Annotated in this window: 51 protein-coding genes and 4 pseudogenes (1 of these 55 running past the window's edge); 12 read left to right on the top strand and 43 right to left on the bottom strand. The window is 61.4% G+C overall.

Annotation, left to right across the window (positions count from 1 at the left end; genetic code table 11):
* Positions 1-110 precede the first annotated feature (110 nt).
* Positions 111-425, bottom strand: a pseudogene (locus A8G00_RS03360) (transposase); the annotation flags it as partial.
* A 162-nt stretch (positions 426-587) separates the two neighbouring features.
* On the opposite strand from A8G00_RS03360, the pseudogene A8G00_RS03365 reads away from it, so the two are divergent.
* Positions 588-1,081: pseudogene (locus A8G00_RS03365) on the top strand (transposase); the annotation flags it as partial.
* Between the two features lie 73 nt (positions 1,082-1,154).
* Here A8G00_RS03365 and A8G00_RS03370 read toward each other — a convergent pair.
* The 7 genes from A8G00_RS03370 to A8G00_RS03395 all read right to left on the bottom strand — a co-directional run bounded on the left by A8G00_RS03370 (position 1,155) and on the right by A8G00_RS03395 (position 8,192).
* Positions 1,155-1,751 (bottom strand): nitroreductase family protein, encoded by a 597-nt coding sequence (locus tag A8G00_RS03370; protein ID WP_102999999.1) that lies wholly within the window; start codon positions 1,749-1,751, stop codon positions 1,155-1,157.
* A 39-nt stretch (positions 1,752-1,790) separates the two neighbouring features.
* Positions 1,791-2,381, bottom strand: a complete 591-nt coding sequence (locus tag A8G00_RS03375) for a nuclear transport factor 2 family protein (protein ID WP_172451742.1) — start codon at positions 2,379-2,381, stop codon at positions 1,791-1,793.
* Positions 2,382-2,512: 131 nt separating this feature from the next.
* Entirely contained in the window at positions 2,513-3,862 is a 1,350-nt protein-coding gene (locus A8G00_RS03380) for an MFS transporter (RefSeq protein ID WP_103000001.1), read from the bottom strand.
* A gap of 267 nt (positions 3,863-4,129) precedes the next feature.
* Positions 4,130-5,173, bottom strand: a complete 1,044-nt coding sequence (locus tag A8G00_RS03385; protein ID WP_103000002.1) for a zinc-binding alcohol dehydrogenase family protein — start codon at positions 5,171-5,173, stop codon at positions 4,130-4,132.
* 109 nt (positions 5,174-5,282) lie between these two features.
* Entirely contained in the window at positions 5,283-5,690 is a 408-nt protein-coding gene (locus tag A8G00_RS24690; protein WP_146032547.1) for a hypothetical protein, read from the bottom strand.
* Complete coding sequence (locus A8G00_RS03390) at positions 5,687-6,940, bottom strand: molybdopterin-dependent oxidoreductase (RefSeq protein WP_103000089.1); 1,254 nt, start codon at positions 6,938-6,940, stop codon at positions 5,687-5,689. Before A8G00_RS03390 ends, A8G00_RS24690 begins: the two co-directional genes overlap by 4 nt.
* A 148-nt stretch (positions 6,941-7,088) precedes the next feature.
* A complete protein-coding gene (locus A8G00_RS03395; protein ID WP_253257897.1) occupies positions 7,089-8,192 on the bottom strand; it encodes a YeiH family protein in 1,104 nt (367 codons plus the stop codon).
* 2 nt (positions 8,193-8,194) lie between these two features.
* Between A8G00_RS03395 and A8G00_RS03400 the strand changes: the two genes are divergently transcribed.
* On the top strand, positions 8,195-9,088 hold the full coding sequence (locus A8G00_RS03400) for a LysR substrate-binding domain-containing protein (RefSeq protein ID WP_103000003.1): 894 nt from the start codon (positions 8,195-8,197) through the stop codon (positions 9,086-9,088).
* A 59-nt stretch (positions 9,089-9,147) separates the two neighbouring features.
* Entirely contained in the window at positions 9,148-9,465 is a 318-nt protein-coding gene (locus A8G00_RS25535) for a hypothetical protein (protein WP_253257914.1), read from the top strand.
* Here A8G00_RS25535 and A8G00_RS24980 read toward each other — a convergent pair.
* The 3 genes and pseudogenes from A8G00_RS24980 to A8G00_RS03415 form a co-directional block, all read right to left on the bottom strand.
* Positions 9,450-9,802, bottom strand: a pseudogene (locus A8G00_RS24980) (DDE-type integrase/transposase/recombinase); the annotation flags it as partial. The gene A8G00_RS25535 and the pseudogene A8G00_RS24980 sit on opposite strands and share 16 nt — an antisense overlap.
* Complete coding sequence (locus A8G00_RS03410; protein ID WP_103000004.1) at positions 9,739-10,551, bottom strand: CocE/NonD family hydrolase; 813 nt, start codon at positions 10,549-10,551, stop codon at positions 9,739-9,741. The gene A8G00_RS03410 and the pseudogene A8G00_RS24980, both read right to left, overlap by 64 nt.
* Positions 10,552-10,759: 208 nt before the next feature.
* Entirely contained in the window at positions 10,760-11,101 is a 342-nt protein-coding gene (locus A8G00_RS03415) for an SMR family transporter (protein WP_146032548.1), read from the bottom strand.
* Between the two features lie 451 nt (positions 11,102-11,552).
* Between A8G00_RS03415 and A8G00_RS03425 the strand changes: the two are divergent.
* A pseudogene (locus A8G00_RS03425) lies at positions 11,553-11,981 on the top strand (transposase); the annotation flags it as partial.
* 434 nt (positions 11,982-12,415) lie between these two features.
* Here the strand turns inward: A8G00_RS03425 and A8G00_RS03430 are convergent.
* The 9 genes from A8G00_RS03430 to A8G00_RS03470 all read right to left on the bottom strand — a co-directional run bounded on the left by A8G00_RS03430 (position 12,416) and on the right by A8G00_RS03470 (position 19,626).
* A complete protein-coding gene (locus A8G00_RS03430; RefSeq protein ID WP_103000007.1) occupies positions 12,416-13,309 on the bottom strand; it encodes an MBL fold metallo-hydrolase in 894 nt (297 codons plus the stop codon).
* 101 nt (positions 13,310-13,410) lie between these two features.
* Positions 13,411-13,728: a 2Fe-2S iron-sulfur cluster-binding protein gene (locus A8G00_RS03435; protein ID WP_103000008.1), complete on the bottom strand. Its 318-nt coding sequence runs from the start codon at positions 13,726-13,728 to the stop codon at positions 13,411-13,413.
* Between the two features lie 120 nt (positions 13,729-13,848).
* A complete protein-coding gene (locus A8G00_RS03440) occupies positions 13,849-14,916 on the bottom strand; it encodes a phosphotransferase (protein ID WP_103000009.1) in 1,068 nt (355 codons plus the stop codon).
* Positions 14,913-16,094, bottom strand: a complete 1,182-nt coding sequence (locus A8G00_RS03445; RefSeq protein ID WP_103000010.1) for an acyl-CoA dehydrogenase family protein — start codon at positions 16,092-16,094, stop codon at positions 14,913-14,915. The genes A8G00_RS03440 and A8G00_RS03445 overlap by 4 nt, the downstream gene beginning before the upstream one ends.
* Positions 16,091-16,735, bottom strand: coding sequence for a 3-oxoacid CoA-transferase subunit B (locus A8G00_RS03450; protein WP_172451755.1), 645 nt, complete (start codon positions 16,733-16,735; stop codon positions 16,091-16,093). The genes A8G00_RS03445 and A8G00_RS03450 overlap by 4 nt, the downstream gene beginning before the upstream one ends.
* Positions 16,735-17,442: a CoA transferase subunit A gene (locus A8G00_RS03455; RefSeq protein WP_103000012.1), complete on the bottom strand. Its 708-nt coding sequence runs from the start codon at positions 17,440-17,442 to the stop codon at positions 16,735-16,737. The genes A8G00_RS03450 and A8G00_RS03455 overlap by 1 nt, the downstream gene beginning before the upstream one ends.
* A 14-nt stretch (positions 17,443-17,456) precedes the next feature.
* A complete protein-coding gene (locus tag A8G00_RS03460; protein ID WP_103000013.1) occupies positions 17,457-18,203 on the bottom strand; it encodes an SDR family NAD(P)-dependent oxidoreductase in 747 nt (248 codons plus the stop codon).
* 84 nt (positions 18,204-18,287) lie between these two features.
* The gene (locus tag A8G00_RS03465; RefSeq protein ID WP_103000014.1) at positions 18,288-18,722 is read right to left on the bottom strand and encodes a nuclear transport factor 2 family protein; all 435 of its coding nucleotides are present in this window, start codon (positions 18,720-18,722) and stop codon (positions 18,288-18,290) included.
* Between the two features lie 37 nt (positions 18,723-18,759).
* Positions 18,760-19,626, bottom strand: coding sequence for a fumarylacetoacetate hydrolase family protein (locus tag A8G00_RS03470; RefSeq protein WP_103000015.1), 867 nt, complete (start codon positions 19,624-19,626; stop codon positions 18,760-18,762).
* A 378-nt stretch (positions 19,627-20,004) separates the two neighbouring features.
* Here A8G00_RS03470 and mdeB point away from each other — a divergent pair, with 378 nt between their 5' ends.
* The 7 genes from mdeB to A8G00_RS25425 all read left to right on the top strand — a co-directional run bounded on the left by mdeB (position 20,005) and on the right by A8G00_RS25425 (position 32,616).
* Positions 20,005-22,653 (top strand): alpha-ketoglutarate dehydrogenase, encoded by a 2,649-nt coding sequence (gene mdeB / locus A8G00_RS03475; protein WP_103000091.1) that lies wholly within the window; start codon positions 20,005-20,007, stop codon positions 22,651-22,653.
* Between the two features lie 2 nt (positions 22,654-22,655).
* Positions 22,656-23,939 (top strand): dihydrolipoyllysine-residue acetyltransferase, encoded by a 1,284-nt coding sequence (gene aceF, locus A8G00_RS03480; protein ID WP_103000016.1) that lies wholly within the window; start codon positions 22,656-22,658, stop codon positions 23,937-23,939.
* Positions 23,939-25,678 (top strand): dihydrolipoyl dehydrogenase, encoded by a 1,740-nt coding sequence (gene lpdA, locus A8G00_RS03485; RefSeq protein ID WP_103000017.1) that lies wholly within the window; start codon positions 23,939-23,941, stop codon positions 25,676-25,678. The genes aceF and lpdA overlap by 1 nt, the downstream gene beginning before the upstream one ends.
* Positions 25,679-26,355: 677 nt before the next feature.
* Positions 26,356-27,834 carry a GntR family transcriptional regulator gene (locus tag A8G00_RS03495; protein WP_172451745.1) on the top strand — a complete coding sequence of 493 codons (1,479 nt, stop codon included), beginning with the start codon at positions 26,356-26,358 and terminating at the stop codon, positions 27,832-27,834.
* Between the two features lie 152 nt (positions 27,835-27,986).
* On the top strand, positions 27,987-29,669 hold the full coding sequence (locus A8G00_RS03500; RefSeq protein WP_103000020.1) for a carboxylesterase/lipase family protein: 1,683 nt from the start codon (positions 27,987-27,989) through the stop codon (positions 29,667-29,669).
* A gap of 75 nt (positions 29,670-29,744) precedes the next feature.
* Positions 29,745-32,114, top strand: coding sequence for a TonB-dependent receptor (locus tag A8G00_RS03505; RefSeq protein WP_103000092.1), 2,370 nt, complete (start codon positions 29,745-29,747; stop codon positions 32,112-32,114).
* Positions 32,115-32,391: 277 nt separating this feature from the next.
* Positions 32,392-32,616, top strand: a complete 225-nt coding sequence (locus A8G00_RS25425) for a hypothetical protein (protein ID WP_216365589.1) — start codon at positions 32,392-32,394, stop codon at positions 32,614-32,616.
* 771 nt (positions 32,617-33,387) lie between these two features.
* Here A8G00_RS25425 and A8G00_RS03520 read toward each other — a convergent pair.
* The 3 genes from A8G00_RS03520 to A8G00_RS03530 are packed head-to-tail and all read right to left on the bottom strand — an operon-like array spanning position 33,388 to position 35,660.
* Positions 33,388-34,302 carry a nucleotidyltransferase and HEPN domain-containing protein gene (locus A8G00_RS03520; RefSeq protein WP_103000021.1) on the bottom strand — a complete coding sequence of 305 codons (915 nt, stop codon included), beginning with the start codon at positions 34,300-34,302 and terminating at the stop codon, positions 33,388-33,390.
* A 44-nt stretch (positions 34,303-34,346) separates the two neighbouring features.
* Positions 34,347-34,907: an RES family NAD+ phosphorylase gene (locus A8G00_RS03525; RefSeq protein WP_103000022.1), complete on the bottom strand. Its 561-nt coding sequence runs from the start codon at positions 34,905-34,907 to the stop codon at positions 34,347-34,349.
* Positions 34,908-34,913: 6 nt separating this feature from the next.
* Positions 34,914-35,660, bottom strand: coding sequence for a hypothetical protein (locus A8G00_RS03530; protein ID WP_253257898.1), 747 nt, complete (start codon positions 35,658-35,660; stop codon positions 34,914-34,916).
* On the opposite strand from A8G00_RS03530, the gene A8G00_RS24695 reads away from it, so the two are divergent.
* A complete protein-coding gene (locus A8G00_RS24695; protein WP_146032550.1) occupies positions 35,659-36,105 on the top strand; it encodes a hypothetical protein in 447 nt (148 codons plus the stop codon). The genes A8G00_RS03530 and A8G00_RS24695 overlap by 2 nt on opposite strands.
* Here the strand turns inward: A8G00_RS24695 and A8G00_RS03535 are convergent.
* The 20 genes from A8G00_RS03535 to A8G00_RS03630 all read right to left on the bottom strand — a co-directional run.
* A complete protein-coding gene (locus tag A8G00_RS03535) occupies positions 36,102-39,827 on the bottom strand; it encodes a conjugal transfer protein TraG N-terminal domain-containing protein (RefSeq protein WP_103000024.1) in 3,726 nt (1,241 codons plus the stop codon). The two genes, A8G00_RS24695 and A8G00_RS03535, sit on opposite strands and share 4 nt — an antisense overlap.
* 11 nt (positions 39,828-39,838) lie before the next feature.
* A complete protein-coding gene (locus tag A8G00_RS03540) occupies positions 39,839-41,263 on the bottom strand; it encodes a conjugal transfer protein TraH (RefSeq protein ID WP_103000025.1) in 1,425 nt (474 codons plus the stop codon).
* Between the two features lie 47 nt (positions 41,264-41,310).
* Positions 41,311-41,886: a hypothetical protein gene (locus A8G00_RS03545; RefSeq protein WP_103000026.1), complete on the bottom strand. Its 576-nt coding sequence runs from the start codon at positions 41,884-41,886 to the stop codon at positions 41,311-41,313.
* A complete protein-coding gene (locus tag A8G00_RS03550; RefSeq protein ID WP_253257908.1) occupies positions 41,886-42,728 on the bottom strand; it encodes a conjugal transfer protein TraF in 843 nt (280 codons plus the stop codon). Before A8G00_RS03550 ends, A8G00_RS03545 begins: the two co-directional genes overlap by 1 nt.
* A 44-nt stretch (positions 42,729-42,772) precedes the next feature.
* Positions 42,773-43,378, bottom strand: coding sequence for a S26 family signal peptidase (locus A8G00_RS03555; RefSeq protein WP_103000027.1), 606 nt, complete (start codon positions 43,376-43,378; stop codon positions 42,773-42,775).
* A complete protein-coding gene (locus A8G00_RS03560) occupies positions 43,350-44,093 on the bottom strand; it encodes a type-F conjugative transfer system pilin assembly protein TrbC (RefSeq protein ID WP_253257899.1) in 744 nt (247 codons plus the stop codon). Before A8G00_RS03560 ends, A8G00_RS03555 begins: the two co-directional genes overlap by 29 nt.
* Before the next feature lie 91 nt (positions 44,094-44,184).
* Positions 44,185-45,300 (bottom strand): conjugal transfer protein TraN, encoded by a 1,116-nt coding sequence (traN, locus tag A8G00_RS03565; RefSeq protein ID WP_103000029.1) that lies wholly within the window; start codon positions 45,298-45,300, stop codon positions 44,185-44,187.
* Positions 45,297-47,156 (bottom strand): hypothetical protein, encoded by a 1,860-nt coding sequence (locus A8G00_RS03570; protein ID WP_253257900.1) that lies wholly within the window; start codon positions 47,154-47,156, stop codon positions 45,297-45,299. The genes traN and A8G00_RS03570 overlap by 4 nt, the downstream gene beginning before the upstream one ends.
* 251 nt (positions 47,157-47,407) lie before the next feature.
* Positions 47,408-48,367: a TraU family protein gene (locus tag A8G00_RS03575; RefSeq protein WP_253257909.1), complete on the bottom strand. Its 960-nt coding sequence runs from the start codon at positions 48,365-48,367 to the stop codon at positions 47,408-47,410.
* 53 nt (positions 48,368-48,420) lie between these two features.
* On the bottom strand, positions 48,421-49,017 hold the full coding sequence (locus A8G00_RS03580; RefSeq protein ID WP_253257910.1) for a conjugal transfer protein TraW: 597 nt from the start codon (positions 49,015-49,017) through the stop codon (positions 48,421-48,423).
* A 52-nt stretch (positions 49,018-49,069) separates the two neighbouring features.
* Entirely contained in the window at positions 49,070-49,303 is a 234-nt protein-coding gene (locus A8G00_RS03585) for a hypothetical protein (RefSeq protein ID WP_103000033.1), read from the bottom strand.
* The gene (locus tag A8G00_RS03590; RefSeq protein WP_253257901.1) at positions 49,300-49,638 is read right to left on the bottom strand and encodes a hypothetical protein; all 339 of its coding nucleotides are present in this window, start codon (positions 49,636-49,638) and stop codon (positions 49,300-49,302) included. Before A8G00_RS03590 ends, A8G00_RS03585 begins: the two co-directional genes overlap by 4 nt.
* On the bottom strand, positions 49,635-52,124 hold the full coding sequence (locus A8G00_RS03595) for a TraC family protein (protein WP_103000035.1): 2,490 nt from the start codon (positions 52,122-52,124) through the stop codon (positions 49,635-49,637). Before A8G00_RS03595 ends, A8G00_RS03590 begins: the two co-directional genes overlap by 4 nt.
* Positions 52,121-52,732, bottom strand: a complete 612-nt coding sequence (locus tag A8G00_RS03600; protein ID WP_103000036.1) for a TraV family lipoprotein — start codon at positions 52,730-52,732, stop codon at positions 52,121-52,123. Before A8G00_RS03600 ends, A8G00_RS03595 begins: the two co-directional genes overlap by 4 nt.
* Before the next feature lie 35 nt (positions 52,733-52,767).
* Positions 52,768-54,024: a TraB/VirB10 family protein gene (locus A8G00_RS03605; RefSeq protein ID WP_253257911.1), complete on the bottom strand. Its 1,257-nt coding sequence runs from the start codon at positions 54,022-54,024 to the stop codon at positions 52,768-52,770.
* Between the two features lie 44 nt (positions 54,025-54,068).
* On the bottom strand, positions 54,069-54,836 hold the full coding sequence (locus A8G00_RS03610; RefSeq protein WP_103000038.1) for a type-F conjugative transfer system secretin TraK: 768 nt from the start codon (positions 54,834-54,836) through the stop codon (positions 54,069-54,071).
* Positions 54,823-55,455: a TraE/TraK family type IV conjugative transfer system protein gene (locus A8G00_RS03615; protein ID WP_103000039.1), complete on the bottom strand. Its 633-nt coding sequence runs from the start codon at positions 55,453-55,455 to the stop codon at positions 54,823-54,825. The genes A8G00_RS03610 and A8G00_RS03615 overlap by 14 nt, the downstream gene beginning before the upstream one ends.
* A gap of 5 nt (positions 55,456-55,460) precedes the next feature.
* Positions 55,461-55,727, bottom strand: a complete 267-nt coding sequence (locus A8G00_RS03620; RefSeq protein WP_103000040.1) for a hypothetical protein — start codon at positions 55,725-55,727, stop codon at positions 55,461-55,463.
* A 116-nt stretch (positions 55,728-55,843) separates the two neighbouring features.
* A complete protein-coding gene (locus A8G00_RS03625; RefSeq protein ID WP_103000041.1) occupies positions 55,844-56,161 on the bottom strand; it encodes a hypothetical protein in 318 nt (105 codons plus the stop codon).
* Positions 56,162-56,351: 190 nt separating this feature from the next.
* Positions 56,352-56,672, bottom strand: partial view of a DsbC family protein gene (locus A8G00_RS03630; protein WP_103000042.1) — the 3' portion only. Its footprint extends 438 nt past the window's final position; 321 of the gene's 759 nt are visible here — the last part of the coding sequence; the start codon falls outside the window, past its right edge; the stop codon is at positions 56,352-56,354.

Below are 56,672 nucleotides of genomic sequence, written 5' to 3' on the forward strand. Positions count from 1 at the left end.
AGGAGGTTCGGCAATTTGCTTAACGCTCGTGCCTGCACGAGGGGGTGCACCCTTGCCTCTACGGTGATCATCACCGCTCCTTCCTTCACGGAAGCTAGTCGCTTTCATACCGCCTCCTGGATCACCGCCGTCAGCGCCTTCTCCGCCAGTCGGCGAGGCTCCAGGAAACCGGGAAAATAGCTCCCTGTCCGCAGCTTGGGGATGCGCAGCTCGACCGTCCCCGCGCGCGTCTCCCAGTCCCGATCGCGGTAGCCGTTGCGCTGCGCCTGACGCTCCGCGCTCTTCTCGCCATAGGCGGCGCCGGTCAGCCCACCGACCTCCAGTTCCATCAGCCGTTGCGCGGCAAAGCCTATCATCTCACGCAGAAAATCGCTGTCGGCACTCTTTCCCAGCAGCGCCTGAACGTCCATCATCTCCTTGGTCATCGGGATCTCCATAGCTTGAGTCTCGCAACCCAAATCTATCCGAGATCTCCGGTGGCCACCCGCGAAACTGACCGGCCGCTACTGCGCTTTATGGGTAAGCGCGCGTCCGGTCAGCTTCGCTACCGTCGAGCTACACCATCACCCGGGGCACGACCTACTCCACTCCCGAGGCGGCGCGGGTTCCTCTACCTGGTAGCGATCATGGACTGGGCGACCCGCAAGGTGCTGGCCTGGCGGTTATCGAGCATCGTGGACGCAAGCTTCTGCGTTGCGGCGCTGGAGGAGGCGTTGGTCCGTTTTGGTAAGCCCGAGATCTTCAATACCGATCAGGGCAGCCCAGTTTGCCAGCTTCGCCTTCACCAGTGTGCTGGGCGCAGCCGAGATCAAGATCAGCACGGACGGACGGGGGCGCTGGATGGACAATGTCTTCATCGAGCGGCTCTGGCGGTCTGTGAAGTACGAATGCGTCTATCTGCACGCCTTCGAGACCGGATCTGAACTGCATGCCGGCCTTGGCCGATGGTTCGCCTATTATGACAACCATCGGCCTCATTCACGCCTTTCGGCCAAAACCCCAGGCGAGGCATATGGGCAAATCGGCTCTTCAAATCCTGGGGGGCATGCCCCAGGATTTGATCACCCAAATGGCGGCATGAACGACAACCGGGATTAGCTTAACGCAGCCGCCAAACTGTCCAAGAAGGCGGGACCACCTCAAGCCGCGCGCTCTTATAAAAGCTGGTCGGAGAACTTGCCCTGCTTGGCGAATGTTTCGACCGCCTTTCGATCGCTAAGTTTTTCCTTGCTCGCCGCGACAGGATCGACATTGGTGACACGGCCGACCGCGATGGCGGCTTCAATGCGGAACCGCTCTGGCACGCCCAGCGCCGAATTGGCATCATCATGCCGGAAACCGGTCATTCCGTGGCTATGGAAGCCAAGAGCATGGGCTTGTAGGGCGAATTGCGCGAAGGCCGCACCTGCATCGAAGCTGTGGCTGTAGGACGGTTCTAGATCGCCTGACTTCGTCTCAGCCATGCGATCGGAGAGCAAATATATGAGCGCTGACGCATTTTGCGCCCATGACTGGTTCCAGGGGATCAGGAGCGACAGAAATTGGCTCCAATCTGCATCGCCGCGCAGTGCATAGAGAAATCGCCAGGGCTGCAGATTGAAAGCCGAAGGTGCCCAGCGCGCTGCTTCGAACATGGGCATGAGATCTTCGTGCGTGATCGCAGATTCATCAAAAGTGCGCGGTGACCAGCGCTCTATGAAGATAGGGAGGATTGGGCGTGCAGCTGAGCGTACAGTCATAGGAAGCTCCATATCGGATCAGGGATGAAAGTGGTCGGCCTCGCGTTAGGGTTAGCTTAACGCCGTTCCAATCTCAGACTGCAATTGCTTGCGCAAAAGCAAGACCGGGTCGGATTCGTCGCGCTTCCCACGAGCCCAAGACAAGGGATTCTGTAGTCGTTGGCCCAATGTTTCAGGAATGCGGAAGCCGAGTTCATTGACGACGGTGCGATGCTGGATGCGCCATGCGCCAGCGCGGCGTGTGAAGTGGTCAACATAGCGGAAAACGGTGCTGAACTCCATGGTGTCGGGGGCGTCGTCGCCGCCGTCAGGAGCGCTGTCAAATGCCCAGGCTTCGCGCCTAAGGCGCTGCCAGCAGACTGCGTAGGATTCGCAGATTACGTGCTCATCGCTCGCAAATTCTATGTACACGTTGCAAATCAGGTGAAGGCAAAGCTCGATATTGGGATGGCGTTGTTCCATCCATGCGATCAGTCCGGCGATACCACCCTGATAGGCGCCGTGATTGTCATAGGCGTCAGCATGATAGGTATGCCGCACCATGGTGAAGACCATTCGGTCCACACCGTGACAATATTCATAAATCCGATGCTCGATTTCCATCCGGCTAGCTATGCGGGCGGTGGCAAATTCAGGATTCATAAGTGAGACTCCCATTATATATAGCCCGTGCAGTCAGGTGACGATGTCGAGGCTGTCTGGCAGAAACGCCAAGATTATCTATGGGCTTCGAAAAGGTATGGTGCTGGGCGGCCGGTGCAGTCTGCAGTCTATCAGGCCAATCGCTCCGGGGCAGCGACGGCCGACCCTTGTCCGTGAAAAAGGCCTCTCAGCCGGGGCAAGCCGATGGCAAAGGATATGACGGTCATAACACTAAGTCCGGCCACGACGATGCCGATTGCCGTGCCGATTTCGGCTTCACTCCCGATGACGTAGTCACTGAGCAGCGGGACGAGGAACCCCGCCACACCGGAGCCGAAGCCGACCGTCATGAGCAATGCGATCGCCGAAATTCTGCCTCTGGCTTCGGGAGCAGCGATGAGTTGGATGCAGGCCCCGTTGATGGCCGCATTGCTGCTGTGGATGACGAGGCCGATGCTTAGGATGATGAGCGCGGCTGTGGCATGTCCTTGGAGAAACGTGGCTATAAGGACTGGACCGCAGAACATTGCGATGATGATGGCAAGCCAGAACGGCCCGGTACGCACGCCCGAACCATATACCCGATCCAGCATGATTCCCGTCATGATGCTCGCAAAGGGCGCTATCAGGCCGTAGGAGATACCAATCCAGAGGCCGATTTCAGAAACCGGGATATCAAAACGCCTCACCATATAGGCCGGAGCCCATTGAGCCACAACGGCGCCTATGCCCACCAGCGATCCAATGCCGACAAAATATGGGATGAGCACGCCCGATCTGTTTCGAAAGATCTCCGTTGAGCTTTGCGCCTTGGCGATTTCAGCAGGGCTTCGCGAGTGCCTAACATCGCGTATGGTAAGGACGAGTAATGCCAACAGGAAGCCGGGGGTTCCGATGATGAAAAAGGCCGCGCGCCAAGTTGCCAGATGTTCCCCACTAGGCAGGTGCAGACCGCCCCGCTCGTCAAGAAACGAGATCAATGCGCCCCCGCCCGCATAGGATACCAAGAACGACGCAAGCGCTGCGGCGCCGAACACGCCGACAGCCAGGCCGCGACGCCTTTGAGGGAAAAGGTCGCCGATCAGCGACATGGTGCCTGGAAGAAGAACGACCTCCGCGCCCCCGACGGTCATTCGTGCTAACAGTAGCGAATTAAAATCCCATGCCAGACCGCAGGCGATACAGCCTATCGACCAGATCATTACTCCCGCCGCAATAAGAAGGCGCCGGCTGTACCGGTCGATGGCGATGCCTACTGGAATGGCGCAAATGCAGAAGGTAAGGGCGAAGGCCAGACCTTGGGCCGCGCCGAACTGCGTGTCTGTGAGATTAAGATCTGCCTTCATGGGCGCGATCAGCAGCGCAATGATGTAGCGGTCCACATAGCAGGAGACGGAGAGCAGCACGAGAATGCCCAATGATGACCACGCCTGAAGGGGGCGGTATTCAAACTCCGGGCGCTCGGGATTGGAACCGCTCATGATACACCTCTGGGAAAACAGCTATTAGATGGCGATGGGGTACGGAGCATTTTCTATCGCCTCATTTCTTCAAAGTACGAGCCAGTTTGCGAGCGTCGTCATCGGATGCGATCGACGCTGGCGCACTTCAGCCAGTATCCACACTCCGCTTAGCACTCACATTCGTGGGCGAGTGTCCCCGCCTCCGGGGACACAGACCGGAAGAAGTGCGAGGCAAACATGATCTTTCTACGTAACGCCGGGATTCCTCTCATGTGGCTGCCACCTTCAGCAGAAACCCGTCATAACAATTTTGCCGATCGCCTGTCCCGACGCGACGAGAGTATGGGCCTTGGCCAAATTTTCGGCGCATATCGGACCCATTTCCTTTGTCATTGTTGACTCCAATCGATCAGCATCGACCAACTCTGCTATTTTGCCAAGGACCTCTCTCTGGGAAATCCAGTCCGCAGTTTGCATAAGGGACCGAATGAACACGCCCTCCCAGGCGACTGATGCGCCCTTGCTTTTGAGCGGGACTATATCGAGCGCCGCAGGGGCATCGATGATCCCGACCGTCCCATGCGGTGCGATCAGTTGCGCTATCTCAGGCATATTTGTCTCTGTGCCCGTAAGGCTGGCTACGTAGTTCGCTTCACTGAAGCCCAGCGCTTTCAGGCCTTCAATGAGGGGTTCGTGGTGGCTGATCACATGATGCGCGCCAAGGCTCCTGCACCAATTTATACTCTCAGGCCGGGATGCGGTGGCGACGATAGTCAGCTCGGTCAACTGCGCGGCAAGCTGGATCATGATCGATCCGACGCCACCGGCGCCGTTGATGATCAGCAGAACCTGATTGCCGCCGCGTTGATGCGCGTACGCACGGGGGACGCGCATGCCACCGAAGAGCAATTCCCAGGCGGTCAAGCCTGTAAGGGGAAGTGCGGCAGCCTGGCTGTGGGTCAACCTGCTGGGCTTGCGCGCTGCTTGACGTTCATCGACGAGGAAATATTCAGCGTTGCTCCCGGCCCTGTGAACCGCGCCCATGCAGTAGATTTCGTCGCCGGAGGAAAAGTGTGTAACTTCTGCCCCGACAGCTAAAACTACGCCCGAAGCGTCATATCCCAGTATCTTGGGGGCATCGGGAAAGGGAGAGGTAGGACCGGGCTCGTTTGGCATGCTCCCAATGACGCGCTGTTTGATATCGATGGGGTTGACCGAAATCGCCTGGACAGCGACGAGCACGTCGCGAGGACCGGGCATTGGGATGTCCAACTCTCCATCGGTTAGGACGTCGACGCCGCCCGGCCGTTCGCAATAAACCGCTTTCATTTCTAAATCCGACCTCTGATAGCAAAGCAGAGATCGGCGGAATGAAGCACCCATGCCGCTAGTCTATCGTTTCGCAGGGACGGCATCTCAGAGATTCGACAATTCGATTTCATTCGGCTGAATCTTCGGTGAAATATTGCACGATGCGGGGGATATCGCTGTCAGCAATCGGTGCCTTGTAGACGTCGCGCATCTTGTGAACGATTTCCTCCCATTTCTTTGGCCGAAGATCGGGCTGAAGCAGCGCCATGCTTGGAGAATGGCAAGATGTGCAGTTGGCATTGACCACCGCAGCGCTTTCGCCGCCCGGGTACATGTCAGTTTCCATCGGCATCTCAATTGCGTCTGATACGAGGGTAAAGCTGTTCACGCTGATGCCGGATGAACCCCGGTCGCTGTGAACCGGCTGCGGGGCGTGCTTTCGCGAGAGGGGAGGACCTATTGCGATCAATGCCAGAGCAGACACTCCGATAGTGACAGTTGCGACAAGTGCAGAGGCATTTTGTACCGTTTTCATGACCGGGTGGCTTCTATGCGTATGGTTTCAACATGGCCGCGCATGAAGCCGCTCGGGTTCCAGTTGGGGGTCATAGGCTGCACCACACCGGCCCTGTTCGTGCAACGCACCATCAGTGGCGTCACGCCAGGATTGGTGAGACGGACATCGGTGTCCCAGCGTCTGAAGCTGAATCTTCCGGCGTCTTCCCCAAGCTTGGCATCCTTCCAGGTGCGCCCATGATCGCTCGACACTTCGACTCTTGCAACGCCACTATCACCGCCCATGGCGATGCCGCCAATCGGAATGACTGGCGCGTAGGCAATCTTTTGCCCGTCTTCAAGGCTTGTTACCCAACTGCGAGGAACCATGCGGCTGATCGGGACGGTCGGGTAATCCTTTTCTCCCGGTCGCACATCGGCACGGGAGTTCGCAGGAATCTTGTACGCTTTGGCCGTCCAAAACCTGTCATCTGCTGCGGACAGCACTTCAATGTCATTCAGCATCTTGATCCAGTAGGTAGAATACCAGCCCGGTACCACCAACCGGACAGGGAAGCCGTTCAGCAGTGGAAGTTGTACACCGTTCATGCCAAAGGCGAGCATCGCTTCGCCATTCAGCGCATCATCGATATCTAACGACTTTTCGTAGGCTGGCGCGCCCCGAACGAGCGGCTGATCAAGCGCGCCAAAGCGGACGGCAACGGCTTCGGGATTGACGCCAGCAAGATCAAGCACGTGCCGCAGGGGCACCCCTAACCACAAAGCATTACCCATCGCGCCGTGGCCCCATTGCGCGCCGGGCACACGCGGCTGGAAGTATCCACGAGAATTGCCCGAACACTGGTTAACGGCAGCCACTTCGACGCGCGGCATCCGAAGTAATTGCGATAAATTAATTGCTATAGGCCGCTGGACGGCGCCACGTACCATTATCTGATATCTGTCGACGTCGATAGAAGTTGGGATGTCACCCCAGTGCCAGCGGACGAAAAATTGGTCGTTAGGCGTGAAAATATCCCGATTGAAGACGCTGATAGGTGTTTCGAGCAAGGGTGGATGAAGCCGCTGCAACACCATCTTCCCCTTGCCCGGAAAGGCCGATGTGAAGGGGCGTTCTGACGGGCCTCCGACCATATGGAGATCGGTGGAACTTTGATTTGTGCCGCCTGCAAGATTGGGGACGGCCATCATGCCAACGCCGACAGTCCCGACCGATAACAGGCGGCGTCGCGTCACCTTGATTGCAAGGTGGGAGTCCAGCGGGGTCATTTCCGTCTCCAGTCTCAATTCATCATAATGTTGCGAGCAATCATTCTGAATATGGCGGTGTGTTGTTATTGATTTTTAACGCAGGGGTTGGAATTAACGTAACCCAAATGCGGGGTAGCGGTACGGCTGAATGCAATGATGACACTCACTAATACATGCCAAGGGCATGTAAAACACCGAATGACATCAGGACCATGATAAAAAGCGACATCAAAACCAAACATGCAACCTTTGGTCCAGCTGTGGAGACACTGCGCAGGTCGACACCGAGGCCCAGTCCAGCCATGGCGAGAACCGTGAAAAATCGGCTAGCGATATGCAGAGGTGTGTTCATGACACCTGGAATGGCACCTATACTATTGGCTGCGGCCAAAACCAGGAATGCTAGAATGAAGGGAGGAACAAGTCGCGTGATTGATGGGTGCTTACCCACCTTTGGCTCAAGCACCCGGCGGCGTGCCATTAGGACCGACAATCCCATGACAACCGGTCCCAGCATCAACACGCGCACCAATTTAACCAGTGTGCCGAGTTGGACGGCTACTAGCCCCAGAGGGCTCGCCGCGGCCAATACCTGAGGCACGGCGTATACAGTTAATCCCGCGAGTACTCCTCCTGCGACGGGACTCAAACTGAACCAGATCGCGATCACGGGGAGCGCCAGCACGACAACGATGCCGACAACAGCAGTAAACGCGATCGACGTGGCAACATCGTCGCTCTCGGCATTGATGACCGGCGCAACAGCTGCGATTGCGGAGTTGCCGCAAATTGCGTTGCCGCAGGCGACGAGCAACGCCATTTTCGGAGGCAGTTTCAGCAGGCGACCGATGAGAAAGCTTAAGGGAATGGCGCCGGCGACCGTGGCAGCAATCGCGGTCAACAACGGTAGCCCTACGGCTGCGATGCCACCAAAGCTGATCGTGGCGCCCATAAGGATCACGGCAATCTCAAGCATTGTTTTCGACGCACAGGCGATCCCCGCGTCAAATCGAGGCGACGGTGTCCATGCTGTGCGAAACAAGGCGCCTAGCAGGATTGCGAGAACAATAGCTTCAATCCATGCTTTGCCCGTCAATGCGGCCTCTAGCATCTCGATCAGAATGGCGCCGCACGCGATTGCCAGCGTAAGAATCATCCCTGGAGCCCAGGTTCGGAGCGAAAGAACTGCTTGCATCGCGCCAAGCTCCGCTATTCTCGTTACGAAATCCAATCGATTGATATTGTGATAATCATAAGATAGGTTTATCATTTATGACATTAGATCAGCTCCGTATTTTTATCCATGCTGCGGATCATCTTAATATGACGCGCGCAGCTGAAATGTTGGGTCGAACGCAGCCAGCGGTGAGTGCTGCTATCGCCGCTCTTGAGGAACGATATCACACCAAATTGTTCGATCGTGTTGGACGGACGCTTGAATTGACGGAGGCCGGCCGCCTGTTCGTGCCGGAAGCTCGCGGAATCTTGGACAGGGTTGCCAGCGCTCGACGTGTGCTTGACGAACTTGCAGGTCTGGAGCGTGGGGAGATCAGAATAGCAGCCAGCCAAACGTTGGCGACATACTGGCTGCCGCGCCGGCTGGCGCATTTTTCCGGCGTCTTTCCCAAGATCCAGTTACGGATGGAGGTCGGCAATACCGCGCGGACAGCATCGGCAGTTTTAGAGAGAAGGGCTGATGTCGGCTTTGTCGAGGGCGAGATTTGCGATGCGCTCTTTCGCCGGCATGTTGTGGGTGGGGACCGGATCGCGCTTTACGCCAGGTCTAGCCATTTGCTCACGGGCCGAGCCATAACGCGGGAAGAGATCGCATCTGCCCGCTGGGTAATGCGCGAAGTAGGGTCGGGCACTCGCGATCATCTTGAGACGAGCCTTTCCGGTTCGGGAATTTCCATTGAGCAACTCCATATCGCTCTGGAAATGCCGTCGAACGGAGCGGTCCTCGAAGCTTTGGAGGGGGGTGAACTGATTGGGGCGGTATCTGAACTCGCCGCCGCATCCCGGGTTCGTGATGGTTTGATTCAACCCCTCCGATGGCCGCTACCGCGACGGAAGTTTGTCATGCTCATGCACGCAGACCGCAGCCCAACGCGAGCGGTCAGCACGTTCATCGCTTCGCTAGGAACTATAGAGCCAGAGAATGTCTGAGGTCGTTTACGGGCCCGATAACATACGGCCAAGACGAGGCGTCTCGCTCTCACGCGGGCATGATCGTGATAAAGAGCGGTTTTCGGTCGGTCCGGGTTATAGCCGCACGAACTGAAGAAGTTGGCGCATTCCAAGGGCTGGAAGATGTCGACGAGCTTGCCAATAAGGCTCCACAGGCCATTCACGGTTCGCTCGGCTGCTTTTCGGAGCATGGCCTTGAGGCGGGAAAAGGCTTTCAGGATCGGGTTGAAGTCGGGGCTGTCGGGCGGAAGGAAGTGCAGCGTTGCGCCTGCCGCCTCGATCCGTGGCGGACCGCCGGGCGCGTGTGGCTCGACAGGTTATCCATGATGACGACGTCGCCTGGCCTGCGGGCATGAATCGCCTGCTCCAGGGCGTCCAGAACGAAGCCTGCAGTGGCGGATGTGCTGACCTTCCACCCCACAATCCGCCGAGCAAAGGCGTCAATCACGAAGGCGGCGTAGAAGCCCGCCCAGGTATGCACGTAGGTGAAATCGACAACCCACAGAGCGTTGGGCCGGCTGACGCGAAACCCCCGATTGACCTTGTCCAGCGGACGCGGCGCCTTCGGGTTGCTATGATGGTGATCGCCTTTTTTCCACGCCGAACCCCCGCCAGCCCCATGGCGCGCATCAGCCGTTCCACCGTGCATTTCGCCACCATGATGCCTGCACACCGCATCTGGTGCCAGACCTTGTGGGGTTTTCGCGATTATCAATCCACTGCCGCCAGAATGACAAATGGCGCGCCACCGGCATGTCTTTCAAAGGCGTGGTTCGCAGCAGTCTGTCAAAAAAGCCCTCCGGGAACTGGGCGGTCATCCAGGTCATATGCTCATCATGATGCAACTTCCGAAAGTCGTCACGCGCTGCAGCAGCAGACGCTGGATTGTCATGTGAGGTAGGGTCAAGTGACTGCATAATCGCCCACTGGGTCGCGAGATGGAGCCTGAAAATGCCATCGAAAAATACCCAGCCACTTTTGAATTGGTCGGTAGCAGGCGCCTGCAGATAGGTCGTGACCAGGCCCTCAGGCGCGGCCACAGTTCCCATCATTGAGGATCCGCCGTGATAAGATGGGCCGCAGAAGGCGATACGGCCAGCCGACCAGGGCTGATTGCGAACCCAGGCAAGTAGATCCCCGCAATCCGGTGTTTCGTTCAGCATCGGTTCCAGCTTGCCTTCCGAGCGATGCGCGCGCCGAACGTCCTGGTAGATGACTACATAGCCTCTACTCGCGCCGGCAATCGGTTGAATCATCGTCGCCACGGCGACCATGTCGGGAGGGAAAGTGCTGGTCACATTCTTGTCATAGGGCGTGCGCACGATGAGCGTCGGAAAATGCCCCGCAGCAGGCGCCACGCCATTCTCGCTTGGTATGGCTATATCGGTGGCAAGCCGTACACCATCGCGCATGGGGACCATCACATCCCGAAGAAGTGCCATTTTCCATGGCTCATCACTCTCTCGGCGGGCGGCCTCCCCGCTGATCAATCCAGCTGCCGAGGATATGGCTGCACGACCAAGCGATACGACAGCTGCCAGCCCGATGGCACCTCTCGTGATACTGCGGCGATCGACCGCGCGCCCCCGCTATTTGGACTCATATATCTTCCCTCAACTGGAGCGCAGCTTGGTTTGGGTCTAAGGTGCCTTACTTCATGCAGCTGGCGATGCCCGCGAGAACACAGGCAGAGCAAAGCAGGAGCAGTTTCACCGGAGAATGCGATTCCTGATTAAGGAATATGCCCATGCCAATCGTAACCAGCGGTACGACTGCCGAAGCGATAGGAATAGCCACACCCAGCGGCAAGCCCTTATGCACAATAAAGGACAGCGTCCATCCGGACAATCCATAAAGACAAACTACAGGAACAGTCCATCCGATATTGGTGAATCCAGCTGTTCTTGGCAGAAGTGAAAGCGCCGTGATCTGCATAATCACAAACATTCCAAATAGCATAGCAGTTAGTGGGGAGAACGATGTAGTATTCATGTCATTCCATCATCCGAAAACATATTAATAATGACTTGCAAAACATATAGTATTGGCAATTCGCGTTATTTTCATCATGTTTCGTCCTGCGCGGGTGCTTGTAACATCATCGACATTTGCAGGAATAGCGGAGCCTTTACATCGCGAGCGCTGCAAATGTCGGCGATTCAAGCTTGGGAAAGCTTAAGATTAAGCCGACCTCATTATGAGACACCATTTGAAGCCCCTTTGTCGAAACGTTGCAATCATCGATGGAAAGTGACACAACTACCATGACAGCACTGACACCCGCCGTCCCATTCGCGGGGGACAGAAGCAATTGGGCGCGGTCGCTCCTCCCCAAAATCGGACTCATGCCGGCGCTCGCCAATCCTCTTTATAAGCCGACGGCTCCGGACGATCTTATGACTAAAGTCGACGACGTACTATATTACGCCAATGATGTCTCGCAACCGGACAGCTATCGAACACCATGGATGCCGGCTTTTGCGTAGAGGCCCTGGAGGAGGCGCTGGCCCATTTTGGTAAGCCCGATATCTTCAATACCGATCAGGGCAGCCAATTCACCAGCAATGCCTTCACCGGTGTGCTGCGCGCAGCCGAGATCAAGATCAGCATGGACGGCCGGGGACGCTGGATGGACAATGTCTTCATCGAACGGCTCTGGCGGTCCGTGAAGTACGAATGCGTCTATCTGCATGCCTTCGAAACCGGCTCTGAACTGCGTGCCGGCCTTGGTCAATGGTTCGCATATTATGACAACCATCGTCCTCATTCACGCCTTGCAGGGAAAACCCCAGGCGAGGCATATGGGCAAATCGGCGCTTCAAATCCTGGGGGGCATGCCCCCCAGGATTTGATCACCCAAATGGCGGCATGAACGACAACCGGGATTAGCTTAACGCAGCCGCCAACCTGTCCAAGAAGGCGAGGCCACCTCATTCCAAACACTATCATTCTGAGTGACAGCCACCCACTTGCCTACCTTGATGACGCCGGCCCATTACGGCATCTAACATCCCCATCGATGTGACAAAAAGAGCCAAGAGCGGTATTGTGTACATCATGTTCGTGAAGCCCTAAGACTTGGGCAACAACATTACCCCGTCACTTGCATGACAATAAAGCCAAGATACATGAGGGCTGCGCCAGGTGTATAAGCTGTTAGGCTCGCCATATGCTCTCCTTCAGGCCAGCGTTCTGGCTATATTCTATATTCGTCCCGCGCCAATGTTTTTCGGAGCCGGCTGGCCGAGGAACAACAGTTGAGCGAATGGCCGTTGGAGGAAAGTCCCCGTGACGGGGGACATACCCTCACAGACCTGGCAGGAACGCGAAGGAGTCACCCTTGCGTGAAACACGGCCATAATGCGGCACACCAAAATGAGCCGGCATCAGCAAATGGCCGTTATCGGCGCAATCGGATAGAACCCGCCAACGGGTCTCCCGGGCCTGGTCGGGATCCCAGCAAGCGACGGAATTGACATCGGGGTAAGCGAGTTGCAGCGCGGAATGGGCAATGTCGCCCGAGAATATGCCATGTCGGTCAGAGGCGACTGCGCGGATGAGCGTGTTGCCCGGCGTATGCCCCGGCGCATCCTCTATAAATAAGCGGTCGTCGATAGAAAAACCGGCATCGACGAATTCGGCGAGCCCGTGCTGCACACAGGGAAGCACGCTTTCATTAAAGACGTGCTGGTGACCGAGCTTCTCCGCCCAGTCATGCGCATTGCTGGCCCAAAAATCATATTCTTTCCGGCCGAACAAGTAGCGCGCTCTGGGGAAGGTGGGCACCCATCGGCCATCGACCAGCTTCGTGTTCCATCCGACGTGATCGGCGTGAAGATGGGTGCACATGACGAAGTCGATGTCCTCGACAGCAAGACCAGTTGCCGCTAAGCGACCGAGCCATGGCGCGCCCGCGTGCATCTGGGACATCTCGATGCCCGACTTGCCGCTACCGAAGCAGGTGTCGATCAGTATAACGTGGCGCGGAGTGCGCACGACCCAGGATTGAACCGCTGTCAGGGCAGACTGGCTGAGAGGATCATAATGATAGGGGACAAGCCAATCGATATTGTGATCGATCGCATCGTCGGGAAGTCCGACAAGCAGTTGATCAAACGGCACCTTGATGCCGACCACATCTTCGATACGATCAATCCGGATGTCGCCCAGTTCAAAAGCTTTTATCGGCTGCTGGTGCATAGGAGTGTTCCTGTCTGGGCACAAACGCTAAGAAGAATGGCGCGCCTCGTAACCATGGACTTGAGATGCCGACGGTCAGAATGCGGGCGTGCTATCCTCGTTCAATCCTCCGATGCGATTTGGATCTTCAGTCCTGAGAGATCCGCATTGAACATGATCTGGCACGATAAACGGGACATTTCGGTGCGGCTATCGGAACTGTCCAGCAGATCGTTCTCATCATCGCTCATGGGAGGGAGTTTGCTGCTGAAAGCAGGATCAATCTGCACGTGGCAGGTTGCGCAGGAACAGACGCCGCCGCACAGCGCAAGCAGTTCATCGATGCCGGCATCCCGGATATTTTCCATTAAGGACAGGCCCGACCGTGCTTCGAACTCAATCTCTTCACCTTGTCGATTAACAACGATAAGCCGTGACATGATCTTACCTTTTTCCAAACAAATTAAGTCAGAGGATACAACAGTCTCGCTCAACAACGCCTGTTTTGGGCCCAGCATAATCGGGCAGGGAAATAGTTCGTCGAAACCAACATGATATTATCATGTTGCCCGCTGCGCCTGCGCCCATGCCAGCGCTATCAGCTCCGGCAGCACTTGGACCCGTTCCTTCGCCTGCGCCGAGGATGCGGTGCCGCGGATCACGCGCCCCTTGATGCCATGGAAGATGGCGGCGAGGCGGAAGAAGTTAAAGGCGATGAAGAAATCATAGCCCGGCAGGGAAGGGCGGCCGGTGCGGCGGCAGTAGGCCGCGACATATTCCTCCTCGCCCGGTATGCCCAGAGCCGCTATGTCAGCGCCGGCAAGCCCGGCCACGATGTGCGGCGGCATCCGGTACATCATGGCGTTGTAGGCGAAGTCAGCGCCGGGATGCCCGAGGGTGGACAATTCCCAGTCGAGCACCGCCACCACGCGCGCCTCTGTGGGGTGAAAGATCATGTTGTCGAGGCGGAAGTCGCCATGGATGATGCTGGCCTCTTCGCCGTCCGGGATGTGGGCGGGAAGCCACTCGATCAGCTGGTCCATGTTCGGATCGCCGCCGGCCTCTTCATCGGCAAGATACTGGGCCGACCAGCGTTCGATCTGCCTCGCGAAATAATTGCCCGGCCTGCCGTAATCGCCCAGGCCCACAGCCGCGTAATCGACCATGTGCAGCTGCGCCATGGTGGCGTTCATCGCATCGTAGATCGCCGCGCGTTCGGCTTTGTCCATGCCCGGCAAGGTCGCGTCCCAGAAGATGCGGCCCTCGACCATTTCCATGACATAGAACCAGGTCCCGATCACCGCCTCGTCGGTGCACAGGCCATAGACGTGGGGCACGGGAAAACCCGCCTTGGCCAGACCCGTCAGCACCTTCGCCTCGCGGTCGACTGCGTGCGCGCCCTTGAGCGTCTGACCCGGCGGCTTGCGCCGCAGCACATAGTTTCGCGCAGGGGTGATGAGCTTGTAGGTCGGATTGGACTGACCGCCCGCGAACTGCTCGATCCGCAGCGGCCCGGCAAAGTCCTCGACATGGCGGCCCATCCAGTCGGCCAGCGCCGCCGCATCGACAGCGAAGCCCGCGCGCACGGCGGTGGTGCCGACATTCGCGTCGGCGTCAGCGGCGCTCATGCGCTTGCGGCCGTGAGGAAGTCGCGCTTGATCTTCTTGGCAAGCGACCATTTATGGACCTCGGTGGGCCCGTCATAAATGCGGAAGGCGCGGATCTCGCGGAACACCTGTTCGACGATGGTATCGCCGGACACCCCCGTGCCGCCCATGATCTGGACGCAGCGATCCGCCACGCGCATCAGCGCCTCCGACACCGCCACCTTGGCCATCGAGCTTTCCGCCGTGCCGATGTTTCCGGCGTCCAGAATGTCGGCGCACCAGTCGATCATCAGCGCCGATTGCTGAAGATCGATGAGGTTTTCGGCCAGCATGAAGCCGACGCCCTCATGATCGACCAGCAACTTGCCGAACGCCTGCCTGCGGCACGCATAGGCGGTCGCGATCTCGTTGGCGCGGGTCGCCGCCCCCAGCCAACGCATGCAGTGAGAAAGGCGTGCGGGACTGAGCCGCACCTGTGCATAGGTGAATCCCTCGCCGCTCCTCCCCAGCATCTGGTCGGCGGGCACGCGCAGATTGTCGATCGTCACGACCGCATGGCCGCCCGGCATCGAGCTGTCGATCGTGTCCAGCAACCGCTCGATGCGGATAGCGGGATCGGGCAGGTCAACGAGGAACATGCACGCGCCGTCTTCCGACTTGGCCATGACGATGCCGACCCGGGCGCCCTGTGCGCCAGTGATGAAGGCCTTGCGACCGTTGATGATCCAGTGGTTGCCGTCCTGACGGCAGGTGGTCTGCATCATCGAAGGGTCGGCGCCAGCTCCGCCCTCGCTCGCAGGTTCCGTCATGAAGAAGGCCGATCGCGCCATCCCGGCCACCAAGGGTTCCAGGAAGCGGGCCTTTTGTTCAGCGGTGCCGACCTTGCCGAGTAAGTACATATTGCCTTCGTCGGGCGCCATCGTGTTGACCGCGACTGGCCCCAGCGGCGACAAGCCGGACTTGCGCAGAACCCAGGCCGTCTCGCGCTGGCTCAGGTGCTCGCCATTTGCCAGGATATGGGGTGTCAGAACACCGGCCTCGCGCGCCCTGGCCCGCAGTTCGGCGACCAGTTCCTCCGATGGCCCGTGCCCGTGCACCTCGATCCGCGGGTCTTTTTCGTAAGGGGCGACGACGTCGCGGACGAACGCCTCCACGCGATCACCAATGGCCCTGGCGCGATCGGAAGGGGCGGCGCTCATGCCGGGGTCTCCTCATAATGCGCTTCGGTCTGCCTGCGAACTTCCTCGGCTGTGACGCCGGGAGCGATTTCCTCGAGCATAAACGGGGAGGTCCGATCCCTGCGGCGGAATATGGCGAGATTGGTGATGATCATGTCGACCACATTGGTTCCGGTGAGCGGCAAGGTGCATGCCTTGCGGAACTTGGCCTGCCCGGTCTTGTCGACATGATCCATCAGCACGATGATGCGCGGAACGCCGGCGACCAGGTCCATGGCGCCGCCCGGCCCCTTGACCATCTTGCCTGGCACCATCCAGTTGGCCAGGTCGCCGCTCTCGGAGACTTCCATCGCGCCCAGCACCGACAGTTGGATATGGCCGCCGCGGATCATGCCGAAGCTGTCCGCCGACGAGACATAGCTCGTGCGGTCGAGCTCGGTGATCGTCTGCTTGCCCGCGTTGATGATGTCGGCGTCGATGGCGTCTTCGGTCGGGAAGGGACCGAGCCCCAATATGCCGTTCTCCGATTGCAGGGTCACGTCGACGCCCGGCGGGATATGGTTGCCCACCAGCGTCGGGATGCCGATCCCCAGATTGACATAGAAGCCGTCGCGCAGCTCCCGCGCGGCGCGGGCCGCCATTTCATCGCGTGTCCAGCCCATCATGCCGCCTCCCGCCTGATCGTGCGCTGCTCGATGCGCTTTTCGTTGCTCGTCGCCAGGATGATGCGCTGGACGAAGACGCCCGGCGTGTGGATCTGGTCCGGCTCCAGTTCGCCCGCGTCGACGATCTCTTCGGCCTCCACCACAGTGACGCGGCCGCAGGTCGCCGCCATCGGATTGAAGTTGCGCGCCGATTTGCGATAGACGAGATTGCCATAGGGGTCGGCCTTCCACGCCTTGACGATCGCCAGATCGGCGACGATGCCGCGCTCCAGCACATAGGACTGGCCGTCGAATACCTTGATCTCCTTGCCTTCCGCAATCTGCGTGCCAAAGCCGGTGCGCGTGTAGAAGCCGGGAATACCCGCCCCTCCGGCGCGCATCCGTTCCGCCAGCGTGCCTTGCGGGGAAAATTCGATCTCCAGTTCGCCCGCCAGATATTGCCGCTCGAACTCCTTGTTCTCGCCGACATAGGAGCTGATCATCTTGCGGATCTGCCGGGTGCGCAGCAGCTTACCCAGGCCGAAATCGTCGATCCCGGCATTGTTGGACACCGCCGTGATACCGCTGACGCCGCTTCCCACCAGAGCGTCGATCAGCGTCTCGGGAATACCGCAAAGGCCAAAGCCGCCTGCAGCGATGACCATGTCGTCGCGCAGCAGGCCGTCGAGCGCGGCGGCCCCGTTCGGATAGATTTTTTGCACCATCGTCCGTTCAACTCTCAGAGGGAGGAAAGAAGATGCCCGCCGTCGACGGCGATCACCGCGCCGGTCATATAGGCGGACGCGTCGGAGGCGAGCAGCAGCAGCGGCCCGTCAAGATCGGTGAGGTCGGCGAGGCGGCGCTGGGGAATGCGCCTGACCAGCGCCTGACCCGCTTCGCTCGCAAAGAAGGACTGGTTGAGCTCGGTCGCGACATAGCCGGGCGCAAGCGCGTTCACGCGAATGCCGTGCCGCGCCAGTTCCAGCCCCAGTTGCTTGGTCATCTGGATCGCGCCCGCCTTGGATATGGCGTAGGGGGTCACCTGGCCACCCTGACGCAGCCCCAGGATCGACGTAACATTGACGATGGAGCCGCCGACGCCGCGATCGCGCAGCCGCCGCGCGACCTCGGTCGCCATGAGGAAAGCGCCGCGCAGGTTGACGTCCATGACCGCGTCGAAGTCCGCTACGGTCTGATCCAGCACCGGCTTGGTATTGGTGACGCCCGCATTGTTGACCAGCACGTCGATGTCGCCCGCCTGATCGAGCGCCGCAATGATCGAATCACTGTCGCTCACGTCCAGGCGAACCGGACGAACCGATAGCCCCTCCCGCGACAGCGCATCCACCAGCGCCTCCAGCTGCTCCATGCGGCGCGCCCCGATGATGACGTTGGCGCCGGCCCTGGCGAGGACACCCGCGAAATGCTGTCCCAGCCCGCTGGACGCGCCGGTCACGAGGACGCGCTTGTTGCTCAGATCAAACATCTACCCACCGTTCCCACATGCTCCAATCTCGATCCCCTGGTCGCGTCGGCCGTCTTGGCCTTGCGGACGCACCGTTGTCCTAATTCACGGCAGGCGCGTCGCGTGGAAGGACGCCTGGCGCCATTCGCCGTCCTGCTGCACCCAAAGCTGGCTCGTCACCATTTTCATGTCGTGTGTCTGATCCGTGAAGCGATTGCGGACGATCTGGTCGAGCTGCCCCGTGGCGATGGCGAAACCGCCATGGTCGACGATGGACAGGGTCCGTCGCTCGACATGCAGAAATTCGAGTTTATCGCTCACCGATGCCAGATATGAGTTCCGGTCCTCGATGACACCCGTAGCATGAACATGGACGAGGCAAGGCGCGATCAATTCGCTCAGCGCGCCAATATCCTTGGCTACCAGCGCACGGCATCGCGCCGTTTCCTGCAAGTTGATCGCTTCTTCTACAGTGGTTTCAGTCATGGATGATGCTCGTTTTGCTTCGCGCGTGGGGATTGGGGCGCTCTGGCCTTCCATGTCGCCGACCCCCCGTCGGGTCAGCGAAGGCGGGACATCAGGGCTGGCCTTCCTGCACGATCATGTTGCGCAATAATCCGACGCCTTCGATTTCCACCTCGCACACGTCCCCCGGTTTCATGAACAGCGGCGGCTTGCGGGCGGCGCCGACGCCGCTGGGCGTCCCCATCATCAATACGTCGCCCGGTTCCAGCGTCATGACCTGTGACAGAATGGCTATGGTCTGCGCCACGTCGAATATCATTTCCGACGTGCTCGCGTCCTGCACCACCTGCCCGTTCAGTCGGGTCTGGAGCCGCAAGTCCTTGCCTCCCGGAGGCAGTTGCGAAGCGGGCACGAAGGCGGGGCCAAAGCCGCCGGTGGAATCGAAATTCTTCCCCGCGATCAGGTTGATCCGCTGATAGTCGCGCATGCTGCCATCGTTGAAGACGGAGTAGCCGGCGACGATGTCCAGCGCCTTGCCTTCCGGAACATTTTTTCCTGATTTCCCGATGAAAGCGACAAGCTCCCCCTCGAAGTCGAGATGATCCGATATGGCCGGCCTGATGATCGCTCCCTCATGCCCGACCAGCGAGGTCGTCGTCCGCAGGAATACCATCGGATATTCAGGCGGCGGATTGCCGCCTTCCGCCGCATGTTCGGCAAAATTGCGGCCCAGGCAGATGATCTTGCCCGTGCGTCCAGCAGGCGGCAGATAGGTGATATCCTCAAGCGGCAGACGCGCCGCCGAAGAGGCGCTGCTCGCCGACTGAAGGGCCGTTTCCAGCCCATCGCCGCCCAGTCGGAACAGGTCGGCCAACTCGCGCGGCAGATCCGGACGGGCGATGCCAAGATCAACGACATTGTCCCCGTCGATCACGCCAAGCGATGGACCATGGTTAGTCTGAAAGCTTACCAGCTTCATGGATGCTCCTTTGAACGGCGAGCAGAGAATTTGCAGTGGGCGCTCAAAAGCCCGACTCCCTCCGATTGGCTAACAAGTGTTTGCCGGCAGAAATCCGATGATCTCGTCCCGACTGACGGGAAAATAAACGCGCTGCGCGGGTTCGTATGCCCCCTTATAGGGTGACGCCTGTACCTGGTTCGCGCCGCAGCGTGCGATTTTGCGCATCTTCCTTGGCCGGCGCGCCGCAGGATCAGCCGACGTCGTCGAGAGGCTGCGCGGCCAGTCGCCTAGTCCCTTGTGTAGGGGACGGTTTAGGGAGCCGACATCGGCTATGACCCACTTATAGAAAAGGAGAATTGTGTGTCCGCCACCTTTGCGCCAATCGCCCCCCAATCCATGACCATGGCCGACAGCGATCCGCTCGAGACGCGCGAATGGCGGGAGTCCTTCGAGGCGGTGTTGCGCGAAGCCGGGCCGGAGCGCGCGCTGTATCTTTTGGGCCAGCTGGAGGGTGAGGCGCGGGAGCATGGCATATTCTCGGGCCACCAGCCTTTTTCCGCCTATCGCAACAGCATTTCGATCGACCGTCAGGGCGCCTTCCCCGGCGACCTAGCGGTGGAGGAGCGGATCACCGCGCTCATGCGGTGGAACGCGCTGGCGATGGTGGTCCGCGCGAACCAGGCCTATGGTGAGCTGGGCGGGCACATCGCCAGCTATGCCTCGGCGGCGGAAATCTTCGAGACCGGCTTCAATCATTTCTTCCGGGGCGGACCCGATGGCGACCTGGTCTTTTACCAGCCCCATTCGGCCCCGGGCATCTATGCCCGCGCCTTCCTTGAAGGACGCCTGACCGAGGAGAATCTTTCCAACTACCGTCAGGAGGTCGGCGGCGCTGGCCTGTGTTCCTATCCGCACCCCTGGCTGATGCCGGAGTTCTGGCAGTTCCCCACCGGGTCCATGGGCATCGGCCCGATGAGCGCGATCTACCAGGCCCGCTTCATCCGCTATATGGACGCGCGCGGTTTGCGGCCCGCCGGCGACCGCCATGTCTGGGGTGTGTTCGGCGATGGCGAAATGGACGAGCCGGAATCGATCGGCGCGCTGACGTTGGCCGCGCGCGAAGGGCTCGACAACCTGACCTTCATTATCAACTGCAACCTGCAACGGCTCGACGGTCCGGTGCGCGGCAACGGGCAGATCATCCAGGAACTGGAATCGCTGTTCACCGGCGCGGGCTGGAACGTGATCAAGGTGCTGTGGGGATCGGAATGGGACGCTCTGTTCGCGCGCGACACGCGCCATGTCCTGCTACGCCGGTTCGCGCAGACGGTCGATGGCGAATATCAGAATCTGGGTGCGAAAGACGGCGACTATAACCGGCAGAATTTCTTCGATCGCGACCCGGAAACACAGGCGCTGGTCACCCATATGACCGATGCGGAGATCAATGCGCTGAAGCGCGGCGGCCATGACCTGCGCAAGCTGCACGCCGCCTTCGCTGCGGCGCGCGCGCACAAGGGCCGCCCCACCGTCATTCTGGCCAAGACCAAGAAGGGCTATGGCATGGGCGGGGCGGGGGAATCCCGCATGACTGCGCATCAGGCCAAGAAGCTCGACATCGACGCGCTGATCGCCTTCCGCGACCGCTTCGGCCTGCCGCTGTCGGACGAAGCCGTCGCCTCGCTCCAGTTCGTCAAGCCCGCCGAGGACAGCCCGGAGATGGCCTATCTGCGTTCGCGGCGGGAAGCGCTGGGCGGAGCCTTGCCGGTGCGTGTCCGCAAGGCCGACGATATACCGCCGGTTCCCGCGATCGAGAGCCACGCCGAATTTGCGCTCAGGGCCGACGGCAAGGAAATGTCCACGACCATGGCGGCGGTCCGGATGATGGGCAGCCTGCTCAAGGACAAGCAGTTCGGCCCGCGCATCGTGCCGATCGTTGCCGACGAGGCGCGCACGTTCGGCATGGCAAATCTCTTCCGCCAGATCGGCATCTATTCCCCCGTCGGCCAGCTCTACGAGCCCGAGGACGCGGGCTCGATGCTGTTCTACAAGGAAACTAGCGACGGGCAGCTGCTGGAAGAGGGCATCACGGAGGCGGGCGCGATCTCGTCCTGGGTCGCCGCCGCCACGTCCTACAGCGCGCATGGCAAGGCGATGCTGCCTTTCTACATCTACTACTCGATGTTCGGGTTCCAGCGCGTGGGCGACCTGATATGGGCGGCCGCCGACCAGCGTGCGCGCGGCTTCCTGCTGGGCGCGACCGCCGGGCGAACGACGCTGGGAGGCGAGGGGCTTCAGCATCAAGACGGCACCAGCCATGTGATGGCCGCGACCATCCCGAACTGCCGCGCCTATGATCCCGCCTATGCCTATGAACTCGCCGTCATCATGGACCATGGCATGCGCCGGATGATGGAGGAGCAGGCCGACGAATTCTACTACGTTACTGTGATGAACGAGAATTACGCCCAGCCGTCTTTGCCGGCCGGGGTCGAGGAGGATATCGTCAAGGGACTCTACCGGCTGGGGGAAGCAACCACCAAACCGGACGGGCCGACCGTGCAATTGATGGGGTCCGGCGCGATCCTGCGTGAAGTGCGCGAGGCCGCCGCGCTGCTCAAGGCGGATTTCGGCATCGCCGCCGATGTGTTCAGCGTGACGAGCTTCTCGGAACTGGCGCGCGACGCGCGCGAGGTGGAGCGATTCAATCGCCTGCACCCGGACGCCCAACCGCGCCGCAGCCATTTGGCCAGTCAGTTGGCCCCGAAGGTTCCGGTCGTCGCCGCGACCGACTATGTCCGCGCCTATCCCCAGCTGGTCGCCCCGTTCATCGAAGGCCGTTTCATCACGCTGGGCACCGACGGTTTCGGGCGCAGCGACACCCGACAGGCCTTGCGCCAATTCTTCGAGGTCGATCGCCACCATATCGTGCTGGCCGCTCTCGACGCCCTGGCGAGCGAAGGCGCGATTGCGCGCACGGTGCTGGCCGATGCCTTGAAGCGCTACGCCATCGACTCTGAAGCCCTGGCGTCCTGGAGCTGCTGATCATGAGCAATATCGAAACCATCCTCATCCCCGACATCGGGGATTTCAAAGACGTCCCCGTCATCGAAATGCTGGTCAAGCCCGGGGACATGGTCGCGGCCGACGAGACGCTGCTGGTGCTGGAATCCGACAAGGCGACGCTCGACGTCCCCTCGCCGACGAGCGGCATCGTTCGCGAGGTGATCGTGCAGCCGGGGGACAAGGTCAGCTGCGGATCGCCCTTCCTGAAACTGGAGATCAGCGAAGGGGCAGCGTCTGCCGTGACGGAGCCGCCCGCCCAGGCCGCTCCAGCGGTAGCACCGCCGCAACCCCAGGTCGCGTCGGCACCGCCGCCATCGGTGGCGTCCGCCGCTCCGACCGATACAGCTTCCGGCGCCACTTCACCAACCATTCCTCATGCTCCGCCCTCCGTTCGTCGTTTCGCGCGCGAACTGGGCGCCGATCTGACGCAGGTGACCGGCACCGGCGCGAAAGGCCGCATCTCGCGCGAGGATGTCCAGGCCTGGGTCAAGGACCGTGTCGCGGGGGCATCCGCGCCGGCCGCCCAAGGCTCCGGGCTTGGCCTGCTGCCATGGCCGCAGGTGGACTTCGCCAAGTTCGGCCCGGTCGAACGCGCGCCTCTGTCCAAGATCCGGCGGATTTCCGGGGCCAATCTTCAGCGCAACGCCATTCTCATCCCGCAGGTCACCAATTTCGACGAGGCCGACGTCACGGATCTCGAAGCCTTCCGCCAGATGCTGAACAATGAGGCGAAGGACGGAACGAAGCTCACCCTGCTGCCCTTCGTCATCAAGGCGGCAGTGGCGGCGCTAAAGGCGCATCCCACCTTTAACGCCTCGCTCGACGGCGAGGAGCTGATCCTCAAGCGCTATTATCATATCGGCTTCGCGGCGGACACGCCCGAGGGGCTGGTGGTGCCAGTGATCAAGGACGCCGACCGCAAGGGCCTGGTCGAGATTTCGCAGGAAGCGGTGCAGCTGGCGGCGGACGCGCGGCAGGGCAAGCTCAAGCTGGGCGACATGCAGGGGGCGACCTTTACCATCTCGTCGCTGGGCGGCGTCGGCGGGACCAATTTCACCCCGATCATCAACGCGCCCGAAGTCGCCATCCTGGGCATGACCCGCGCGCAGACCAAGCCGGTCTGGGACGGGTCGGCCTTCCATCCCCGGCTGGTCCAGCCGGTCAGCCTCTCCTGGGATCACCGCGTAGTCGATGGCGTGGCGGCGGCGCGCTTCCTCGTGACCCTGTGCCAGCTTCTCTCCGATTTCCGAAGGATTGCATTATAATGTTGGGCCAGAACAAGGACATCCGGATTCCCGACATTGGGGATTTCAAGAATGTGCCGGTGATCGAGGTGCTAGTGAAGCCGGGCGACGTCGTTGCGCCGGATGAAACCATTATCGTTCTGGAATCGGACAAGGCGACGCTCGACGTGCCCGCGCCCGAAGGCGGGACGGTGGTCGACATTCTGGTCAAGGCCGGGGATTTGGTGAGCGAAGGAACGGTCGTGCTGACGCTGTCGGCGTCCGAAGCCGCCCATGCCGCCACACATGTGCCGGTCACGCCTGCGCCGACGCAAGCCCCAACCCCGTTACCCGCTCTAGTCCCGGCCGCGGACCCGGCCGGCAATGCCGATCTCTCCGCCGACATCGTCGTGATCGGGGCAGGGCCGGGCGGATACACCGCCGCGTTCCGCGCCGCCGATCTGGGTCAATCGGTGATCCTGATCGACAGCCGTGGCACATTGGGTGGCGCGTGCCTCAATGTCGGCTGCATACCTTCCAAGGCGCTGCTCCATGCCGCCAAGGTGATCGACGACGCCCGCGATGCGGCCTCCCACGGCATCAGCTTCGGCGCGCCGGCCATTGATCTGGCGTCCCTGCGCAGCTGGAAGGAAAGCGTTGTGGGGAAGCTCACTGGCGGCCTCACCGGATTGGCGAAGCGGCGCAAGGTCGCCGTCGTGAACGGCGAGGCGCGTTTCACCTCGCCCCACCGGATCACCGTCCAGTCGGCGGATGGCGAGAAGACGATCGCGTTCACTCACGCCATCATCGCCGCCGGCTCCGAGCCCGCGCGCCTGCACTTCATCCCGCATGACGATCCGCGCGTCCTCGATTCGACCGGGGCGCTGGCGCTGGAGGACATACCCGAACGCCTTCTTGTTCTGGGCGGCGGTATCATCGGGCTGGAGATGGCCACTGTTTATCTTGCCCTTGGCTCTCAGGTGACCATCGTCGAAATGACCGATCAGCTGGTGCCCGGGGCCGATGCCGACCTCGTCAAGCCGCTGCACAAGCGTTTGGCTGATCGCTGCGAGGCCATCCATCTCGGCACGCGCGTCACCGCAGTCACGCCCGCCGATGACGGGCTTCACGTCACCTTCGAGAAGGGCGGCGGCAGCGTGAGCGAGCGGTACGACCGCGTGCTGGTGGCGATCGGCCGCACGCCCAATGGCGGCATGGTCGGCGCGGAAGCCGCCGGCGTCGCGGTGGATGCGCGCGGTTTCATAGCGGTCAATGCGCAGATGCAGACCAACGTGCCGCATATCTTCGCCATCGGGGATCTCGTCGGCCAGCCGATGCTGGCGCACAAGGCCACGCACCAGGGCAAGGTCGCGGCCGAGGTCGCTGCGGGCCACAAGAGCGGCTTCGACGCCCGCGTCATTCCGGCGGTGGCCTATACCGATCCAGAGATCGCCTGGGTCGGGCTGACCGAAACCGAAGCGAATGTGCGCGGGATCAAGGTCGGCAAGGGGCAAATCCCCTGGGCCGCGTCGGGTCGCGCCCTGTCGATGGCGCGGCCGGAAGGACTGACCAAGCTGCTGTTCGACGAGGCTACGGGGCGGGTCGTCGGGGCGGGGGTGGTAGGCCCCAACGCCAGCGACCTCGTCGCCGAGGCGGCGCTGGCCATCGAGATGGGCGCCGATGCCGCCGACATCGGTCTGACCGTCCACCCGCATCCGACGCTGGCGGAGACACTGGGCCTGGCCGCCGAGGCCTTTGAGGGTAGGCTGACCGATCTTTGATAGGCGAGCGATTCTCATTGGCTCCGATCTAAAATCGAGATCGACTCCAATCTGGGGGCGCTGATCTCTGCGTCGGGCCTGGGATCACGAAGTCTATCAATCCTGAAGGAAATCTTCTTCAAATGCTGTAGGCTGGATTCAAATTCGTTTATTCCGCGAACGCGAATTCGCTTTGAACTGACGCGTCGGGGGCGCGAACCGCTGTGCCCAGAAGGCGCGCATCCCCGACCAACGTATAGACGGCGTGGCGCAGTCCGCCGCAAAGGCGACGTTACGCGCGCTGCGCCGGGCCATTGGGCCATTGGCGTGAGCGCGTCGCAGAGCCAGTCATGCAGCGAAACAAGCTCGTTGTCCCGCTTGATCCACGGACCGGCGCTCCCGTCGGGGCCAGCGACCTGCGCAATCAGGTTGAGTAGCATGAAGGCGTAACCCCGGTCGATGAAGCGCCGAATCTCTCGTTCTGGCCGGTGGCAAATCCGGGACAGGGTAAAGAGCTAAACCGGGATGCATGGCACTCGGCAAATTTACCCGATGATATCATAAAGCCGATGTCTGATGAGACATGCTCCCCGGCACGTTGCCATACAATAAAATCAGTCTCACAACAAAGGAGATTATGCCTTTGGTTACTGCCTGCCAGGAGCAAAGCCGATTGGATGAGCAGAAGGGGAGCAAAGGTGAGCGATTTGCAATCTGCAGTGGGCGGCGCCCACACAGCCTGGTCAGTGCCCCAGCCCTTCGATGCACCTTCCCTTTATAAGCTCACCGCTGGGGGCAGCAAAGAGAAGCGTGGCTTGGCGCTTGCTACCTTGATCGAGGCCGAATTGCCTTCATTGTCAGAATTTCTCGGCCCGGCACCCTGGACCGTGCATGATCTGATCGGGCGCTATCAGTGCAGCCGGGAAACGATACGCGAAGCAATTGGAATTCTTGACTCCCGTGGCCTGATCCGAATGAAGAGTGGCAGAAATGGCGGGGTTACATCGGCCCTGCCTCCGGTGGGCAAGGTGGTGCAAGTGATTGCAAATCACTTCTGCCTGAGCGGGGTAACAGTCGCTGAATTGTGCGAGGCCACAGAGATTTTGCGGGCCATTGTAGTCCGCATTCTGGGGCAGCGTCGTCCTATCGCTTTCACAGGCAAACCCGAAAAGGGCGTGGAAGACTTTAGCGTCGACGGCGCATCCGTTGAGGCGGAGAGCAGATATTATCAATCCGCCGCTTACGAAACCGGCAATGCGGTGGCCATTCTTACCATGGCGCTCATGGACCTCATGGGAAATTACGCGCTTAAAGGCGGCGCCCCTGTAGAAGCTAACCTCGTCGGGCGGCCCGGCGAGCAATCGACACACTTGGTTGCAGCGACTGATGAAACGGGAAGTTGCGGCTCAAGCCAGTTCGCGGTTGCCCTAAAATGCTGCCTGCTGACCCGCTATGGCTCGGCTGTGCAGATCCCCCGGGATCATGCGGTTGCAACAGAGCATAATACCGGCGACCGCGGGGCCATCTTGCTGGCCAATCATCTGTTCCGCGACGGTATCACCAGCAGTTCTGATGCAAGTCGCATCAGTTTCGAAAATAAAATCGTAGAGCATTATAATGTGGGGCTGAGGCGTGTCAGGCAGGCCATCCGCATCCTGGAAGACGCGGGAATGGTGGAGTGTCGTCCCGGTCGCGGGAAGGGCGTGATGATGGCGGGACAAAATTCGTCCACATTGCAAAGGCGTGTGTTCGGCTATCTTGCGGCGAATGGCTTCGACGAAGTGCAATATGCGACATATGTTACTGCGTTGGACTGCGAGATCGCGCGGGAAGCCGCAAAGAACATCACAACCGCCGATCGTCCCTGGTTACAGTCCATTATTTGCGGGATGAGAGAAGATATTGAAAATAGCGATCCGGTCAGGGCGCTCGGTCGTCTGCTTGCTGTACATGATCGCCTTATCTTCAACCCGTTGGTGAAAATGTGGCGAAAGGCGCTTAGCGCCTGTAACAGCAAATTATTTCCACAAAATATTACGATTGCAAAGCCTGATGTTTCGAAATTCATCGAGGCTTGGATCAACGTCGCCGAAGGCATCATGACCGGCGATCCGGACGAGGCGGAGCGTCGGCAGTTTGTCGCGTCTGCATTTTTATTCAGACGTTGGTGGCATTGACGCCAGGCTGACATAGGGACGAACACAGGCAAAGTCTCTCGACCTGATGCAGAGACCGAGGAAATGGGGGTACTAGTTTAACGAGCGCGCCCGCGCATAGGATTCTCTCAAGACGGCAAACCGTCATCCATAAGCAGGAAAAGAGAGGTCCAATGAATGGCAAGGATGAAGCGGGCAACTTCACGCGCAGGTCAGCGCTCACGGTCATGGTTGTGAGCGCCGCTTCGGCAGGCGGCATGGGTTCGTCGGTGTTTGGCGCGACCACCTCCAATCCGCCCAGGACGGAAGTGGTCCTCACATCCAACGGACCTGTCCGTGGATCGATTGAGGCCGGTGTCCAGTCCTTCAAGGGATTGCGCTACGGCGCCCCTACGGGGGGAGCCAATCGCTTCATCCCGCCCCGAAAGCCAACACCCTGGAAGGTGGTGCAAGATGCCCTGGCATTTGGGGATAGTGCGCCGCAGGGCATCATTCCGGGCCTTCATGTCGGCGAGAAATCTCCTATCGCTGAACTTATGGGCCATACCGAAAGCGAAGCGGCCAGCGAGGACTGCCTCTTCCTCAATCTGTGGACGCCTGCCTTGAATGACGGACGGAAACGTCCTGTCATGGTGTGGTTGCATGGGGGAGCATTCGCCCTCGGATCAGGTTCCAGCCCGATATATAACGGACGGCAATTGGCCGCGCAGGGTGACGTGGTGGTGGTCACTGTCAATCACCGGCTCGACGCGCTTGGCTATACGCAGCTCGACAAACTGCTTGGCCCAGAATACGCCTCTTCGGGCGCCGTGGGCATGCTGGACATCGTGGCCGTGCTGGAGTGGGTACGCGATAATGCGGTCGCCTTTGGCGGCGACCCGGACAATGTCACGATCTTCGGCGAGTCTGGCGGTGGATGGAAGGTCAGCGTCATCCTGGCGATGCCTCAAGCCAAGGGCCTGTTCCACCGCGCAATCATCCAGAGCGGTCCAGGCTTGAAGATGACGCCGAAATCCACAGGGGAAATCCTGGCAGCGGCGCTACTGGAGGAACTTGACATCCCCCCCGCCGACGCCAGGAAATTGCTGGATGTTCCGACGGCCGATTTAATGGCAGCCGCCGGTCGCGCGGCGGCACGGCCGTTGCCCGGCAAGGACGCCCGCATAGGCTTCTCCGCTGTCGGCTTCTCGCCTGTGGTTGACGGTATCGCATTGCCGCGCGATCCCTTCGATCCGGATGCGCCCGAAATCTCCGCAGACGTCCCGATCATGATCGGGACCACGGCGAACGAAGCGAGCCAGTTCCTGCTGCATGATCCCAAGTTCGGCAAATATAGCTGGGCTGATGTTGAGGAACGTCTGCAAGCGACTTTCAAGGAGCAGGCAGCGCCAGCACTGGCTCTCTATAGAAGCCGCAACCCCAGCGCATCGCCGACGGACATCCTTGTCGACATACTGACGCAGAGCGGCATGATCGGCATGTCGACCAAATTGGCGGAGCGCAAACTGGAGCAAAAGGCCGCGAAGGTCTGGCTCTATCGGCTGGCGTGGGGCACGCCCGCTTTGGGTGGTCTGCTCAAATCCACGCATGCCCTGGACCTGCCGCTTGTCTTCAATACGACCGAGGTCGTTCCCAAGCTGGTCGGCCCTGGACCCGATCCCAAGGCGGTGGCCACGCAAATGTCGATGACGTGGATCGCATTCGCCCGACACGGCGATCCGAACAACCGGACCATACCCAAATGGCCCGATTATTCGACAGTGCATCGCGATGTGATGTTCTTCGACGTCAAAAGTCACGTCGTGAAAGACCCGGATCACGATATGCGATCATTTTGGGCATCGGGGAACAAATAAGAAAATCATATTGGGCCATAAATTTTTCGGAAAGTGACCGAGGCGCAAATATTCAGGGATAATATGGAGGGGAATATGAAAAACTATCGTCTATTTTTGTCGGCCTGCGCCATAGGCGCGGTTCTGCCAAGTGCTGGTGTTCTTGCGCAAGACGCATCGCCTCAGGCGGCCGCGCCGGAGAATTCGGGAGAGATCATCGTCACGGCACGTCGGCGCGAAGAATCGCTGCAAGACGTTCCGATCGCGGTGACGGCATTGTCGGGCGAGGCCCTCAAGCAGCAAGGTGTCCGCAGCGTCGCCGATCTGAACGTTCCATCGCTGAAGATCACGACCGCCGCATCGCTGCGCAATGTCGCGGTGATCGCCATCCGCGGACAGCGGACGCAGGAATCCCAGTTGCTGACCGACCCGGCGGTCGGGACGTATTTCGCCGAGGTCGTGCAACCTCGGCCCTACGGATTTGGCCAGTCCCTTTACGATCTTCAGTCCGTTCAGGTGCTGAAGGGCGTGCAAGGCACCCTGTTCGGCCGGAACGTCACTGGCGGCGCCGTTCTTGTCGAGCCGAACCACCCCAAGGATGTTCTGGAAGGCGAAGTCAGAGGTTCCATTGGAAATTACGACCTGCGCGAAGTCTACGGGATGCTCAATGTGCCCTTGGGCGACAAGGCAGCCTTCCGCATAGCCGGCAAAAGGCGCGAGCGCGACGGCTTCTCGCGCGACGTGTCGAACGGTCGCGATTATGACGACCAGAATTTCAAAACCTTCCGCGCGTCCCTGCTTCTGAAGCCGACGGAGGAACTCGAATCCTTGTTCATCCTGGACTATTTCAAGGCCAAGGAGCATGGGACAGCCGTCTTCCTCACCGCGCTCAGGAACAATCCCGCGACTGACACCACGCCGCTTGCACGCCAGGAGGGACTTCGTCGGCTGGGATTGCCGCTCACCGATTTTTCAGCGCAGCTCGCCCAGGCACGCGCGCTGTTCGCCGCCAAACGCTACCGGATGGACATCGCGTCCGGCGACGGCGGCAACCTTGATGTCACCGGCCTGCCCTACGAGCACAATCGGAACCTTGGAATCCAGAACAAGACGACCTTCGACCTGGGTGGCGTGACGATCAAGAATATCGCCGGCTACCGGGAAGTTTCCCGGTCCAACGTTCAGGATTATGACGGCATTCCGGGCTTTATCCTGAGTCCCTTCCAAACCGTGCATGCGAAGAACTACAGCGAGGAGCTGCAGGTCCAGGGCAAGACGCTGGGCGATAAGCTGAACTATACCGTCGGCGGTTTCTATTTTCTCGAAAAGGGATCTGAGCTATCGCAGGGTGTATCCTTGCCGGAGCTCATGATCTTGGGCGGACGAGGTCCTGCCGGGCTTTTGACCACTCCGGCCAGCCTGTTCTCCGGGGACAACCCGTCCGACGCCAGAGCCGAGACCTACGCCTTCTATGGAGCCGCGTCCTACGCGTTCACGCCTACCCTGACCCTTTCCGGCGGTCTGCGCTATAATAATGACAAGCGCTCCGTGCGCGTCGCTCCGATCCGGCCAAATCTCAATCAGTGCGCCTTCGATCCGGACAACAATCCGGCAACGCCTGCTCCGCCGATCGCCCAATGCTCATTCTCGAACAAGAAGGGTTGGGATGCCTTCACATGGGATGCGACGCTACAGTACGAGCCGAACGAAAACCTCACCGCATACGCTTCCACAAGGAGGGGCTTCAGGGCTGGCGGCTTCAGCCTTCGCGCCCAAAGCGAGGCGGCGCTCCGGCCGTTCAACCCCGAAACGGTTCAGGAATATGAACTTGGCCTCAAGAACAGGTTCGACGTGGGTGCTGGCTATCTGAATACGACGGCCGCCATCTTCTATCAACTGGGCAAGAATGTCCAAAAGCAGAACCCCATCGGCATCGACACCAACGGCGACGGCCAGGCGGATACCGTGGTCACGGTCATCACCAATTCTGCGAAACAGGAAAATTACGGCCTGGAGCTTGAAGCGTCCCTGGCGCTCAACAATGGTCTTAAATTGGGCGCCTATTATTCCTATGTCGACGTCAACGTCCTTAAGGGCGCGATAGTCGGTGAATTTCAGATGAGGGGCATTCCCCATCATCAGGCAGGCGCAAATATCGCCTACAGGCTGCCCATTCCAGAACAGATGGGCCAGCTTACCCTGAGCGCAAACGTCTCCTATCAAAGCCGCGTGCCGCTGGATGACAGGGATGTCGACGGCATCGAAAATGGCTACGCTCTCGCCAAAGCGCGATTGAATTGGGACAATATCGGGGGAAGCGGGATCGGCGCCGCACTGTTCGTGGATAACGCCTTCAACAAGCTGTATCGGGTGGGTGCGCTTGGCCTGATGTCGGAAATCGGCTTCCTCAGCAGCGTGTATGGCGAACCCCGCACTTATGGACTGGAGGTCGGATTGAAATTTTGAACATCCGATATTACCTGTGCGCGTGTCCGGTCCGGATAACACACGCCAGCCTTTGCTCCAAGCTTGTCGAGTGCAAAGCACCCAGCGGGAGGGCGAGGTTGTGCATGTGATTGCGAAGAAACTGGTCGATCTGTCGCCGTTGCTGGGCTCGTTGGGGCGGGGGGAGGGGTATTTCCGCTGTCGCGCGGTCGAGGTGATGGCGCAAAGTTGGGGGGCGGATCTGATCATCGGGGGATGCCTCCGGGCCGGAACATCCTGTTCCCAGACTTGCATATAGATGGGCACCTCCAAAAACCCCTGTCCAACCAGCGCGGGATTTGGTTCACTGGGCCTGACAGGAGGCAGCGATGCGGCAGGCAGGATTGTTCGGATATCGGATCACCTGAAGCGGCTTTCGGCGCACGGCGATCCGCTGGAGGAACTGGGCCGGGTCATCGACTTCGAGGCATTCCGCCCGGTTCTGGTTGTGGCGCTGGTGGCTGCTGTCGATTCCCGAAGTTAAATGAACAGGCCAGCACGGATTTTAGCGGGTTTGCGGGAAATGAGATTCCCTGAGATCGTTGGACTTTTCCCTTTAATCGGTGGACAAGGTTGACTGCAAATCGGAACATAAAGGATAAACAGGCAATTTGGGCTGGTATTGCGGATGTCCCTGAATTCGCAGGTTTTAACACGATAAAAATCCAGAGATCTAAGGGAAGAATCCACCGATTGAAGGTGATTTCTGTCCAGCGATCTTGGGTAAGTTGTTACTGTGTCTGTCAAAGTCCAGCGATCTTCGGGAATCGACACCGGACATGGACAGTTGCGGTTCTGCTATTAACATAATTCCTATTCACGCGCAAAAAACGGCCCCTGCGCGATCGACCTAATGTCCTTATGCCGCAGATCATCAAGTATGGTGCGTTATACCTGTTCCACCGCCGCGGCGTTGCCTCGATATGCTGAGCTAATCTGGCTTGGGAACAGCAAGGCGCTAGTCACGCCTTCGGCCGCGTTTCGCGGGATTGACACTCTCGCGGTAGACCGCCCGACCGCAGGCCTCACAGCAATGTGCTGAAGTCAAGCCGGTTTTCAATCTCGCGCGATTTTGAGCGCACTGCCAAAAACCGATTTTGGAGAAAAACGCGAAAGGGGAAGAAAATGCACTTGCCATAATGGCATATGATGGCAAAAAAAGAATTTAGCATATCTCTATTTACAAGCGTTCGGCCTGCCGAAAATGCTCTCCTCGCAGGGCAGAAGACCTGCTGATAGCTGATTATGCAGTGCCTTATTGCTGGGTGCGAAATGCCTCAATTCTTTGCTGGCAAAGATCATGAACGGTTTGGCCAAGTTGTTCGATATGGGTGGATAACCAGTCTAAATCTTCCTCTGAAATTCGGTAATGCTTGGAGTACCGCGCTTTGACGTAAGCATCCTTCAGCTTTTCGAAGCGAGCCCGATCAGCTTTACTAGTACGCGGCCAAGCGTCAATGAGGAGAGGGGAGATTTTCTCGGCCTGTTTTCGAAGGAAATTAAGGTTGTGAACGTGCGGCGTGTAAAAGGTGCAGACAAGAAGCACGCAGTGATAAAGACTCTCTGCCGCTTGATGCAGTAGGAATGCCGCGCGCTTGTAGCGGCCCTTATTGATTAGATGTGCTGCACTATCAGAAAAGTCGGCGGCTCCAGGAAACCACTCTTCAAAATATTCATTCGCCATCTCCAATGCGGCTTGTGGCGTCTTGGGGCGAGGCAAATGAAGTTCTGTTTCATCGACCTGGTACAGGGCTATGCCGTCGCGTGCCACATCCATGAAGAAATAGCGGCCATGGGCAAGGCCGTCATTCACCTCTTGGAGGGAGTGCACGATGAAATTAACGGGTGTCTTGAGATTGCCTGAAATTTCTCGCTCGCGGTATAGGCGCTCCTCGGCTTTTTCCCAATAATCTACCCGGTCAGTGAGTTCCTTCTGGTTCACGATCACCAAGAGGTCGAAATCGGATTGGTATCCCTTTGCGGTGTGCGGTTCATCGACCCAGCCGCCACGCGCATAGGAGCCGAAAAGGATGATCTTCAGAATGCGACCAAGTTTCCGATCCCCCGTAGGTTTGCCGTGGGCGTCTTCAAATTCCTCGAAAAGAATTTGAACAACGCGATCAAGTTCGCGGCGCTTATTGGCGGGAAGATGATCGATGTCCGTTTTCATAAATCTTTGTCGCGTTAATGGGTGCAACCATGGCCTATTGTCGACTATGGCTCAACATAGATTTTGCCAAATTTTTCAGACAATTTGGCGGCTTCAGAGGGTGGGAAGGGGAGGTTGATTTTAGAGCTTTCGGCGATCGATGAGGCGGCGCGATCAAAAATGGCGACGCAGCGCTGATTGTCGAAGCGCGATGTATAAAGGATGCCGTCCGCGTTCGTGGCGCCATGGATATGCGCGCTCACGGCCCATGTCTTTGCATAGGCATCGCCGTGAAGATCGGTGAACGAAAGGCCGAGCTTTGATACGCCGCCATCGACGAGGGGATAGAGGCGCAGGGTGCTGGTCACGAGCAATTCACTGCGAACCCGAGCGGCTACTGCTGTGGAAAGTACGAAAGGATTTTGCGGAGAGCGCACGAGCGTTTCGCCAAAGGCGGTCTCCAAAGATCGCGCCGCATATAGGATCTTGAAGCTGCCATCCGGCGCATCGAAGCGGCCTTGTGGTTCTGATCCGATAGGGCCGAAAAATATGGCCGAATGATGGGTGCGATGGATGCGGTGCAAGGAGGTTCCCGCGGCAATACGGCGCAAAGCAGCTTCGGCCATGATCGCTCAGTTCGCCCAGTCTGAAACGAGCGCCACAAGCTGGCGGAGGGTATCGTCATTGGGTCTGCGCGCCAGCAATTCGAGGAGCGTCCTCGGCTCGGCCTCAAATCCCTCCAGTGGGGTGGTAAGGAGCATCAGTTGTTGCCACGGATTGGTATCATCGAAGGCTTCGAGAATGCGCTTCAGGTGCCCCACAGTCTCGCCATTCACGAACTGGGCCGCTGGGTAGCGGATCTCCGAGCCATAAGAGACCCCCAAAATCTGCCTGCGCTGGCGCTGCTTCTCAATCGCGGCTGTCGAAACGCCGAGCATCGCGGCGACCTGGGTGCGATCGTACATCCCACCGGACCGGGTCGCCATTTCCTCACGGAATTGCGTGGTTTTTTCGCGCGCCGCCTTGATGGCTGCAATATCGTCGGGAGATTCTGGCGCGATATCGCGGGGCGCGACGGTCAGCGCATGGCGCAAGTCGGTCGAGCCAACAATATCGGCCAGCGTGTCGTCGCTTGCCGATTCAACCGCCTTGGTGATCGCGAGCGTCAGCTTTTCGAGGGCTTTGCGGCGAAGTGTGTCGCTGGCGGAAATTGTCTTTCCGCGACCCGAACCAGATCCGGTAATGGGAACAGAGCTTGCCATATTCGTCCTTTCTGTCGCGATATACATCATTTTGACGAAACGGACAAGATCGGGCCGCAAATAGGCGTGACTTGGCTGGCTTCTCAATATACTGTCTCTGAGAAAGGAATATGCCATGGATCCGGTAACTTACGGCAATGGTCAGGCCCCTTTTTCGACATTGAAGCTGTCGGATGTGCTGTGGCGGCCGTGGTATGCGAAAGCCTGGTGGGCCAGCGCAGCGGTCTTCTGGTGCGCGACGGCATTTGTGCCTGGTGCAGCCAAGGCGATGGATGGCGGATTTGTCCTTGCCCTGTCACTCGTGCTCCATCCCTTTGCTCTGATGTGGTATCTGGCGAGCCGATATCTGTGGGATTGGCGAAAGGCCTTGGCGTTTCCATCGAAACCACGTGGGACGGTAGACAGCGACCACGTAGCAGGGGTGGGCGATTGCTCCGGCGGAGAAGATTTTGGCGTCTTCTGGCCCCGGGTGATGCCGTATCTGAACGATCCGACTGACGTCCGGTCTCCTCTGAACCCGGCAAATCCACTAAATCCGTCGCACCCGTCGAACCGGCATTAGCGCTTTTTGAATTCTGAATCGCCATCCCAAGCACCGTGATCGCGATCGCCAGAGAACCTCCCGCTCTCCAAAATCGTGCGCTGTTCATTCGACGTGATCGGCGCGAGAAGGTCACCGAGCCCGCGGCCAGCATCGCCATCAACAAGATACTTATTGCGTAAGCCGCCCTCTCCCAAAATTTGGCGGCTTAGTTCATTGGCAAACGTGGCCTCGGGGTTGTGGGACCTTGAGGCGGCACGTTCGGCGTTCGCTATGGCTGAACGGGTGTCGTAATTGACAACATCGATTGATGCGCGAGCCTCAGTGTTACTGATGCCTTGATCGTTAGTGGTAGCCCCGAATTGCACGCTGGCTCTGCCGCTCGTCGTGCGCGCTGACTGACCTTTTTGGTGTCCGATCGATGTCCCATCCGATATTCCCACGCCGCTGGCCAACTCTCCCTGGACGCTGAACCCATGGGAGATTTGATGACCCGAACTACGTGAAAGCGACCGCTGCCAACCCGTCTGAACCATCACCGCCTGCACGTCCCGCTGGAGCGTGTCCGCGACCTGGGGTTTCAGCCGCCACTCGCCTTTCCGGTCCATCTCGAACCCGCCACGCAGCCAATCGGCCATCATCGCCTGACCCTCGGCACCGCCGCCCATGAAATGCTCGATGGTGTCGGGACCGGCCTGCTTGCCCGCCTCGAACCGTGTGCTGGTATCGCTGCGCGCCGAACGGCTGAAGGCGGTTCCGCTGGACACGAGAAGGTCATTATGCGCGAAATTGAACCGCGCGCGGCCGCCATTGGCGATGGCGCCGAGCTGGCTTTCGTTGATGAGCCCGGCCGTCCACATGGCCGCCGCTGTATCGGGCGTCAGGTTGAGGTTTAGGTCGCCATTCTGGTCCATGGCAATCTGGCGTTTGCTCAAGCTGATGCCATTCTCGGCCAACAAGCCTTGCATGCGGGTCAAACGCTCCCTGTCGACGATGGCGGTCATCCGTTCGTTGCGTGCCCGATCAGCAATGCCCGCTGCTCCGCCCTCCGTCATATCGACCTGGTTGCCAGCCGTCCGGCTCAGAGCCTGGATGAAGCTGTCCAGCCGCGCTGCCTCGCGCGTCGGCACGCCTGCGGCTTCCGCGCCCTCGGCGAAACCGAAATTTTCAGACTGGCGCCGCTGTTCGCCAATCCGGGCTGCTGCGCGGGTTCCGCCGGTGCCGACCTCGCGCTGCGCGTCAAGCTTGCCGGAACGCTCCGCGAAGTCGTAGCCGGCCGCTTCATTTGTCCGTCCGTAGACGCTCGTGCCCTCGCGCGCCGCCTCCGCTATCGCTCCATCGGCCGTCCCGACCTGGACAGAGGCATTATAGCGTTCCAGCGCTGCCATCACTTGGGCCTCATTCCGGCCGGTTGCGCGGGAGAGTTGCGAAATAGCCGAGCTTCGTGCCTCGCCGGTGAGCGCGTTGATAAAGCCGATGCGCTTCGACGTCGTGTCGAGGGGAAGCCCGAGCATGGCAGCCGCTTCGCGATGTCCCGCATTACCGCCGGTCCGCCAGGCCTGCTCGGTCGCGACATTGGCGCGCTCGATGCCTGTGACATTGGCGCCCGCATAATCGCGACGGCCCTCCATCGCGCCGACCTGCACCTGAGCGGCGGTTAGGTCATTGGCGAGCATCTGCTGCTGGTCGAACGCATTGGCGATGAGCTTCCCGAATGTGGGATCGGCCTGCGCTTCACCGATCACGCCGGACGCCTTGAGGCGCGCATCTTGGGCGGAATAGCCTGCGCGTTCGAAATGCCGCGTGGCGCCGTCCATCAGCATGCCATAGGCGCGGCTATCTCCGAAGGCGCGCCACTGGACGAGATTCTGGGAGAAGGCAGCGAAGGATTTCTCGCCGGCTTCTCCCTGACCGAAATAGGTCGTGCCGAGATCACGCAAAGCGTCCTTTTCGGCAAACTGATGGATTGCGGTCGTCGCCGCGTTCGCCTGTACCGCGCGCGCGACCTGCGGGTCAGAGAGATCGCGGCTGCCAAGGGCAGGGGAGAGAGCGCCCAACTGACGGGCGCCTTCAATCCCTCCCAGCGCGAAGGCTGTGCCGCCGGCAGCGCCGGGGCGTTCGCCCAATATGTGTCCCGCTTCGCCATAGGTCCGGTTCGATCCGAACGTCGTCCGCTCTCCGAAATCGCCGAAGCTCGATGCCGCCGCCGCGCGCGATCGGGTGCCCATGGCAGACGCCTGCGCTTCAAGGGCCGAGGCCTGACCCTCGCTCGTCGCCATGGGTGCTACCGCCGAGGTTGCCTGGCTGGCGATGCCGAGCGATCCAGACGTGAAGGAGGTAAAGACATTGCCGCTGAACCGGAAGACCGTGAACACAAATGCCCCGGCAAGCCCGGCAGCCGCCGTCCGATAGCTGCCGAAAATCGCGAGTGCCTTCATCGACGCGGAAGGCGCCAGCAGCCAGGCATTGGCTGCCACGGCATTGGACCGCAGTTCCTCCAGCGTCGCCATCGCCCGGCCCAGCGTCAGCTGATAGATCCCCGCATCGATCACGCCCCAGAGGGCCACGAACACGAACATGCCGAGCGCGAAGCTCGCGACACGCAGATTGATGGGCGTCAGGATGAAGAGGAGGGCGATCGGCACCATGAATAGCATGATGCCGAACACCGTGGCCCTCATCGTCGGCATCCACTCATTCGCGACAGACATGGCGGCAAGGCCGTTCGACACGACCGCTCGGTTGGCCATCACGCGCGCAGCTGTAGCGGGGGAATCCTCGAACAGCACGTCGCCGACGCTGTTGCCCAGCAGGATATGGGTCATGAACGCCTGGGCGCTCAGCGGGTGGCCCAGCATCATCTGCCCCATCTCGCCAAGCTGCTCCCGGCAGCGCGCCAGTTGTGCGGCGTTCGTGGCATCGAAGCCGGTCCGCGCGCAAATCTGGCGCGTATAGCCCTCGAACAGATTGGGATCGGAGAGGCGGTCCGAGATATGTGTCCAGGCGTCGGTGCAGCTGACTGTGGTCCCGCCCTTGTCGGTCTCGGTATAGACCGTCGAGAAGGTCGCTGGCCCTGCCATGGCGGCAAAGGCGCTGGGTAGGTCGGTCGATGTACGGAAGAGCTGGTCGTCGTCCACGCCATAGGCCGACGACACCCGCGCTACCGGATAGCATTGGCGGACATAATCCTTGATCGTTGCGTCGAGGAAGGTGTCGGTCATCGGCCCGCGCGGGCTCACGGCATTGAGGAACAGGTCGAAGCTGTGCCCGCCCGCGCCAAATTCGATCTTGGCTTCGGGATCGATGGTGTTGTCGTCGATCGTCTCGACCAGCGCGCGCTCCATCATGTTGGTCGCGCCCGCCACAAGGACGAGCAGGTTCGGGACATCACCCACGGGCTGATAGGCGTTGCGCACGCGGTCATAGACATGGACCGTTCCCGTCGTCGCGATGAGGCCGGTGAAGAGGCCAATCCCGAACAATATTTGGAAACCGAAGCCGACTATGCCCATGCCCGATCCGCGGACGCTGGCGACGACCGCGCCCAGCGCAATCCCGGCCGTGGCGATGATCAGCACGAGCGTCTCATAGCGCGGATCGCCGAAGATCATCGATACCTGCCTGAAGGCATCGACCGTCTCGGCGAAGCCGTCATAGGTATGGAAACTCGCATCGATGGCAAAAGCGGGCGGGGCGAAGGCCAAGGCGGGCAGGGCGGGGAATAGCCGAAAAGGGCGGCGCATTGGGAACGCTCCTATTGATTGCGCGCGGCGGTGCCGGCGGCGTCGCGGGCATCGCGGTCGCGGACCCGCAGCAGGCCGGCATAGTTGGCGGAGAGGTTGGCCGCTGACAGGGCGGCCATATAGCTCTGGCGCATCTGTGCCCGCTGGCGGAGAACCTCGTCGCGCAGGTCGCGCAGCTGCTCGATGCCCTTGGTGAGGATGCGGGTCTGGCAGATGTTGGTCGATGCTCCGTCGGCGGCACCCGCCGCCGTCGTTCCGCGCTCGGCATTGCTGACCGTGAAATCGATCGTGCGGGTGAGATCGTTCAGCATCTGATAGGCGAGCGTCAGGGCGACCAGCTCATCGGTATCGGCGATGACGGAGTCGACGACGCCCTGCCGGACACCCCATTCGAGCATCCGGTAGATCGGCAGCGTCCGCACATTGGCGACAAATTGCCGTTCCTCCGCCGACAAGGCCGACCGGGTGCGGATCTTGGTCGCGATGGACAGCATCCGCTCGCGCGCCAGAACCAGCGCGCCCCGGCCGGTTCCATCCTGCCCGCAGTCCGCGCCGCTCGGAGGAATGTTGAGCGATCGGCGCTGGACGCGACCCGTCAGGAAATCCTGGGCGCTTTCAGTATCCTGCGCGGGACATTGGGGGATGGCCGTGAACAGCGGCACCTTGTCGTTCGTATCCCAGCGCATATAGACGTCGCCAACCCGGGCGCGCATGACGCTCGCCCAGTCGCCGGCGCCGACGCGGGCCGCGGCATGCGAGAGGAGCGAGCCGGTCCTGAAGATGTCCGTCACCTCGGCGGGGCAGTTCGCCAGCGCGTCCTTCAAATCCTCGGTCGGGTTGTTGCTGTTGGCCTCAATCTTCTCCCGGCTCTGCTGGTAACTTTTGGCAAAGCCCTGCTTCACCGAGCGGTAGCCCGTCATCTCCTCGATGATGCCCGACATATTGTCGTCGCCCTTGGCGATCTGGACCATGCGGTTTGCCAGGCGGCAGTCGTTGACCTGGATGGAATTCAAGAAATTGGTCGCCGCCTCCATCTTGCTGATAATATTGCCCATTTTTTCATCAAGCGTTTCGAGCAGATATTGGAACGCGACCGCCGGCGCCGCCTGGAGGATGCTCTCCAGCTTCTGGACGAGATAGTCGGGATCGAGGAACGACATGCCGCCCAGAAACATGTCGATGCCGCCGCAGCCGGCCCTGACCTTGGGGAGGCTCACCGACATCAGATAGTCATTATGCACATCGACCCGGCCCGACATGCCGCCAGCGGTGATATAGCCGCGCGTCTGGTCCTCAAAGCTGCCAGGCGAGGTATAGGTGACATTGTCGAACCAGCTCTCGGCCCAGCTTTGCGCACGGGCCGGTGCCGATGGCAGCAGGGCCAGGGCCAGCAGGACGAGCGGCGAGCGAAGAGCGCGGCGAAGAGGGCCAAGCATAGGAGGCTCCACAGGAGATAAGGAAGGGAGGGCCGGACGCGGCATCGTCAGCGCCTGCCCGATCGGACCACCGGCTGCCCCACGATGCCGGTGAATTTCGCCATGGCGCGCACGCCGACATCCGGGCGCACCCCGGTCAGCATCTTGGCCGCGAGATAGATATTGCGCGCGAGATTTGGCGCATGGTCCGTGCCGATAGCGATCGGCACGATGCGCTGGTCATCGGCGAGCGGGCGCGCCCAGGCGACGGGATGTCCGACCCAGGGAAGCCCAAGCCGCCCGGACCGGATCATTGCCTCCTGGCCGCTGATCACCCGCACGCGCCAGCCATATTGGCGTCCGAGCGCGGAGAGCTTGGTCCAGAGATCGCCGCACGCGACACAGCCTTCTGTCGTGCTCATCTCGACGACGAAGGCGGGGCCATGGCCCTTGAGCGTCGCAGCAAAATCGTCGGGGAACGTGCGCGTGACCGGCACCCGGGAGAGCCAGGCCTGCATGGTCCTTGCGTCACCGACCGGATGGATCGCCGCGCGCATCGCCTGCTCGCGGGTCACAGGTTGCGCGCCGGCCGATCCCGTTCCAACGACGAGGCCGGGAATGCCGAGCAGGAACAGCGCGCGCATCATGGTTGCTCCCCAGTGCCGGTGTCCAGAAGATTGCCGCCAAGCGCGCGCGGGTCCGTGGCCGACACAGGCCCATTGGCGAGGGCATCGAAGAAACCGGCTTCCTCACCCGCGCCGGTCATGAACTGCTCGGGCCTGATGTCGCCGCGCAGCAGGCGAACCGCCTGATAGGCCATTTGGGCGAGAGTCGGATAAGCCTCGACGCCGGTGGCGATCGTCATCCGCTGCGCGCTGCCCCGGCGGATCACCATCGTGGTCGGCGTGACCTCGACGCCGAAGCGTTCCTTCACATCGGGCCGGCGATCTAGATCGAGCAGCGTCACCTGCCAGCCCATCTCCTCCTGGAAGCGCTGGATGATCGGCCACTGCACCCGGCAATAGCCGCAGCTCGACCGCGAGAACATGACGAGCGCGAAATCCCGCCCCTGTGCGCGAAGATAGGATCGACGGATCAGATCCTTCTCGGCGGTCATTTCCGACCGGGCGTCGCCGACCATGGGGTTGGCGGATTTGGAGTTGAGTTCAGGATGCTGGAGCATCGCGATCTGCGTCACGCCGGCAAAGGCGCGGGCCTTGCGCCGGGCGAAATCCTGGAGCCGCCAGAAATCGGCGACGGCATCGACCGTCAGAACCGTCGCCGCATAATCGCGCTGCTCCTCGATGAGCTTGCGGATGTGCGGCGGCGTCCAGCGCGCGAGCTCGGCCATGGGCGGGATGATGGGCTTCTTGACCGCCTCCTCGGCCTCGCTGTCCTCCTTCGGGGGAGGCGCTTCATACCACCAATATCCCTGCCGCTGCTGCGGGGCTGGCGGGCGTGCCTCCGCCATCGCGATGGTCGGCATGGCGAGCGCGGCGCCGGCGATGCCGGTCATGACCAGTCGCGCGCTCACAGGACACGCTCGATGCGGGTGAGGCGGCGCGTCGGCAGCAATCCGAAATAGCGACTGTCAAAGCCGCGGGGATGGGGCGAGCCGACATAGATCATCCCCTTGGGGATGATTCCGCTCCAGTGCATATGCTCAAGCTTCATGCCGTTGTGCGCGACAGGCAGGCTGACCCCCAGCAGCGCGCCGTTGCAGAAATAGCGGCCGTCGGTGGCGTGGACAGCCTGGAGCGATGGCGTCTCGATCATGGTCAGCCGATCGCCGGGCAGGCAGAGCGCATGTTTCGTGACGAGGATCGGCTTGGGACCGGCGATCGGATGCCGCAGCGTGAACATGACATAGTCGCCCCGCTCGATCGGGCCGGGCGCCTTCCGAACGATCCAGGCCTCGATCGACGGCGACATGACCAGCATTAGCTGCGGGATCAGCACGGCCGCGAACAGGGCCATGGGGAGGACAAGGGCGAGGCACCACCACAGTTGTTCAGGGCGGGGCGATCCTCCAGCTTCGGGCGCGCCGAGCGCGGTGGCGGCTTGGCGGGGGAGCCTCCTGCACCCCCGCCCGATTGCGCGAATGAGCTCAATGAGAGCCAAGAAGAGCCTGAGCATGGCGCACCTCCTCCTTGCCGCCCAAACGGGCAATTTCTTCGAGCAAACCGGGGAGCGCGCTGTCGCCATAGACAATATGGCTCGCGCGCAGACTGTCGTCGTCGCGTTCGCAATAGGCCTGCACCGGATCGCCCGGCACCATGGCGAGCGCGGGCACCTGGTCGATGCCATGTTGGCGGAAGACGATCGGGTCGACGATCAGCTGGACGTTGCGCATGGCGCAGGCCGGTCCCTCGCAGCCCGGATCGAGGCGCAATATCTCCGCGCTGAGCTTCGCCATGGGCCCAACCTTGTGCAGGCCGCCGGGCATGCCTCGGAAGGCCATGACGCCCTGGACGCGTTCGAGTTGCGCGGCATAGGCGCGGAGCGTGCTGATCGGCATCGAGGCGGAGGCGAAGATCACCGGCATCCAGGCCTTTGCCTCGCTTGTCGGCTTGGCCATGGTCCCGGCGAGGGCCTGCGCATCCGGGGCTTCAAGGCCCAGGGCCTGACGCAGAGCTTTGGCCTGTTCTTCCCGCTGGGCGGCAAGCTGCTTCTCGGACTCATCATGTGCCGTCCGGGCGCGCGCCTCCATACTGGCATCCGGGCGGCGCCTGCGCAGCCCCTCGAAAGCGCGGCGCCTTTGCGCTGCGGCCTTCACATCGGGGAGGATCGGTCCCGAGCCGCCGTCCGGCTGCGTTCGGCTTCGCGCGATGGCGTCGGCCAGACGATCCATGGACGCGGCGCCTTGGTCCTTGATGGCCTGACCTCCACCATCCTGCGCCGAAGCGGAGCAGGGGTGAGCCAGCAACAGAAGAAGACAAGCGCTACGGCTTGACCGCTTTGAGATACGCATCGACGCGATCCTCCATGTCGATCTGAATGTCCGATTGGGCGCGGGCCTCGATGTCCGAATAATATTCGGAGAGGTCCATCCTGCTGAAGTCGAGAGCCTGGAATTCCTCGGGCGTAAAGCCGCGGCACATGGGCTTTTTGGGCGTTCCCCAAAGATCGCCGTTGAAGCTTTTGAGCTGCGGTCGCCCCTGTTCCTGGATGATCCGGCCGAGCTTGGTGTTGAAGCAGCAATGGCCGCGGGCCTTTTGCAGGCAGACCCCGAGGAAACTCGACGCGCAGTAGCTGCCGACCTCATGGCACATGCCCGAGCCCCGCAGCATCGCGGTTTCCATGTCCTGCTGGTCACAGCCAGAGAAGAGGAATTCCATCATGAAATTGATGGCGAGACTGATCGCGATCGAGGTGGGATCGAGACCGACGATCAGCGCATTGGCGCCCGCGCTGGCGGCCTGGCTGGCGGTCGCACCGGCCTTGAAGGCGGTATAGGCGGCCTTCATGCCGGTGAACACGCCCTTCGCCACCGCGATCTTGGTGCCAATGGAGGAGATGGACGATCCTATCCCATCCTTCACGATCTTGCCCTTGTCCTTGCAACAATCGGCGAAGGTCGTCGAAAGCCCAGCAGGCCGGCAGCGCATCCCGCGCCCGGAGAAGATCTGGATCGTGCCGAGGCAATTGCGGTCGGCATCCACCACGCCATCAGGCTCCGCGCCGGGATCATCGATCGGCGGTTCCTCCACGATCGGATTTGCCGCAAGATCAGCGCATGCGTTGGGCGAGCAGGCAGGCACGCCGCCGACCGTGCGGGTGACGCAGGCAAATTGCGGGCCGGCGGGGCAGCTATAGGCGCCGGCGGCATCGGCGACGCAGTCCACAGCCTGGATCGGGCAAAGCCAGGCGCCGGACGTTGTGGCGAGGCAGCTTGCCTGCTCGCCCGCATCCGCCGCATCGCCATTGCCATTGAGGTCGGCCGCGCAAAATTGCTGGGCCTGGGCCTCGGCGGGAACCAGCAGCGCGGACAGGAAGGCGGCCGCCGCGACGGGCAGTATAAGGGACGACGAGCGTCTCAGGGCTGCGCGCCGGTTCATTGCGGCGACCCCATGCAGACAAGATCGGCCCCGGCGAGGCGGACCGTCTGCATCATCGTCACGGCTTCCGGGAAATCGTCCAGGCAGCCGCAGGCCGAGACGATCTCCTCGCCCGCGCCAGCCGGGCATCGATTGTCCGCCGTGCAAGCATGGTAGAAAATGTCCCATCCGGCCGGATCATTCTGCTTGACGCCGACCACGCCGTCGATCGCGACCTCACTATTGGCCTTGGGCGCGCGGGTCTTGCAGATCGGCTCACAGGCGGGCACCGAGCCGCGATCGGGCAGAGCGAAGGGCCGCGTCGTTGTCGTGATGGTGCCGTCGGACGCGAGCGTGCGATCGGCAAGCATCGTTTCTGTCGAATGGTCGATGATATAGGCGCCGCGGCTCAAATCCGGCTTGGTGGCGCCGCCAAGATCGACCGCGCATTTGTAGCGGCGATCGCGCTCGAAAAAGTCACGGCTATATTGGACGGTGCAAGCGCCGCTGCCGAACAGCCTTGTCTGGGGCAGGGGCTTGAGACCGGTGTTGACGCCGTTCCGGAAGGTGACGACGCCATCGACCGATTCACTGTCGAGCCGGCAGGCGGGATTGGCGGCATAGCCCGCGCACAAGTCCACCAGCCTTTCGCTGACCTCGCAGGCGGTATCGACCTGCACCTCGACCGTGACATAGCCCCAATTGCCGCCGCCACCGCCGCGCACGCGCGCGCCCACAATCGTTGCGCCGGCTTTCAATTGCGGCAGGATGTCGATGGCGTTCCGATTGTACCAGGGATCGTCGCTGATCCGGCAGTCGCCCGATGGCAGGGCTTCGCCGAGCCACGGCCGCTTGCCCGCATAGCCGACAATCTGGCCGTTGACCCGCGCCTGGACCCAGTCATCCGCGCCCATCTCGACGATGCGGGCGGAGACGATGCGCGTAGGCGCGATCGGATCGAAGGTCGCGCTATAGATGGGCGGGCTGCTGCCGCAGCTGCCCGCCCCTCGAATCTGATAGCGGCGGCAACCCGTCCCGCAGTTGGTCGTCGATGCGATCGAGCCGCGAACGGCGATGATGTCGTCATAGTCCCAGCTTTTGACCGTGATATCGCGGTCGATCGTGCAGCTTCGGCTCTCCTCCGCCTTGCCGCCGCCAGCGGCCGAACCCGCGAGGGCCTGGAAGACGCTGCTCGCCTCAGCTGCGGCACTGGCGTCGCCGGTGATCGCCGTCGGGTTGGCGCGATAGCTTGTGGCGGTGACCGACGGATTGGCGGTGCAGGCGGTCGTCTGGGCGCCGGTATAGCGGATGACCGGCCCGTCGATCATCGCCTGCGCGACGCCGATTCTGGGATCGGCGGTGGTGAGCGCGCCGATGACGCCACCGCCCAGGTCCTTGAGGATTGAGCTCATATTGCCCCAGGCAAGATTGGCGCCGCAGCTATTGTTGACGCAGTAGCAGCCCGAAAGCGCCGTCAGGTCGACCTCGCTGAGCTTGAGATTGCCGCTGTCGGTGAGCGCCCATTGGAAAGGGCGGCACTGGTTCCAGCTTCCAGGCTCGCAGGAAATGATGCCGTTGACGCACACCCCCGATACCGGGACGGGAACTGTCAGGCTTTCGTCGAATGTCCCGTCGAGATTTTTGTCCCGAGAGATGCTGAGCGTGCCAATGTCTCCCGTCGAGGACGGCTGGGCCAGCAGTTCCAGCAAGGTCGCGCTTTTCTGGCAGGCGATATTGGGATTGAAGGTCCGGCTATTATCGACGGTGGCGATCGGCTCGCCAGCAAGACCAGGTGTCAGATAGTTGCGCTGGATCGCGTCGCTGTCGCTGGACTTGGCGCGCGAAGCCTGCGCCGCCGCCCGCGCGCGGTCCTCCATTGTCTGAGCCGAGGCGGTGGGTATCAGCAGGGTGGCCAACGCGGTCGCAAGGAAGGAACAGGCCGAGAGGGGGTGCCTGTGCCACCCGGGGGTTATCACGGCCGCGCTGGCCATAGGTGGAGCGGTATCGCGGGGGAGGTAAAGCGATACCGCTCCGATCCCGCACGCCGGCTGCCGGCCGTCAGAGCCTTGGCGAGCAATCTTCCAGCTGGAGCGACCGGATCGTGCGGGACAGGGGGGAAGGAGACTGCTCATGGCACAGCGATGCCGGCGCAGCAGATCACCTTTTCGAAAAGCATGAACTGGGCATTGTCCTTGCCGGGCGCATGTTTGCCGCTCGACCAGAGCGCACCGGGGCGGCCGATATTGACGCATTTGCCGCCCCTGACCGGCTCCATGATCTGGAGCTTGTAGCGGGACTTGGTCCAGATCGGCTGGGGGATGAAGGCGCAGCCATCGGACGAGCTCACCGTCAAGGCGCCAAGCCGGCCCATCATGAAGGTGCCGCGTGCGGCAAGACCGGCCCAGGCTTCGGCGCTGTCATCGAAATGGATGTCACCCGCGATCGGATAGGTGGCGCCCCAGCTTCCCATGCACCAGAAAAGCGGGTCGATGACCTTGCCGGCAGCGGCGGCCGCGCTGTCGCCCATGCAGGCTAGGCCGGCGGCGGGATTGCCGAAGAGAATACCCTCGGGCTGGATGATCGCGCCCAATGTCCCCGATTGCCAGGTCGGCAGAACCTCGGTGATCATGGCGACATCGAAGCCGTCATTTTCCAGACAGGGGAGGTCGGTGAACATGTCGAGCATCGCCCAGACCGGCGAGATATAATAATGCATCTGCGCGAACATCTTGCGCGTGTTGGTGCCGTCGGCGATCGAGGACTGGCTTCCCTGGAGCTTGCCGCCGGTCGGCATCAGGTCCGCGCCCAGCGCCATCATGCAGCCGGGTTCGGTCACCACGTCGATCATGCGGTTGGGGGACCAGTAGGAGACCTTGACGCCAAACCAGAATTGCGCGCCTTTGCGGCAGGCGCAAAGCGGCTTGGAGGCGGACTGCGCGTCCAGTGCCTTGTCGAGCTTGTCGAAGCTCCCGACGCGAACGCCGCCGATCGTGATCGGGAAGATGCAGGTCCAGCGGACCTTTGTGATCGGATTGAAGACCGATCCCGCCTCGCATTTGGACGCCATGGCGTCCGCCGGCCAGAACATCAGTGCGGCAAGGCCGAGCAGGACAGGGGCCGCCAGAGGCGCGCTTCGCCGTTTCATTGGACAGCCCCCGCCGGCACTGACCGGCTTTTCGGGCCATATTCGGTGAGAATGAGCCTCGTGCCCGCCTGGGCGACGACAACGGGCGCGACGGTGAGGCCGAGCCTCTCTTTCACCCGCTCCTCCAAGATGAAGACGGCCCGCCCGGTCTTTTCGCTGAGCGCGATCGCGTCACCATTCTCCTTGCCGAACGAGGCGAGCAGGATGAAGTCGGCGGGTCGTGTCGTGCGCAACGCGAAGCCCAGGTCGCTTGGATGCACGATCACCAGCCGTTGCGGCATTTTTACATAGGTGAGCGGATTGAAGCTGAACCCCTTCGGGTAGAGGAGCTTCCCGTCCGGCAGCCTGATGTCGAAATCGAGCGTATAGAAGGGGACGACGCTGCGGACGCGATCTGCGGTTGCTCTCCCAAGCGGCGCGGCTTTGAGCGCGCTCCATCTCTCGCGCGGCCCGAACGCCTTGCTCATGTCCTTGGGGAGCGACGCGGCCTTGGCCTCGATCTCGGTCAGCGCATCGGGTTCTGCGATCGGCCAGGTCCGTCCGATGGTGCTGACCGACGCATGCGCGGTCCCTGCACAGGAACAGGCGAACATCAGCGCGCACGCAATCCATGCCGGTCGGGGCGCGCCGCGAAGGGGCAGGAGATCAGCGGTCATGGCGACGCCTCCAGGGCTGGGCAGGAGGTTCAGGTGGGCCCACCAGTGCCAGGACCAGCGCAGCCATTGCGATCAGGCCAAAGACCCCGATCAACAGGCGACCGCTGGTGTCGAGCGCGGGACTGAGGAGGAGCATCGCGCCTTGCGCGAGCAGCAGCAGGAACCCGCCGAGCGCCAGACGAACCGCCGACGGGGAGGGCGTGGCCGAGACAAGCCCATTCATGGCCGCCAGCGCCTCTTGATGCGGTCGACAAGCCGGGTCGTCCATTTCGATAGTTCGAGAAGGCAGATGCCGCTTGCGAGGCAAGAGGCGGAAACAAGGACGCTGGCGTGCAGTACGAGTGGGGTGGGCTGCCGCAACACCAGACCGGCGGTCAGCACCAGAAGCCCCATGAGGATCGTCTCGACCGCGATCAGGCGAAAGCGCCAGTGGAAGGCTTCCTTCTCGAAGCGCTCAGCCATCCGCTCCCGGACCAGCCGCTCGATGAGATCGTCATCGGGCATCCGGCTTTTGGCGCTTTGCGCTTGCTGCGCGAGCATCGGTGTGGGCGCTGTCATGCGAGACCTCCCGTGACTTCGGCAGGATCCACCCCAGCAAGCCGGCAGACCGCCTCGAGGGGTGAAAGACCCTGGCGCATCAGCCCCTCGAAGGCCGCGACCTCATCGGGCGCGGACGTATTGATCCAATAGGAAAAGGGATCGACGACCAGCCGCGCTATGCCGAGACCAAGGGGCGAGTCGATGAAGACTTCGCTATAATTGGGTTTGGAATTGCGGACGGATTTCAAAAGGTCGAGGACGAAACCTGAATAGTCGAGTATCTTGTTGTCGACTGCCTTGTCATAGGTTGAACCCTGGAGAAGGAAGCGTGTCGCCGCATTTTCCAGGATCACCTGGCCCGTTCCGCCGAACAGCAACAGGTCGTTGAGACTCTGGAGCACGATGCCGAAGGAACCGCGATATTTGCGCGCGCGCCTGTAGCCCTGACCGAAGGCTTCGGCGAGCCGCGAGAGATCCTGGCCGTCGGTCCGGGTCATGAACTGGGCGGCTTCATCGCAAAGAACGAAGCGCGGTCGGTCGCGCGCAGAGAGATAGAGCTCCTGCGTCACGGCATTCACCACCACCATGACGATGACGTTGAAGAGGTCGGGCATGGATTTGAGGCGCTCGAGTTCAAGCACCACAAATTCGTCCGAGCGTATGTCGAGGGTGGAAGGCCCATTGAAATAATGGCCATAGGCGCCGTCCGACCCGAAATCCCGCAGGTTGAAGGCGAGTTCGCGGGCGACGGGGATGAGATGCTCGACCCGATCAAGGTCGCTGCCGGCATAAGCGGGATAGGTGCCGAGCCAGTCGCGCACGGCATCGATGCCGCGATCGGCGCGGCCTCCGTCGATCGTCCACTGCACGGCGGATTTGAGGAGGTTCCATTCGGAGGTCGAGACGCCCTTGCGCGTCGAGGCGTTCGCCATTTCCGCGACGATGGCGACTGCCATGGTGATGGCCGACTGCTTGTCGTCGCCGTCCAGCGCGAGGCCCATGTCGAATGGATTGAGGACGAGCTGCTCCTCCCCGATGTCGATATAGCGGCCCGAGCAAAGGGTGCAGAGCTTTCGATAGCTGCCGCCAATGTCGATGATGCGGATGAGCGCGCCGCAGGCATAATATTGCTGGCAGAGATTGTTGAGAAGGAAGCTCTTGCCCGCGCCACTTTCGGCCGAGACGATGAAATTATAATTGTTGATGCGCGGATCGAAGAGATCGAGCGTGATGAGCTGGCCCTTGCGCCCGGTATAAAGGAGCGCCGGTCGCCCACCCCCGCGAAAATCGGTCTGCACCGGCGCCATCAGCACCGCCGCCTTCACCGGCATCCGAAAATCGCGCTCCAGCATGCGGAGCGTCGACCGATCGGGATAGAGACCGAACGGAAGGGCCATCACTAGCAGCGTCGTGTTGAGATAGCTTTCTTCCTGCATCGAGAAGGGCAGGGGCTCGCTTTCCCACAGCCGCTTGGCGCGCGCGGCGAGTTCGCGGGCATGGGCGCGGTCGCGCCCGAACACCCAGAGGCAGGGGATGACGCGGACGAAGCGCGAATTGCTGGCCTCGTCGAGGATCCAGCCAATCTCGTCGATCTGCTTGCCGACCTCGATCGCGAAACTGCCCGCCGCTTTCTGCGCCGAGAGGATCTGCGCCCGCTTGTGGATCTCGAACTGGCTGTGATCGAAGAGAATATTGAGCGTGTAGAGGAAAGGGCCGCCGATCTGATCGCTGTCCTCGGACGAGCCGCGCATGCCGCCCATCAGCCGGTTGGCGCGTTCGGCGGTGATCCGGCGCGAAGGGGCCTTGGGGGTGAGGCAGCGCGCCACCTGGTTGCCGAGGAAGACCTCCGGTCCCTCGAACAGGAGATCCGGGCCGGCATCAATGATCTGCTTGGCGAGGGGCGGCGCGCCGACCGTTCCGCCGTCCGCGAACACGCCCGGGGCGGCCTGGGCCACGCCGTTGAAGACGCGGCGATAGAAGGCGATCATCTCTTCTGGCGGTAGCCGCCTGATGCCGAGCTTGGAGAGCTGCTCCTCGACCTGACGGCGCAGATCTTCGCCGAGCGGTCGCCGCGTCTTGATCGACAGCAGCGTGCGGAAGTTGCGCACCGGAATGTCGTGAAGCGCCGCAAGACCGTGCCGACCGCGGCTCAGATAATCGCGCGTCCGCCGGGCCGAGGCCTGGATCAGCGGATCGTCGCGGGTCTTGAGGTCGAGAAAGGCGTCCAGCGCCTCGTCGATCAGCGGGTCGGCGAAGGTGTGGATCTGAAGAACCGTTCCATCCGGGAACTGGATGTTGAGAAGTCCCAGCAGCGCGGCGTGAACATGGCTGAACATATAGGCGGTGGGGATCAGCTCCCAGGCATGGCCCCAGCTGTCGTCGATGCAGAGAAAGGCTTCCGTCTCCGGGTTCCACGCGACAAGGGGCAAATGGTTGGAATAGCTGTCGCGCCGGACCGCATTGCGCAGGCGGGCATAGCTCAGATTGCTCGACGCCCTGCTCATGGCCGGGCCTCCTGCGGCAATGCGGCGGCGGGAAGGGGAGCGTCGACGCCGTTTGCGCCCGCCTCTTTCCGCTGGCCGAGCACCGGTTCGCGCAATGGCGGGGGCGGCGCGCCGATCAAGGTACCGCCCACCACCCAGACGGGCCGGTCGACCACCGAATAGACATAGCGCGGCATGTAGAGCCGGTCGGGCCGCTGGCGGTCCGCATAGGGGAGGATGAGCGTGCGGACCGTCTGGGCGGGTTTGAGCATCGGCGTCGTCGGCGCGTCGATGAGGCCCTTCAATTCCTGATAGACGCTGTCGCGATAGCTGCCCCAGGCCTCGGGCGCCTGCCGGCGGCCCGCCTTGGTCCGCATGCCCCCATGGGGTTCGCGCAGCAGGGCCTTGTCGTTCGTCACCCGGGGATCGGACTTGGAATTGACCCCGGCGACGGCCTCCTCATAGGCCCGCTCGGGATGGATGCACTGGCCATGATCGTCATTCTTGCAGGAGAATTTCTCCGAATAGGGCGACATCATCGAGCCGATGGTTGTGCATCCCGCGAGGAGGAGGATGGCAGGGGAGAGGAGCAGGCGGCAGCGAGGCCGACCGAGGAAGCGTGAAGGCATGACGGCGTTTCCTGTGATGGGCTGGCGGGAGAGCATCAGAATTTGGCCCCGACCGACGGCTTGATTTCGAGGGCGAGACCCTCCTGGATGACCACGACCACATCCTTGGCGGCACCGACCTCGACGACCGGACCGGCCTGGCGGGCGAGGTCGAGATAGAAATCGGTGAGCTTGTCGGAGGATTTTGAAAGGCCGCCCGCCACGCCGGATTTGACCGCGTCGGCAGCATCCAGCGATCGGATGCTGCCAAGCGCCGAGGTCGAGAGACTGCCGAACGAGCCTTCGACCGACTGGGAAATCCCGGCAATGGTGCCGGCGATGAAGGAGCGGGCGAGCGTGGCGCCGGCGCGAGTCACGACCTTGCCCGACAGGCCCTTTTTGCCGTCGGCATCGACAAAGAAGCCTTTGATCGCCTGATCGACGACGGCATGCTCGTCGAAATCCACGCAGGAGATGGAGACGAGCTGGACCTCGACCCGTTCTTTGGCGAGGCTTCCCGTCGCATTGCCGATAACGAAGCAGCCGGCGAGGTTGGCCTTGACGTCATTGGGCAGCACTGCCGGTGCCTGCACCCGGGCGATGATCGGCTCAGGGTTGGTCGTGGCGTCCCGGCTCGCCAGCGCGTCGATCCCGGTCAGGAGACGCGCCTTCATGAAACCAGGCGGCAAATATATCGTCCGATTGGCTTTTTTTGACCGCGCCCCGCCGGCCGCGCCTCCCTCGGCGGCGGCTGTCACCGCGGCGCCGATCGCGCCGACCTGGCGTTCCGTCGGCGGAGCGGGAGGGGCCGCGGGTGCCGGCGCGACAGGTGGCGGGGGTATCTCGCCGGCTGCCGTCTGGGCTTCGGGCGGCGCGGGCGGATAGGCCGGGACCTCGTCGGGAAGCGCCGGGGGCAGACCGTCTCCGCCAGCCTGGGGCAGCGAGTCGGTGCCCGTTCCGCCATGCGGGACAACCTTTCCCTCTTCGATCGCGGTGACGCGATCGCCCAGGAGATTCTGGCCGTCGAGGATCTTCTGCAGATCCCCTTTCAGCTTGACCTCCAGACTGTCCCCGCGAAGGCCCGCGCCCATGTCGAGCTTGGAGGCTTCGGGGGCCTTGGCAACCTCCTTGTCGCCGCTCGAACTCGCCGTATAGAGTCCGAGGCCCAGCAGCCCGACAGTGGATACGACCGCCAGCTGCTTCGCGCGCAGCTTCTGGTCCGATGTCAGCCGCGACCATTGGGCGCGTAGATCGAGCAAAGCCGGGCGATATTCGGGTGCCTCGTCAGGCTGCGCGCCGTGAGGTGGTTCCATCGGAGGGGCAGCGGGCTGGCCAGCCTCGCCGGAGTGGGATGCGGTCATGGCTGAATGCTCCTGCGCACGATGATCAGCCGTGCCGTCTCGCTTGGCCCCACCGTCAGGCGATCGAGAGTCACGGCGAAGATGTCGGCGCCGAGGCTGCGGTTGAGGAAGAGGCGCTCATCAAGAGGTGAGGCGGTCTCGCTGCTGACCAGATATTCGCTGATCGAGAGGCCGGCGCCGTCAATCTCCAGTCGGCGCCGTTCCCGCACGATGAGACCGGGCGCGTCGGTGATCGGCACGGCCTCCCGTGACGGGGCGACTTCGATGAAGGATCCCGGCACGCGGTCCTGCAGGATCGCCAGCGCAATGCCGACCGCGCGTTCTTCTTCGACGAGCGGCCCCAGCAACGCCTCATTGGCTTTGGCGCGCTGTGGTGCGCCCGGGACGAGCGAGACCGTCTGCGCGGGGATGTCGGAGGGGTCGGCGTAAAGCGGATAGATGGCGCCGTTGCAGGAGACGAAGAATTCCGAAGGCGCCGTCACATAGTTGCGCGTCTTTGCGCCTTGGTCCTCGATCTCCTGTACCAGGAACTTGATCCAGGCGTCGGAGCCGCCCCGCTCGACCGCGAGGCCCTTTTCGGCGGAGAATTTGACATCCTCGATATCGCCGCCGACGCACACGACATGATTGACGTCGCGATTGGAAAGCCGAATGCGGCTTGTCTGTTCCGGCAGCGCGGTGACCGACTGTCCGAGCGCGGGGGTCGCGATCGAGAGCATCGCCGCGGCGCCGAGGCGCCAGGCGCGAATGTCAGATATCGGCATTGAAACTCTCCTCCTGGAGCGCGGTCAGCCAGAAGCGGCCATTTTCCAGCGCGTATCGAATGCGCAGATTGCCCCTGAACTTGCGGATGACCCCGCCGATGACGCGCACCTTCTCGACGGGAACGACGATCTCGGAGCCGGTGTAGGTCACGGGCTGATCGCTGCGAATATAGGTGGCGATCGACAGGGTCGGGTTGTTGCCCAGCTCATCAAGGAGCCGGCTGAGGCTATCGCGCAGCGCATTATAGGCGCTGGGATGCACGATGCTGAGCAGCTCTTGGAACTGGCGATCGGCCGAATAGGCGGAATAGGTGCCGGCCAGGCTCACAATGTTGAAGGTGATGGTCCGCAAATAGGTCGGCGACGGCTTGTTGCCGGTGACATAGAGGTCGCCGCCCGCGCCGAAGGGGACAATGACGGTTCGCTGGTTCTGGTTCGAGGTGTAGAGGACCGTGCCGAGAATGGCGGTGATGCCGAACATGCCGCCGATCGCGACCTTGAGCAGCCGGTTCTCCTCGAAGAGGTTGGCCGACCCCTGCAGGTAGCGGTGGAGGTGCCAGCTCGGCCTTGTGTCGCCGATCATGTCCCCGTCGGATTTGCGTCGGAAGATGGAGGGCATCGGCGCTACTCGAAAAAGCGGGTCTGGGTCGGACCCGGATAATGAGGGAAGCGGACGAGGCCCCAGCGCCAGGCGAGGTGCTGGATGAACCCTCTCGGTTTGCTGCGCTTCCAGGGAATGAAAAGGAGAAGAGCGCCGATGAACGCCCATCCGATGATCCCGCCGACGATGACCGCGACGAAGATCGTGCTCATCACCATGATGAACTCCTGACTGTCGAACCAGAGGATTTGGACCGGCCGATGCAGGAACTGGGGCAGACGTTCATCCAACGCTCTTCTCCCTTGCTCCATCACGTATTCGCGTGATGTTCAGAGGGTGACCATCACCCTCCTTCCTGGTTTGCGTCACCGGCGCGCGGGGATGCCGGCGCCGGTGACGCCGAAGTTCAGATGACCATGCCGAAGGTCTGGAGGATCGAATCCGCCTTGATGAGGCAGACCGCCGCCACGATCGTCGGGATGCCGATCATGATGTTCGAGAACAGGCGCGAGACGCCGAACAAAAAGGCCGCGACGCCGCCGACGAAACCCAGCGGGCCCTTGACGCCCTGGTTTACGACGATGTCGTAAATGTCGTAACCGAGATCGCCGGCGGCTGGCGCCTGGAAGGCGTGGGCGATCCCGGTCGCGGCGATCGCGGCCAGGAGGAAAAGGACAGCCGCGTCGATCGTGCGGAACGTCCTTCCCCGGAGCATTGTCATCATGTGCAGTCTCCTTCGTGTGTGGAGCCATCCGATGCTTGCCGGCGGCGACTTTTCAGGATCGTCCCGGCCGACGGGCGTGCTGGACGGCTCGGATGGCGCGTCCGCCGGCATTCGATATCGGGCGCGTTCGCCGCGCTCGGTTGCGGCACCCCAGCTTTCAAAACTTGGGTTCCCGCGCCGTAGACGCCGATCAGGAGGGAGGGCGCTTGTTTGCGCCATCGAGGTAGGCCTCCAGCTCAGCTTGCTGGAAGCCGGACACCAGCTTGCCATCGACGATGAGCGTTGGCGTGCCGGAGACGCCTAACTTGCGCACCGCTTGTGCATCGCGCGCGATCTTCTTCGCGCCCGTGTCGCATTTTCTCAAAGTGACGAGTTTCGCGCCTTCATAGATGGCCTTGAAGGTCGCCTCCCTGTCGGGCGAGCAGAGAATATGCTCGGCCTTCGCGGCTGCCTCGGGATGGATGCCGCTGACGAAATAGATGAGCCGCTGAACCGGCTTTCCTTCCGCCGC

Source organism: Sphingobium sp. SA916, from assembly GCF_002894065.1.
GTDB classification, from domain to species: Bacteria; Pseudomonadota; Alphaproteobacteria; order Sphingomonadales; family Sphingomonadaceae; genus Sphingobium; species Sphingobium fuliginis.

What these genes read in the sequence shown, in the direction of transcription:
- A8G00_RS03560 (WP_253257899.1), bottom strand. Translation starts at nt 44,093, where the DNA reads ATGGATCGTCTGGCCGACGCCATCGCGCGAAGCCGAACGCAGCCGGAC.
- A8G00_RS03410 (WP_103000004.1), bottom strand. Translation starts at nt 10,551, where the DNA reads ATGGCACTTCTTCGGGATGTGATGGTCCCCATGCGCGATGGTGTACGG.
- A8G00_RS03435 (WP_103000008.1), bottom strand. Translation starts at nt 13,728, where the DNA reads ATGTCACGGCTTATCGTTGTTAATCGACAAGGTGAAGAGATTGAGTTC.
- A8G00_RS03460 (WP_103000013.1), bottom strand. Translation starts at nt 18,203, where the DNA reads ATGTTTGATCTGAGCAACAAGCGCGTCCTCGTGACCGGCGCGTCCAGC.
- A8G00_RS03590 (WP_253257901.1), bottom strand. Translation starts at nt 49,638, where the DNA reads ATGACAGCGCCCACACCGATGCTCGCGCAGCAAGCGCAAAGCGCCAAA.
- lpdA (WP_103000017.1), top strand. Translation starts at nt 23,939, where the DNA reads ATGTTGGGCCAGAACAAGGACATCCGGATTCCCGACATTGGGGATTTC.
- A8G00_RS03440 (WP_103000009.1), bottom strand. Translation starts at nt 14,916, where the DNA reads ATGAGCGCCGCTGACGCCGACGCGAATGTCGGCACCACCGCCGTGCGC.
- A8G00_RS03415 (WP_146032548.1), bottom strand. Translation starts at nt 11,101, where the DNA reads ATGAATACTACATCGTTCTCCCCACTAACTGCTATGCTATTTGGAATG.
- A8G00_RS03535 (WP_103000024.1), bottom strand. Translation starts at nt 39,827, where the DNA reads ATGCGCCGCCCTTTTCGGCTATTCCCCGCCCTGCCCGCCTTGGCCTTC.
- A8G00_RS03470 (WP_103000015.1), bottom strand. Translation starts at nt 19,626, where the DNA reads ATGAAGCTGGTAAGCTTTCAGACTAACCATGGTCCATCGCTTGGCGTG.
- A8G00_RS03595 (WP_103000035.1), bottom strand. Translation starts at nt 52,124, where the DNA reads ATGAGCAGGGCGTCGAGCAATCTGAGCTATGCCCGCCTGCGCAATGCG.
- A8G00_RS03605 (WP_253257911.1), bottom strand. Translation starts at nt 54,024, where the DNA reads ATGGAACCACCTCACGGCGCGCAGCCTGACGAGGCACCCGAATATCGC.
- A8G00_RS03385 (WP_103000002.1), bottom strand. Translation starts at nt 5,173, where the DNA reads ATGAAAGCGGTTTATTGCGAACGGCCGGGCGGCGTCGACGTCCTAACC.
- A8G00_RS24695 (WP_146032550.1), top strand. Translation starts at nt 35,659, where the DNA reads ATGGATCCGGTAACTTACGGCAATGGTCAGGCCCCTTTTTCGACATTG.
- A8G00_RS03545 (WP_103000026.1), bottom strand. Translation starts at nt 41,886, where the DNA reads ATGCGCGCGCTGTTCCTGCTCGGCATTCCCGGCCTCGTCGTTGGAACG.
- A8G00_RS03505 (WP_103000092.1), top strand. Translation starts at nt 29,745, where the DNA reads ATGAAAAACTATCGTCTATTTTTGTCGGCCTGCGCCATAGGCGCGGTT.
- A8G00_RS03525 (WP_103000022.1), bottom strand. Translation starts at nt 34,907, where the DNA reads ATGGCCGAAGCTGCTTTGCGCCGTATTGCCGCGGGAACCTCCTTGCAC.
- A8G00_RS03585 (WP_103000033.1), bottom strand. Translation starts at nt 49,303, where the DNA reads ATGAATGGGCTTGTCTCGGCCACGCCCTCCCCGTCGGCGGTTCGTCTG.
- A8G00_RS03540 (WP_103000025.1), bottom strand. Translation starts at nt 41,263, where the DNA reads ATGCTTGGCCCTCTTCGCCGCGCTCTTCGCTCGCCGCTCGTCCTGCTG.
- A8G00_RS03445 (WP_103000010.1), bottom strand. Translation starts at nt 16,094, where the DNA reads ATGAGCGCCGCCCCTTCCGATCGCGCCAGGGCCATTGGTGATCGCGTG.
- A8G00_RS03465 (WP_103000014.1), bottom strand. Translation starts at nt 18,722, where the DNA reads ATGGAAGGCCAGAGCGCCCCAATCCCCACGCGCGAAGCAAAACGAGCA.
- A8G00_RS03575 (WP_253257909.1), bottom strand. Translation starts at nt 48,367, where the DNA reads ATGTTCTGGCCGGCGGACGCCATGGCGTCCAAATGCGAGGCGGGATCG.
- A8G00_RS03530 (WP_253257898.1), bottom strand. Translation starts at nt 35,660, where the DNA reads ATGGCATATTCCTTTCTCAGAGACAGTATATTGAGAAGCCAGCCAAGT.
- traN (WP_103000029.1), bottom strand. Translation starts at nt 45,300, where the DNA reads ATGAACCGGCGCGCAGCCCTGAGACGCTCGTCGTCCCTTATACTGCCC.
- aceF (WP_103000016.1), top strand. Translation starts at nt 22,656, where the DNA reads ATGAGCAATATCGAAACCATCCTCATCCCCGACATCGGGGATTTCAAA.
- A8G00_RS25425 (WP_216365589.1), top strand. Translation starts at nt 32,392, where the DNA reads ATGGGCACCTCCAAAAACCCCTGTCCAACCAGCGCGGGATTTGGTTCA.
- A8G00_RS03555 (WP_103000027.1), bottom strand. Translation starts at nt 43,378, where the DNA reads ATGCTCAGGCTCTTCTTGGCTCTCATTGAGCTCATTCGCGCAATCGGG.
- A8G00_RS03380 (WP_103000001.1), bottom strand. Translation starts at nt 3,862, where the DNA reads ATGAGCGGTTCCAATCCCGAGCGCCCGGAGTTTGAATACCGCCCCCTT.
- A8G00_RS03375 (WP_172451742.1), bottom strand. Translation starts at nt 2,381, where the DNA reads ATGAATCCTGAATTTGCCACCGCCCGCATAGCTAGCCGGATGGAAATC.
- A8G00_RS03390 (WP_103000089.1), bottom strand. Translation starts at nt 6,940, where the DNA reads ATGACCCCGCTGGACTCCCACCTTGCAATCAAGGTGACGCGACGCCGC.
- A8G00_RS24690 (WP_146032547.1), bottom strand. Translation starts at nt 5,690, where the DNA reads ATGAAAACGGTACAAAATGCCTCTGCACTTGTCGCAACTGTCACTATC.
- A8G00_RS03520 (WP_103000021.1), bottom strand. Translation starts at nt 34,302, where the DNA reads ATGAAAACGGACATCGATCATCTTCCCGCCAATAAGCGCCGCGAACTT.
- A8G00_RS03395 (WP_253257897.1), bottom strand. Translation starts at nt 8,192, where the DNA reads ATGATAAACCTATCTTATGATTATCACAATATCAATCGATTGGATTTC.
- A8G00_RS03450 (WP_172451755.1), bottom strand. Translation starts at nt 16,735, where the DNA reads ATGGGCTGGACACGCGATGAAATGGCGGCCCGCGCCGCGCGGGAGCTG.
- A8G00_RS03430 (WP_103000007.1), bottom strand. Translation starts at nt 13,309, where the DNA reads ATGCACCAGCAGCCGATAAAAGCTTTTGAACTGGGCGACATCCGGATT.
- A8G00_RS03580 (WP_253257910.1), bottom strand. Translation starts at nt 49,017, where the DNA reads ATGTTCGCCTGTTCCTGTGCAGGGACCGCGCATGCGTCGGTCAGCACC.
- A8G00_RS03400 (WP_103000003.1), top strand. Translation starts at nt 8,195, where the DNA reads ATGACATTAGATCAGCTCCGTATTTTTATCCATGCTGCGGATCATCTT.
- A8G00_RS25535 (WP_253257914.1), top strand. Translation starts at nt 9,148, where the DNA reads ATGATCGTGATAAAGAGCGGTTTTCGGTCGGTCCGGGTTATAGCCGCA.
- A8G00_RS03625 (WP_103000041.1), bottom strand. Translation starts at nt 56,161, where the DNA reads ATGATGACAATGCTCCGGGGAAGGACGTTCCGCACGATCGACGCGGCT.
- A8G00_RS03500 (WP_103000020.1), top strand. Translation starts at nt 27,987, where the DNA reads ATGAATGGCAAGGATGAAGCGGGCAACTTCACGCGCAGGTCAGCGCTC.
- A8G00_RS03615 (WP_103000039.1), bottom strand. Translation starts at nt 55,455, where the DNA reads ATGCCCTCCATCTTCCGACGCAAATCCGACGGGGACATGATCGGCGAC.
- A8G00_RS03550 (WP_253257908.1), bottom strand. Translation starts at nt 42,728, where the DNA reads ATGCCGACCATCGCGATGGCGGAGGCACGCCCGCCAGCCCCGCAGCAG.
- A8G00_RS03610 (WP_103000038.1), bottom strand. Translation starts at nt 54,836, where the DNA reads ATGCCGATATCTGACATTCGCGCCTGGCGCCTCGGCGCCGCGGCGATG.
- A8G00_RS03370 (WP_102999999.1), bottom strand. Translation starts at nt 1,751, where the DNA reads ATGGAGCTTCCTATGACTGTACGCTCAGCTGCACGCCCAATCCTCCCT.
- A8G00_RS03600 (WP_103000036.1), bottom strand. Translation starts at nt 52,732, where the DNA reads ATGCCTTCACGCTTCCTCGGTCGGCCTCGCTGCCGCCTGCTCCTCTCC.
- A8G00_RS03455 (WP_103000012.1), bottom strand. Translation starts at nt 17,442, where the DNA reads ATGGTGCAAAAAATCTATCCGAACGGGGCCGCCGCGCTCGACGGCCTG.
- mdeB (WP_103000091.1), top strand. Translation starts at nt 20,005, where the DNA reads ATGACCATGGCCGACAGCGATCCGCTCGAGACGCGCGAATGGCGGGAG.
- A8G00_RS03570 (WP_253257900.1), bottom strand. Translation starts at nt 47,156, where the DNA reads ATGGAGGACCGCGCGCGGGCGGCGGCGCAGGCTTCGCGCGCCAAGTCC.